This is a genomic window from Microcoleus sp. K1-B1 (assembly GCF_036704705.1).
In the GTDB taxonomy this organism is placed as follows: domain Bacteria; phylum Cyanobacteriota; class Cyanobacteriia; order Cyanobacteriales; family Microcoleaceae; genus Microcoleus.
On sequence record NZ_JAUBSH010000001.1, the window covers coordinates 115,344 to 173,014 of the forward strand.

38 protein-coding genes (1 of these 38 only partly in view) are annotated in these 57,671 nt (G+C 45.5%); 15 read left to right on the forward strand and 23 right to left on the reverse strand.

From position 1 onward, the window contains the following. Nucleotides 1–321, reverse strand: the 5' portion of a protein-coding gene (gene csaB, locus QUA83_RS00465) for a polysaccharide pyruvyl transferase CsaB (RefSeq protein ID WP_333290844.1). The gene continues 717 nt to the left of window position 1, outside the view; the window shows 321 of its 1,038 coding nt (coding positions 1–321); it begins with the start codon at nucleotides 319–321; its stop codon lies off the left edge, out of view. Nucleotides 322–734: 413 nt separating this feature from the next. Between csaB and QUA83_RS00470 the strand changes: the two genes are divergently transcribed. The 5 genes from QUA83_RS00470 (at nucleotide 735) to QUA83_RS00490 (ending at nucleotide 6,707) form a co-directional block, all read left to right on the forward strand. After that, on the forward strand, nucleotides 735–1,049 hold the full coding sequence (locus tag QUA83_RS00470) for a DUF2499 domain-containing protein (RefSeq protein WP_333057176.1): 315 nt from the start codon (nucleotides 735–737) through the stop codon (nucleotides 1,047–1,049). 16 nt (nucleotides 1,050–1,065) lie between these two features. After that, nucleotides 1,066–1,485 carry a lysozyme inhibitor LprI family protein gene (locus QUA83_RS00475; protein ID WP_333290845.1) on the forward strand — a complete coding sequence of 140 codons (420 nt, stop codon included), beginning with the start codon at nucleotides 1,066–1,068 and terminating at the stop codon, nucleotides 1,483–1,485. Nucleotides 1,486–1,674: 189 nt separating this feature from the next. Continuing rightward, nucleotides 1,675–4,335, forward strand: coding sequence for a DNA polymerase III subunit alpha (locus QUA83_RS00480; RefSeq protein ID WP_333290846.1), 2,661 nt, complete (start codon nucleotides 1,675–1,677; stop codon nucleotides 4,333–4,335). A gap of 1 nt (nucleotide 4,336) precedes the next feature. Then, entirely contained in the window at nucleotides 4,337–5,116 is a 780-nt protein-coding gene (locus QUA83_RS00485; RefSeq protein ID WP_333290847.1) for an LAGLIDADG family homing endonuclease, read from the forward strand. Further along, the gene (locus QUA83_RS00490) at nucleotides 5,109–6,707 is read left to right on the forward strand and encodes a helix-hairpin-helix domain-containing protein (RefSeq protein ID WP_333290848.1); all 1,599 of its coding nucleotides are present in this window, start codon (nucleotides 5,109–5,111) and stop codon (nucleotides 6,705–6,707) included. The genes QUA83_RS00485 and QUA83_RS00490 overlap by 8 nt, the downstream gene beginning before the upstream one ends. Here QUA83_RS00490 and QUA83_RS00495 read toward each other — a convergent pair. The 3 genes from QUA83_RS00495 to QUA83_RS00505 all read right to left on the reverse strand — a co-directional run bounded on the left by QUA83_RS00495 (nucleotide 6,684) and on the right by QUA83_RS00505 (nucleotide 10,394). Further along, complete coding sequence (locus tag QUA83_RS00495) at nucleotides 6,684–8,771, reverse strand: protein kinase domain-containing protein (protein ID WP_333290849.1); 2,088 nt, start codon at nucleotides 8,769–8,771, stop codon at nucleotides 6,684–6,686. The genes QUA83_RS00490 and QUA83_RS00495 overlap by 24 nt on opposite strands. Before the next feature lie 325 nt (nucleotides 8,772–9,096). Beyond that, the gene (locus tag QUA83_RS00500; protein ID WP_333290850.1) at nucleotides 9,097–9,435 is read right to left on the reverse strand and encodes a DUF3593 domain-containing protein; all 339 of its coding nucleotides are present in this window, start codon (nucleotides 9,433–9,435) and stop codon (nucleotides 9,097–9,099) included. 308 nt (nucleotides 9,436–9,743) lie between these two features. Next, the gene (locus QUA83_RS00505) at nucleotides 9,744–10,394 is read right to left on the reverse strand and encodes an ATP-binding protein (RefSeq protein WP_333290851.1); all 651 of its coding nucleotides are present in this window, start codon (nucleotides 10,392–10,394) and stop codon (nucleotides 9,744–9,746) included. A gap of 601 nt (nucleotides 10,395–10,995) precedes the next feature. Between QUA83_RS00505 and QUA83_RS00510 the strand changes: the two genes are divergently transcribed. After that, on the forward strand, nucleotides 10,996–11,739 hold the full coding sequence (locus QUA83_RS00510) for a pentapeptide repeat-containing protein (protein ID WP_333157550.1): 744 nt from the start codon (nucleotides 10,996–10,998) through the stop codon (nucleotides 11,737–11,739). Between the two features lie 104 nt (nucleotides 11,740–11,843). On the opposite strand, the gene QUA83_RS00515 is transcribed toward QUA83_RS00510, so the two are convergent. Both QUA83_RS00515 and gatA read right to left on the reverse strand, forming a co-directional pair. Continuing rightward, on the reverse strand, nucleotides 11,844–12,887 hold the full coding sequence (locus QUA83_RS00515) for an alpha/beta fold hydrolase (RefSeq protein WP_333290852.1): 1,044 nt from the start codon (nucleotides 12,885–12,887) through the stop codon (nucleotides 11,844–11,846). A gap of 142 nt (nucleotides 12,888–13,029) precedes the next feature. Continuing rightward, entirely contained in the window at nucleotides 13,030–14,490 is a 1,461-nt protein-coding gene (gene gatA / locus QUA83_RS00520) for an Asp-tRNA(Asn)/Glu-tRNA(Gln) amidotransferase subunit GatA (protein WP_333290874.1), read from the reverse strand. Nucleotides 14,491–14,886: 396 nt separating this feature from the next. Here gatA and QUA83_RS00525 point away from each other — a divergent pair, with 396 nt between their 5' ends. Continuing rightward, a complete protein-coding gene (locus QUA83_RS00525; RefSeq protein ID WP_333290853.1) occupies nucleotides 14,887–18,378 on the forward strand; it encodes a helicase-related protein in 3,492 nt (1,163 codons plus the stop codon). 18 nt (nucleotides 18,379–18,396) lie between these two features. Here the strand turns inward: QUA83_RS00525 and QUA83_RS00530 are convergent, their stop codons facing one another. Genes QUA83_RS00530 through QUA83_RS00540 form a run of 3 tightly spaced genes read right to left on the reverse strand, consistent with a single transcriptional unit; the run spans nucleotide 18,397 to nucleotide 21,621 of the window. After that, nucleotides 18,397–20,166 carry a protein kinase domain-containing protein gene (locus QUA83_RS00530; RefSeq protein ID WP_333290854.1) on the reverse strand — a complete coding sequence of 590 codons (1,770 nt, stop codon included), beginning with the start codon at nucleotides 20,164–20,166 and terminating at the stop codon, nucleotides 18,397–18,399. Next, a complete protein-coding gene (locus tag QUA83_RS00535) occupies nucleotides 20,163–20,948 on the reverse strand; it encodes a PP2C family serine/threonine-protein phosphatase (RefSeq protein ID WP_333150812.1) in 786 nt (261 codons plus the stop codon). Before QUA83_RS00535 ends, QUA83_RS00530 begins: the two co-directional genes overlap by 4 nt. Nucleotides 20,949–20,964: 16 nt before the next feature. Further along, nucleotides 20,965–21,621, reverse strand: coding sequence for a VWA domain-containing protein (locus QUA83_RS00540; RefSeq protein ID WP_332955871.1), 657 nt, complete (start codon nucleotides 21,619–21,621; stop codon nucleotides 20,965–20,967). Nucleotides 21,622–22,084: 463 nt separating this feature from the next. Between QUA83_RS00540 and QUA83_RS00545 the strand changes: the two genes are divergently transcribed. The 3 genes from QUA83_RS00545 (at nucleotide 22,085) to QUA83_RS00555 (ending at nucleotide 24,949) form a co-directional block, all read left to right on the forward strand. Then, nucleotides 22,085–22,540 (forward strand): helix-turn-helix domain-containing protein, encoded by a 456-nt coding sequence (locus QUA83_RS00545; RefSeq protein ID WP_333057162.1) that lies wholly within the window; start codon nucleotides 22,085–22,087, stop codon nucleotides 22,538–22,540. Nucleotides 22,541–22,754: 214 nt separating this feature from the next. Then, entirely contained in the window at nucleotides 22,755–24,056 is a 1,302-nt protein-coding gene (locus QUA83_RS00550; protein ID WP_333290855.1) for a serine hydrolase, read from the forward strand. Between the two features lie 56 nt (nucleotides 24,057–24,112). After that, nucleotides 24,113–24,949, forward strand: a complete 837-nt coding sequence (locus QUA83_RS00555) for an alpha/beta hydrolase (RefSeq protein WP_333290856.1) — start codon at nucleotides 24,113–24,115, stop codon at nucleotides 24,947–24,949. A 129-nt stretch (nucleotides 24,950–25,078) separates the two neighbouring features. Here QUA83_RS00555 and QUA83_RS00560 read toward each other — a convergent pair whose 3' ends face one another. The 3 genes from QUA83_RS00560 to QUA83_RS00570 form a co-directional block, all read right to left on the reverse strand. Beyond that, entirely contained in the window at nucleotides 25,079–25,357 is a 279-nt protein-coding gene (locus tag QUA83_RS00560; protein ID WP_333290857.1) for a DUF1816 domain-containing protein, read from the reverse strand. 293 nt (nucleotides 25,358–25,650) lie between these two features. After that, on the reverse strand, nucleotides 25,651–27,126 hold the full coding sequence (gene rlmB / locus QUA83_RS00565; protein WP_333290858.1) for a 23S rRNA (guanosine(2251)-2'-O)-methyltransferase RlmB: 1,476 nt from the start codon (nucleotides 27,124–27,126) through the stop codon (nucleotides 25,651–25,653). Between the two features lie 264 nt (nucleotides 27,127–27,390). Further along, the gene (locus QUA83_RS00570; RefSeq protein WP_190662113.1) at nucleotides 27,391–27,837 is read right to left on the reverse strand and encodes a Mini-ribonuclease 3; all 447 of its coding nucleotides are present in this window, start codon (nucleotides 27,835–27,837) and stop codon (nucleotides 27,391–27,393) included. A 136-nt stretch (nucleotides 27,838–27,973) separates the two neighbouring features. Between QUA83_RS00570 and QUA83_RS00575 the strand changes: the two genes are divergently transcribed. Continuing rightward, nucleotides 27,974–28,234: a hypothetical protein gene (locus tag QUA83_RS00575; RefSeq protein WP_333290859.1), complete on the forward strand. Its 261-nt coding sequence runs from the start codon at nucleotides 27,974–27,976 to the stop codon at nucleotides 28,232–28,234. Here the strand turns inward: QUA83_RS00575 and QUA83_RS00580 are convergent. Both QUA83_RS00580 and carA read right to left on the reverse strand, forming a co-directional pair. Beyond that, nucleotides 28,221–28,577 carry an STAS domain-containing protein gene (locus QUA83_RS00580; RefSeq protein WP_015176627.1) on the reverse strand — a complete coding sequence of 119 codons (357 nt, stop codon included), beginning with the start codon at nucleotides 28,575–28,577 and terminating at the stop codon, nucleotides 28,221–28,223. The two genes, QUA83_RS00575 and QUA83_RS00580, sit on opposite strands and share 14 nt — an antisense overlap. A 152-nt stretch (nucleotides 28,578–28,729) precedes the next feature. Further along, nucleotides 28,730–29,887: a glutamine-hydrolyzing carbamoyl-phosphate synthase small subunit gene (gene carA / locus QUA83_RS00585; protein WP_333290860.1), complete on the reverse strand. Its 1,158-nt coding sequence runs from the start codon at nucleotides 29,885–29,887 to the stop codon at nucleotides 28,730–28,732. A gap of 66 nt (nucleotides 29,888–29,953) precedes the next feature. Between carA and QUA83_RS00590 the strand changes: the two genes are divergently transcribed. Together QUA83_RS00590 and QUA83_RS00595 are read left to right on the forward strand one after the other, a co-directional pair. Next, nucleotides 29,954–30,280, forward strand: a complete 327-nt coding sequence (locus tag QUA83_RS00590; protein WP_333290861.1) for a hypothetical protein — start codon at nucleotides 29,954–29,956, stop codon at nucleotides 30,278–30,280. A gap of 7 nt (nucleotides 30,281–30,287) precedes the next feature. Continuing rightward, nucleotides 30,288–30,932 carry a retropepsin-like aspartic protease gene (locus QUA83_RS00595; RefSeq protein WP_333290862.1) on the forward strand — a complete coding sequence of 215 codons (645 nt, stop codon included), beginning with the start codon at nucleotides 30,288–30,290 and terminating at the stop codon, nucleotides 30,930–30,932. 388 nt (nucleotides 30,933–31,320) lie between these two features. Here QUA83_RS00595 and trpD read toward each other — a convergent pair whose 3' ends face one another. Further along, nucleotides 31,321–32,436: an anthranilate phosphoribosyltransferase gene (gene trpD, locus QUA83_RS00600; RefSeq protein WP_333290863.1), complete on the reverse strand. Its 1,116-nt coding sequence runs from the start codon at nucleotides 32,434–32,436 to the stop codon at nucleotides 31,321–31,323. A gap of 882 nt (nucleotides 32,437–33,318) precedes the next feature. Here trpD and QUA83_RS00605 point away from each other — a divergent pair. After that, on the forward strand, nucleotides 33,319–36,420 hold the full coding sequence (locus tag QUA83_RS00605) for a PAS domain S-box protein (protein ID WP_333290864.1): 3,102 nt from the start codon (nucleotides 33,319–33,321) through the stop codon (nucleotides 36,418–36,420). A 171-nt stretch (nucleotides 36,421–36,591) separates the two neighbouring features. Here QUA83_RS00605 and QUA83_RS00610 read toward each other — a convergent pair whose 3' ends face one another. From QUA83_RS00610 to QUA83_RS00640, 7 genes are all read right to left on the reverse strand, one after another. Further along, the gene (locus QUA83_RS00610) at nucleotides 36,592–38,361 is read right to left on the reverse strand and encodes an adenylate/guanylate cyclase domain-containing protein (RefSeq protein ID WP_333290865.1); all 1,770 of its coding nucleotides are present in this window, start codon (nucleotides 38,359–38,361) and stop codon (nucleotides 36,592–36,594) included. Then, nucleotides 38,358–38,753: a response regulator gene (locus tag QUA83_RS00615; protein ID WP_333290866.1), complete on the reverse strand. Its 396-nt coding sequence runs from the start codon at nucleotides 38,751–38,753 to the stop codon at nucleotides 38,358–38,360. The genes QUA83_RS00610 and QUA83_RS00615 overlap by 4 nt, the downstream gene beginning before the upstream one ends. 345 nt (nucleotides 38,754–39,098) lie before the next feature. After that, nucleotides 39,099–44,576, reverse strand: a complete 5,478-nt coding sequence (locus QUA83_RS00620; RefSeq protein ID WP_333290867.1) for an AAA family ATPase — start codon at nucleotides 44,574–44,576, stop codon at nucleotides 39,099–39,101. A 256-nt stretch (nucleotides 44,577–44,832) separates the two neighbouring features. After that, nucleotides 44,833–45,516 (reverse strand): ribonuclease HII, encoded by a 684-nt coding sequence (locus QUA83_RS00625; RefSeq protein WP_333290875.1) that lies wholly within the window; start codon nucleotides 45,514–45,516, stop codon nucleotides 44,833–44,835. Between the two features lies 1 nt (nucleotide 45,517). Further along, the gene (locus QUA83_RS00630; RefSeq protein WP_333290868.1) at nucleotides 45,518–47,857 is read right to left on the reverse strand and encodes an Rne/Rng family ribonuclease; all 2,340 of its coding nucleotides are present in this window, start codon (nucleotides 47,855–47,857) and stop codon (nucleotides 45,518–45,520) included. A 1,484-nt stretch (nucleotides 47,858–49,341) separates the two neighbouring features. After that, nucleotides 49,342–52,143: a TIGR03960 family B12-binding radical SAM protein gene (locus tag QUA83_RS00635; RefSeq protein ID WP_333290869.1), complete on the reverse strand. Its 2,802-nt coding sequence runs from the start codon at nucleotides 52,141–52,143 to the stop codon at nucleotides 49,342–49,344. 143 nt (nucleotides 52,144–52,286) lie between these two features. Beyond that, on the reverse strand, nucleotides 52,287–52,637 hold the full coding sequence (locus tag QUA83_RS00640) for an STAS domain-containing protein (RefSeq protein ID WP_333290870.1): 351 nt from the start codon (nucleotides 52,635–52,637) through the stop codon (nucleotides 52,287–52,289). A 383-nt stretch (nucleotides 52,638–53,020) separates the two neighbouring features. On the opposite strand from QUA83_RS00640, the gene QUA83_RS00645 reads away from it, so the two are divergent. After that, on the forward strand, nucleotides 53,021–53,218 hold the full coding sequence (locus QUA83_RS00645; RefSeq protein WP_015176637.1) for a hypothetical protein: 198 nt from the start codon (nucleotides 53,021–53,023) through the stop codon (nucleotides 53,216–53,218). A gap of 838 nt (nucleotides 53,219–54,056) precedes the next feature. On the opposite strand, the gene QUA83_RS00650 is transcribed toward QUA83_RS00645, so the two are convergent. Beyond that, nucleotides 54,057–56,891, reverse strand: coding sequence for a PAS domain S-box protein (locus QUA83_RS00650; protein WP_333290871.1), 2,835 nt, complete (start codon nucleotides 56,889–56,891; stop codon nucleotides 54,057–54,059). Nucleotides 56,892–57,671 lie beyond the last annotated feature (780 nt).

Below are 57,671 nucleotides of genomic sequence, written 5' to 3' on the forward strand. Positions count from 1 at the left end.
CCAAGCAACAGTTTTTAAGCCCATCCGCTGCGCTAATCCCATCAAACCCCCATAATATAAAGGGCTCACAATGCTAGTAGCGTCTTGGATTAAACTACCGCCGCCCCAGATTAGGGCGTCGGAGGTGCGGAGTGCTTCGAGAACTTGGAACGCATTCATGCGATCGCGCGCAGCTACCCCGTACCGCTGATTTGTCTCGACAGGATTGCCAGACAGGACGATCGGCGTCACGCCATCTGGTAACATTTGCAGTAGCGATGCCAACAGCGCCTCGTCGCCGCCGTTGCCTTTACCGTAATAGCCGCACAAAATTGCTCGCATTTCTACTCTTTTATTTGTTTGTGATGGGGAATCTAACGATTTTAGATTTTAGATTTTAGATTTTAGATTTTTTTGATATTTGAGATTTGAAATTTGATCCTACTACCAAAAAAATGCTACTGTCAGCAAGCTTCAAGGCTTTACGTCATCAGTCAGCTCAAATCGCAAATCTCATAAAATCTCGAATCGCTAATCTAAAATTGTATGACCAGCCCAAAAACAGGTACAAGCCCCGACTTAAGTCGTGGATGCTCCTAAAATTTTAGACCAAAGCTCAAGCTCCAAGATTCATCTGTGGAGTAAATCTAAAATCTAAAATCTAAAATCTAAAATCGACTGACTCATCATACTTTATATGACTGTTGCGTAAGTCCCGATCGATAAATCTTTCATCTTCGTTCAGAATACAAAAAATGCACGCTTTGTCAATTCCCACCTGGATTATTCACGTCTCTAGCGTCGTCGAGTGGATTGCCGCCATCTGGTTAATTTGGACTTACGGCGAAGTCACTCAAAACCGAGCTTGGTGGGCCCTTTCCGCCGCAATGCTGCCCGCTCTCGTCAGCGCTATGTGTGCCTGTACATGGCACTATTTTGACAACTCTCCCGCCCTAGAATGGATCGTTACCCTGCAAGCGGCGATGACTCTCTTCGGCAATTTTACTTTATGGGCGGCGGCTTGGTGGATTTGGCGATCGGCGCAGCCAGCAGAGAAAATTAAAGATTAAAAAAGGGAGAAACTAAGTGAAAAATAGCACTATTTGGGTAAAATTTGTCGCAAGTTTGCTGTTGTTGACAGCCGGATTTTTGCTTCCCAGCAAAGCCAGCAACATTCCCGTACAAGTCGCCCAACAGCCTAACTGCAAAAGTCCTCAAACCACGCTAGACATGAATATGTGTTCTAGTCAAGAGTTTGAGGCTGCCGACAAAAAGCTCAATCAAGTTTATAAGCAACTGCAAGCAAAAATCAGCAGTAGACAAAAGCAGAGATTGACGGTAGCCCAGCGTACTTGGATCAAATTTCGAGATGAAAATTGTGAGTATGCAAAAGGGCAGTTTGAAGGCGGTAGTTTGGCTGCTTCTACCTACGGTTATTGCAGGGCCAGAGTGACGCAAGAACGGATTAAAGATTTGGAAGGTTATTTGAAACAAGCAAATTTGTAAAAGTTCGATCGCCAGCGAGAATAATTTAGCCATTAAATCCTCAATACCGCGACAACCTCATCTTTTGCACTTCGAGAAGCCCAAGCACAAACCAGCTCAAGAGTGATATAAAGCTTTGTTTTTTATTTTACCCTTTGACACGTCAATGGTGTAAAATCTAAATTCTCAAATCTTATATTTTAAATCCCTATGTCTTTCGTTGGTTTGCACATTCACAGCGATTATAGCTTGCTAGATGGGGCTTCTCAGCTACAACAGCTCGCAGAACGGGCGGTGGAATTGGGGATGCCCGCGATCGCCCTTACAGACCACGGGGTGATGTACGGGGCGATCGAGCTAATCAAAGTTTGCCGAAATAAAAATATCAAGCCGATTATTGGCAATGAAATGTATGTCGTCAACGGCGACATTGAAGTAAAAGTTCGAGGTAGAAGAAAATACCATCAAGTTGTTTTAGCTAAAAATACCCAAGGTTATAAAAACCTCGTCAAACTAACCACAATTTCCCACTTAAAGGGAATGCCAGAAAGAGGTATTTTTGCCCGACCTTGCATCAACAAAGAACTGCTAAAACAATACTCCGAAGGTTTAATTGTCACCAGTGCTTGTTTGGGCGGGGAAGTTCCCCAAATGATTCTGCAAAACAAGCTAGATACTGCCCGTGAAGTAGCAGCGTGGTATAAAGAAGTATTTGGAGAAGATTACTATATAGAAATTCAAGACCACGGTTCCCCGGAAGACCGGATTGTTAATGTTGAAATCGTCAAAATTGCCCGCGAACTCAAAATTAAAATAATTGCCACTAATGATTCTCACTATATTTCCTGCAACGACGTAGAAGCCCACGATGCTTTGCTGTGCATTAACACCAACAAACTGATTGAAGAAGACAAGCGGATGCGCTACAGCGGCACTGAATATCTTAAGTCCGCAGAGGAGATGGCGCAACTGTTTCGAGATCATTTGGATGATGAAACAATCAAAGAGGCGATCGAAACCACCCTAGATGTCGCAAATAAAGTATCGAGATACGAACTCACAGGAGAAGCTCGAATTCCCACAATTCCAATTCCCCCAGAACATACAGCCGATACTTATGTAGAAGAAATATCCTGGCTGGGACTGTTAGAACGCCTCAAAGCCCGCACCAGAAATGAAATTCCTCCAGTCTACAAACAAAGACTAGAATACGAACTGAAAATGCTTCAGCAGATGGGCTTTTCGGAATACTTTTTAGTAGTTTGGGACTACATAAAATATGCTAGAGACAACGATATTCCAGTAGGGCCAGGACGCGGTTCTGCCGCAGGTTCTCTAGTTGCCTACGTCCTCAAAATCACCAATATCGACCCCGTACACCACGGATTACTATTCGAGCGCTTTCTCAATCCCGAACGGAAATCTATGCCAGATATTGATAGCGATTTCTGCATAGAAAGGCGGGACGACATGATTAAATACGTTACTGAAAAATATGGTAGCGAGCGCGTAGCGCAAATTATTACTTTCAACAGAATGACATCCAAAGCTGTATTGAAAGATGTTGCCAGGGTGTTAGGTATTCCCTACAAGAAAGCAGACGAAATGGCAAAATTAATTCCAGTGTCCAGGGGTAAACCGGAAAAACTTAAAGTGATGATTTCCAATGAAACACCTGCACAGGAATTTAAAGACAACTATGAAAATACAATTTGCATAAATGCAGAAACTGGTACAGAAGTCCCCGTTCGTCAGTGGATTGACATGGCAATTCGCATTGAAGGAACCAACAAAACCTATGGTGTTCACGCAGCAGGTGTGGTAATTTCTTCAGAGCCGTTGGATGAACTTGTACCGCTGCAAAAGAATAATGAGGGGGCTGTGATTACCCAATATTTCATGGAAGATTTGGAATTTTTGGGGCTGCTGAAAATGGACTTTTTGGGATTGAAAAATTTAACAACGCTCCAGAAAACTGTTGATTATATTAAGCAAACCCAAAATCTAATTGTTGATCCAGAAATGCTACCTTCTGATATTGAGCGCAGAGCTCAAGAGACTTTTGGCCGAATCAAAAAGTTACCCGATGATGTAGATAAAACCTATAGACTTTTAGAAAGAGGAGATTTAGAAGGTATTTTTCAGTTAGAATCATCTGGAATGCTGGATGTAGTGAAAAAACTCAAACCTTCCTGTCTGGATGATATTTCTTCTATTTTGGCACTTTACCGACCTGGGCCGCTGGATGCAGGTTTGATTCCTCAGTTTATTGACTGCAAACACGGTAAAACAGTTGAATACGATCATCCGCTATTAGAGCCGATTTTAAAAGAGACTTACGGAACGCTTTGCTTTCAAGAGCAAATTATGCGGATGGCTCAAGATTTGGCGGGCTATTCTTTGGGGCAAGCTGACTTGCTGCGGCGCGCAATGGGCAAGAAGAAAGCTGATGAAATGCAGAAGCAAAAAGAAACGTTTATCGATGGGGCAACTAAGAATGGAGTAAGTCAAAGAATTGCTGAAAAGTTGTTCGCACAGATGCTACAATTCGCGGAATACTGCTTGAGCTATGACACGAAGATATTGACAGTGGAATATGGGCCGATGGCTATTGGCAAAATTGTTGAGGAAAAAATTGAATGTACTGTTTATAGTGTTGATAGCAACGGTTATATTTATACACAGTCAATTGCACAGTGGCATCGCCGGGGGCAGCAGGAGGTCTTTGAGTATTGCCTGGAAGATGGCTCGATAATTCGCGCCACAAAAGATCACAAGTTTATGACTGTTGGGGGTCAAATGCTGCCCATTGACGAAATCTTTGAACAAGGATTAGACTTAAAACAAATCAACTCTAGCTCAGATATATAAAATGTATCTCGACTATAGGCAGCTAAAATCGGAACACAAGGAACAAATCATTTCTGCTTTTAATCAGGGCATGGAGTGTCGAGACATTCCTAACTACCTTGGTGTGAGCGAAAGAGCAGTTTCAAGGGTTTTAAAAGAAGCCGACATTAATACTAAGCGGCGAAACCGCTATACTTTAAATGAGAGCTATTTTGATGTAATTGACTCTCAAGCTAAAGCTTATTTATTAGGATTGATAGCTGCTGATGGCTGCGTTACTCAAACTAATTATGTAGCTTTTGAATCTATTGACAAAGAACTTACAGAAATGCTCAGCATAGAGCTACAATACTCTGGTGAAATTAGAGTTATTCAGCCTCAAAATTATGCTCCTCACTACCGAATAAATTTTTCTTCTGAAAAGCTGGCAAGCTCTTTACAGGGCTACGGCATCATAACAGGAAGAACTTTTTCGGAAGTTACCTATTTCCCTAACTTAAAATATTTAGGGTCTTATGTGTTAGGCTATTTTGACGGTGACGGTTGTGCTTATGCAAACAAAGGTAGAAGTGGCGGTTTAGTCTGCATTGTTGGTTCCTTTGAATTTGCCCGCGAACTAGCAATGCACCTAGGGATGGGTTCTGTACAAGAGCATCAATTAAAAAAAGTTTATTATTGGAGAATCTTTAGTCGAAAAAATATACAAGCATTCTATGATTGTGTGTATCAATATCCCCGCTTGGGATTGCAACGAAAGAAAACTAAAATAGAGGCTATTCTCAGGAGTTACAAACATGGTTAAAATTATTAGTCGAAAATCCCTAGGAACTCAAGAAGTCTATGACATAGGCGTTGAACGAGAACATAACTTTATCCTAGAAAATAGTTTGGTGGCATCTAACTGCTTTAATAAATCCCATTCAATGGCCTATGCCTATATCACGTATCAAACGGCATATTTAAAGGCGAATTATCCTGTAGAATACATGGCTGCACTGCTGACTGCTAACAGGGGCGATCAGGATAAAGTACAGAAATATGTGGCCAATTGTCTCAAGCTGGGTATTGAGGTTGAGCCGCCGGATATTAATAGCTCTGAACTTACTTTTACACCGCTGCCTAAACAGATGACTGGCTCTGCAAAAGATAAAATTTTGTTTGGGATTTCTGCTGTTAAAAATGTGGGAGAAGCGGCAATTGAAAATATTTTGGCGGCGCGGCAGGAAGGGGGTAAGTTTAAATCGTTGGCTGATTTGTGCGATCGCGTAAATCTCCATTCTGTCAACCGCCGCGCTCTAGAAGCATTAATTCAATGCGGTGCTTTTGATAAAATTGAAAAAAACCGCAATCAATTAGTACACGACCTCGAAGGGGTGATTAAATGGGCGCAAGAGCGCAAAAGAGACCGAGAAAGCGGCCAAGGCAATCTTTTTGACTTGTTAGGTGGGAATAGTTTTGGCAAGTCAGTCAATACCTATGAGTCTGCGCCTAAATCTAAATTAATAAAAGATTATGACAACCAAGAAAAATTGCGTTTAGAAAAAGAACTGCTGGGCTTTTATGTGTCAGAACATCCCCTAAAGTTTCTCATGCAAGTAAACCCAGACCCCGATGTTGTGACTCTCGAACAGTTAGCAGATAAAAAGGGGAAAGTATCAGTTATTGTCATGCTGAGCGCTATCAAAATGGTAGTGACAAAAAAAGGCGATGCGATGGCAATTTTGCAATTAGAAGATTTGACACATCAAATAAAAGCGGTTGTGTTCCCCAAGGCTTACGAACAAGTGAAACCTTACATTGTAGAGAATGCCATCTTACTGATTAGTGGAAAAATCGAGAAAGATGGCGAGGAAATTCAGATAATTGTAGACACTGCAAAGCCGGTGGAAACAGTACAGGTTGAAGAGGAAATTGAGAAGGCGGAACCGGCAATAAATAACCATTGGCCGGCGGAACCAGTCAACGTTGTACCATCGACAAAACCTGTGGAAGTTTTAGAAATGGTGATTGTCAAGCTGACACCGCAGCAAGTACAAGACGGGAAAAAACTCAATTCCCTCAAAGCTATTTTGCAAGAACTTTCCAATCGGGGAGAAGGTGCTAGCGTTTCTGTGGGGGGAATTGTTGTCGGTGAATATTCCTGTCAACCGCTTCGCATTAGCCCTCAATTGTGGGTGCAAGATGGCGAGGGAACTGTTAGCCGGCTCAAGTCGGCTGGATTTGATGCTTGGGTTTTTCCTCTCAACAATCGCCCAGATGCTGCGGTATTTCGAGAAATGCGATCGCAACTTAATGTACATTCTTGGGCCAGTCGTTTACTTGACACTGACACCGATCGCCTTCACAAGTATGTCACTTATCTCGCCCAACTAAACAGACGCCCGCCAAACTAACACTTCGCCACCAGCCCCACCGGTGACTAAAGTTTGACCGTCAGGACTAAAAGCCACCGGATTGCACCCAGCAAGAGAGCACAAACATTCTCCTGTTTCCAGGTTCCAAATTTTAACCGTACCATCTCGACTGCCGCTAGCCATAGTTTCGCGATCGGGACTAATCGCCACCGAAATCACCGCATCAGAATGCCCTCTCAAAGTATTAATCAATTCCCCTGTATCGGCATTCCACAATTTAACAGTAGCGTCGGCACTTCCACTGACAATCATCTTGCCGTCTTGACTAAATGCGATCGCATAAACCCAATCTGAATGACCGACAAAAGTCCGTACACTCTCCCCAATACCTACAAGCCACATCTTTATAGTTTTGTCAGCACTGCCGCTGGCAAGCATCATACTTTGAGGCCGAAAACTAACAGATAAAACCTTGTCAGAATGTCCCGAAAGTTTTTGAACCAATTCTCCGTTGCGCTGGTTCCACAATTTAATACTCTTGTCGCCGCTGGCACTCGCGATCGCTCCAGAGTCGCAACTAAAAGCCACCGAGTACACGGGGCCGTAGCGGTGACTGTACGGCGAACCAAAATCGCTGTAAAATTCGCGAATCATCGCCTTTTTATCCAGCTTCCACTCAATGACTTTTCTGTCAAAACTGCCGCTAACCATCATTCTCCCGTCTGGGCTGATTGCCACAGCATCAACCGTTGCGGAATGGCCGAAAAAAGTATGGATGAAGTCACCTGTTTGCAGGTTCCACAGCTTAATTGTTTTATCGTCGCTGGCGCTAGCGAGAATATTACCTTGAGGATTAATAACCACAGCATTAACCGGGGCTGAATGACCGTGGAGAATGCGATCGCGCCGCCAGCTATTAGACGACAATAATGTCGGATTGCCAGCGGCTGGCGCAACATGAATCTTCTGGGGCGCCGCGGCCGAGACGGCGGTTGCTGTATGGGGCTGCGAGTTAGTTACTGGCGAATTAATAGCTATTTTTGTTGGCGAATTATAACTAATTTGAGAGCGGGGATATTGCCCAACATTTACCAAGTCTTGCAACACTTCAGCAGCGGATTGATATCGCTCTCTTACCGAATCTTTGAGCAATTTGTTCAAAATAGTGGCTAATTTTTGGCTGACTTTTATGCCTTTTTGCGCCAAGTGCGATCGCCAAATCCATTTGCATTCCAAAGCATCGAACAAATCCTTCAATACCGCCCCAGTTAGCAGGTGAATGCAGGTGACACCCAAACTGTAAAGGTCGCTCGCCGGATACGCCTTGCCACTGCGAATTTGTTCTATGGGCGCATAGCCAGCAGTTCCAGTTATCGTCCCAGTTTGCGCCTCAGAAAAGCCGGTAATGTGCTTAGCAACTCCAAAATCAACGAGCACAAACTGACCCCCCCTGGCCTTCCCCTGTACAGCAGGAGATTCAGCGACAATTATCCCTTTCATACCACCAGAAGATTGAGGTAAAGATGCCCCTCCTTTTCCTTTACCAGGAGTCGAGGTGCCATATCCCGCCGCCCACAAGGTTTGGGGAGTTCTTCGCAGAATATTTTCCGGCTTAATATCCCGATGAATCACCTGCTGCTCGTGAACAAATTGCAAAACAGGCAACAAATTGATCAACAATTCCCAAATCTGTTCCTCGCTAAAAGCTCCCCGCTGCTGCAACTCCTGAAACAAATTATTTCCATCAATTAACTCTTCCACAAGATACAGACGTTTGGCTTGTTCAAAAGAAGCCAGCAAACTTGGAATCTGCGGGTGTTCTCCGAGTTCGTGCAGTCGGTGAGCTTCTTGTTTGAACAGTGCAGTTGCCTTTTCTAATTCGGCCTTTTCTTGAACTTGGGGGAAAAATTGTTTGATGGCGCAGGGAGTTTTCAACCTATCTTCATCGACAGCTAAAAAAGTTCTGCCAAATGTTCCTTCACCGATAGGTTGAATGGCGCGGTAACGCTCTTTCAGTAGCAATTTAGAGCCGCACGCCAGACAAAAATTGGTTGAGTCAGCATTCTGCGGCTTTTGGCAATGGGGATTGAGGCAATAGCTCATCTTTTTTCCGGCCTGGAGATTCCCACCACAGCTAAACTTAGCAACATGGTAGTCTGTTTCCACTCACGCCCAGAGCACCATTCTCGATAATACCTGAGAAACTCGCTTTCTTAACCCAAAATCTCGGCTCTCAGGTTGAGCCCATGGCAAGAAACCAAGGTGAGGACACTAGAAGTGCTAGATGTGAGTTTCCATATATTGTAATGCTTTCCTAAAATTTTGCAGGTTTGCGGCTCACAAACTGGTATGTCAACATTTAACTGTTAACTACGGCTATTCTGGAGCATTTCTGCCGAGAGTAAATACCAAACTGAGATGATCCCGGCTATTCTCCCCCGTCTAAAAGACACTCTTGCTCCTCGCCGCCATTCTGTGAGGATTCTTTGGCTTTAATCACGGCTTCTCTAAACCCTAAAACTAATAAAATATTGGCAAGTGTTAAGAATAGTTCCGCAGAACCGTGCAGCCAATCGACATTTGCTAGTGACTCGTTGTAGGCAACTTTTGCGTAAATTGCGGCGGGAATCGTCACAGCTACAAAAACGAGAGTCCCGTAAAATCCCATCAGAGCTAAACGAGGTGTTTTTCCCGATCGAGTCAAAAACCAGAGAAATCCCAAGTAGGGAAATAGAGACAGAACAAATAAAGTTTCTTTGGAAATCATTAGTAATTGGTGAGCGACCAGATACTATGATAAATTAAAAGCTCAAAAATTAGTGTGAATAATTTTTAACTTTTAATGTTGAGTTTTTAATATTTAATTACAATATTTAATTAGACAGATGCACCCCTTTCTATCGAACTGCTATAGAATCACCCAAGACCATAGCTCTTAACCCAAGCCGCAGCAGGTGGGCAGTATTCAAAACCCCTCACCCACGCGGAGACAAAACCCGTAACTTTTCCCCTAACACCGTTTTTAGAATAACACATTTTTCACCGTGCCAGTGTGTTAATTCCATCACCCCAAAGCTACCCAGCAATTAGAAATAGAGACGGTTCCAAAGTTTTCTGTCTGCTAGGCATCAAGTAAGCATCGTTCAAAACCTCTAAATCTAAGCAGTTATTTCTATCTGCTGCCCTAATTTCCTTGAGCTTAGCATCAAAATCAAAACACGGGCCACAATCCCAAACTTTGAGTTCCAACCGTCCGTTAAACACCATAATTTCCAGTTTAATAGGAGTTTCTACTGGCAAATTATTGTGAGCGTGGCGAACTGCATTACTGAAACCTTCAGCTAACGCCAACTGAAACTTACACCAAACCTCATTGGGGAGCGATAAATCTTTCAACTGCTCAAACCACAACAAAACTTGAGTTAAAGCATTGACATCTGTGTTGACTTGCAGGCTAATATGTTGAACACAAGTTTCATGCAGTTCTTCTTCCTGCTCTGTTTCAGTCTGCCAATCCCAGGTGTTTAATAAATTCATTAACCCATCTAAAACGCTAGCTTTTTTTATATTTTGGGAGCGATTGCAACCTTCTACTTCGTAACTTTTGCTCAGCCACAAACAATTTTGATTGTCGAGAGTCCGGGTGTAACTGAGATCGTCTGCAATCTGCCACATGAGTTTGATCCCCCTCCCGCCTTCTGCAAGTTGATCTATGCTGTTCGACATCTATTTTCCTCGTCTGAAAGTATTAGCTATACCCAATTTTCCCACCCGCCGAGACATTTGGTATTTTTTTTATACTTGCTTGCTCGGTATTATTTCGGGGATCACACAAAAATGCTATCTTTTTTAGAGAAGGCAGCGCATCAGCAATATGTCTTAAGAGTCTAAGCCAATTGGCTTATTTACCGATCGCCTGTACGGAGAACGATCGCCCTCGGCAGCAAAATCCAACTGCATCGATTACGAATACTTATCCGTTGTCGGAGTCGGCCACTTGCCGCAGCCATCGCCAGAATCCCTCGCATTTAGAGCCTCCGGCAGTTCGCCGTTCGCTGCCAGGGAGCCTTGATGTGCGGGCTTTCATCCCCAGCGCGTAAGTAATATGCGTGAGCGCGATGGCTACGCCCCGGCTTACGCCTACGAACCTTACACCGTTGAGTCGCGTCCATCCACTAGACTAGGACTTACGCAAACAACCCCGTTTCGCTCAGAATATTGGGTTGGGCAGCGAAGAATTAACAAGGAAACCGGGTTTTTGGCCCCCCCCACGTAAGTCCACCAGACAAATCGGTGATGCAAGGCAGTTACAGAACTTACCCATACTATGACCAAAATCCAACTGAAAATTCTGACTGCAGCGATAATGCTACTCCCATTTTGCGCCGCACTTCCCTTACAAGCTCAAAATCTGTCTCTAGTCAAGCGGCTGCTAGAAACCAGAGGATGTCCCGGATGCGACTTATTTGGCGCTTCCTTGAGCCGTGCAGATTTGTTTGGCGCTTCCTTGAGCCGCGCCACTCTCAACAGGGCCGACTTAGTTGATGCCGACTTGACTGCGGCTGACTTAATGGAAGCTAATTTAAACAACGCCAACATGAGAAACGCCTTTTTGGCTGACGCCGACCTCAGCAAAGCTGACATGAGCAGGGCAGACATCAGGGGAGCCAACTTAGAAAATGCCAACCTCAGCGAGAGTTTTCTGCGAGACGCATCGCTCCAGTTGGCTAATTTAAAATGCAGTAATTTGAGCGCCGCTAAACTAAGTAGAACCGACCTGAGAAATGCCGATTTAAGCGGTGCAAATCTCAGGGGTGCCGACCTCCAAGAAGCCGATTTAAGCGGTGCAAATCTTAGCGGTGCCGACCTACGATCTGCCGACTTGAGGGATGCGAGATTGAACAAAACTAATCTTACAGATGCCAATCTCTGCGGCGCCAGGATGCCGGATCGAAAAACATCTCGGCGAGGCTGCGAAGTTAAGAAAGAACAAGCTATAAGCGCGAACAATTACTGTAATTACTGCTATGCCTTAAATGACTGGTGGCTGAATGTATTAAGGTTATACTAAGCGGTATCATCGGGATAACTGCTCCGCTTTAGATATCTACTGTTAGAAGGGCGAGCAGGCGGTACAGATATCAAACTTAACCTGTTACCGCCAATAGCTTTTATCTACTGTGAAGAACCTAAAAATTGGCTCAGTATTTGCAGATATTCTGCGCCCCCGATATGTGCCACATTAGTGTGACCTCCGTCAGGAACTATGTACAACTGTTTGGGTTCAGGTGCTGCATCAAACAGTTTTTTGGTCATTTCCACTGGAACTACATTGTCAGCAGCCCCGTGAATAAACAGCACAGGCATTTGCAGGCGATCGACTTTTGAAAGAGAATCAAACCGCTGTGTCAGCAAAACATCGATCGGAAACATCCAAAACAGCCCTTTTTGGAAATTCACCATCGCCCGCGTGGAAGTAAAAGAGCCTTCTACGATTACCCCTGCTGCCTCCGGGTGACGCACGGCTAGATCGATCGCGATCGCCCCTCCCAAAGAATGACCGTAGATATAAATTTGATTCGGGTTAATCCCCCGCTGTTTCACCAAATAATCCCAAGCAAGTTGAGCATCCTCATAAACCTGAGATTCACTCGGAAAATCGCCCTGGCTTTTTCCATAACCACGATAATCCATCACAAATACCGACAAACCTAACCCATGAAATCGATAAGCGTGTTCGACATTTGATCCCACATTTGAAGCATTGCCGTGCAGGTACAAAACTACCCCCCCTAACCCCCCCTTGTTAAGGGGGGGAACCGGAGCGACTGCCGGTCTCTCACTTTGCGGGGACGTTCCGACTCCTCTAGCTCCCCCCCTTGGCAAGGGGGGGCTGGGGGGGGTATCCGAGTCTCCGGTGTTAACAGTGTTAACAGAGGGAACAGCCTCCCCCTTTCTTGCTCCCCCCCTTAGCAAGGGGGGGCTGGGGGGATTTTCCGAGGCAGGAATCCACCACCCGTGCACGCTGTCCACCGCGCCTGTTTTAGTTGAAATTGGCAACCAAACATCTTGATAGTTCAACTGAAAAGCATCTGGCGTAGTTTCGATCGCCCGCGCAGGAAAAAAGATAAACTTACCTTGCGCTACAAATAGGAATACACAAGCAGCAGAATAAGCAACGGCCAAAACTATCCCAAAAGCTATTAGCGATTTAGACAAAAGGAATACTAGCAACTTGTTCATAGATAGAGCACGCGGGAAATTAGAGATCGCTCAAAAGCTAATGGCAAATGATTAATTCAGACAATTAGCCAAGATCGATTACTAACTTCCGCCGCAGCATTCCGCCGATTTTCAAAAATTAATGCAATTCCGGGTGGTGCAAGTGCCAATTCGTAGACTGTTCGTAAGCGTGAGCCACCTGAAACAACCGAGATTCTTGCAAAACATTACCAATCAGTTGTATACCCACGGGCAGTCCTTTATCGTCAAATCCGCAGGGCAAACTCAAAGCTGGCAAACCAGCAAGATTCACGGGAATAGTCATCAAATCTGACAAATACATACTCAGGGGGTCATTGAATTTTTCGCCTGCCTTAAATGCGGTAGTAGGAGCTGTGGGACAGACTAAAACATCAACTTGAGAAAAAGCTTTTTCAAAGTCTTCTTTAATCAAAGTCCGAACTTTTTGAGCTTTTAGATAATAGGCATCGTAATATCCAGCCGACAATACGTAAGTGCCGATCGCAATCCGGCGTTTAACTTCCGCACCGAACCCTTGAGAGCGGGTTTTGGCATACATATCCAAAAGATTATCGGGGTCTGGAGAGCGGAAACCGTATTTGACTCCATCATATCGCGCCAAATTTGCCGAAGCTTCGGAGGGAGCAATAATGTAGTAAGTGGGCAAACCGTAGCGGAAGCGGGGACAAGAAATGACTTGAATTTCTGCGCCCAATTGTTGAAATTGCTCGATCGCCTTAGTAACAGCGTCTTTAACCCCGGAGTCTAGCCCTACACCAAAAGTTTCTTTAATTACACCAATTCTAATCTGACCTTTCGGTCGCAAACTGGGTCTTAAAGCTTGAGCGTAGTCAGGAATTGGGACATTAAGACTCGTGGAATCTCTCGGATCGTAACCGGCGATCGCCCCCAACAAAATCGCCGAATCCTCAACCGTCCGGCCAAAGGGCCCAATTTGATCGAGAGAAGAAGCATAGGCCACCAAACCGTAGCGAGAAACCAACCCATAAGTCGGTTTCAGCCCCACCAACCCGCAAAAAGCAGCAGGTTGGCGGATTGAGCCCCCAGTATCCGAACCCAAACTCACGACGCATTCTCCCGCGGCTACCGCTGCGGCAGAACCGCCAGAAGACCCTCCGGGCACGCGCTCCAAGTCCCAAGGATTCGCGGTAACTTGATAGGCAGAAGTTTCTGTCGAGCTCCCCATTGCAAACTCGTCCATATTCGCCTTACCTACAATCACCGCACCGGCTGCTTGGAGTTTGGTGACGACGGTGGCATCGTAGGGAGGAACAAAATTCTCCAAAATCCGAGAGGCGCAGGTTGTGGGAACGCCCTCGGTGCACATATTATCTTTAACGGCGATCGGGATGCCTGCCAACAGGCCAATTTGCTCTCCGGCTGCGATTTGGGCATCCACTTTATGGGCCTGCGCCAATGCGCTGTCTGCTGTCACGCACAGAAAGCTTTTCAACTTCGGCTCTAGCTGGGTAATTCGGTCTAATGCTTCTTGAGTAATTTCCACAGCAGAGCGTTCTTTATTGACCAGTTGTCGGTGCAACTCGCGGATGGATGCCATGCTCGTACCTTTATCATTTCTACTTTGAGACAATACAGTTAATATAGCTGGCAATTGTACCTGCTTACAGCCCGAAGGCAAAATCGGCTATTTTTGTGGCGAAAGTTCGATCGAGCGATCGGCTTTTTCGATCGAACGTATTAAATGCTAAAATCAGACATTAAAAACCCCTATTTATTACTCCCAAATCACCTATGCAATTAGAAGACTATTTTAATTTCATATACCTTTTGAAGTGGATTGAGGAGTGCCGCTGCAACAATGATCTTTTGTGGCTGTGCATTGCCCAGTGCAAATCCGGTAGCCACTCGACTTTTTGTGACGCTGGAGTATCCTTAAGCACATAAATTTATTTACAAGCTTTTCACAATTCATAAGGGACTGAGCGCACTCATCATGGCTAAACTTGAGGAATTAAGCGAAGGGTTTAAGCTTAAAGGAATTCTACCGAACACCACAGTCACGGTAGAACGTGTCTCCAGGTGTGGAGCCGATGCTGTCACACTAATATATCGAGCTGATGACAGCGGTAATCTAGGAGATCGCGTCCTGTATCGTTCAGACGAGGCACAATTAGAACTTATCACTCAAAAATATCCTTGGCGGTTCGATGCTGATGGGGCTTTATTTCGCCTAGTTTCGGAAGCCCTCCGAATTGACTTTGCCCATCTATTCGATCGATTTTTGGCTATTCATACCTCAAAAGTCGAGCCGTATCCCCACCAAATCACGGCAGTTTATGAAGAAATGCTACCACGTCAACCTTTGCGCTTCTTGCTGGCTGACGATCCAGGTGCAGGCAAAACCATCATGGCCGGGTTGTTGATTAAAGAGTTAATGATGCGCGGTGATTTGCAGCGGTGTCTAATTGTTGTTCCTGGCAACTTAGTAACCCAGTGGAAACTAGAACTCCAGAAGAAATTTGAGCTAAATTTTGAAATTATTAGTAACGACCACATCAAGACCACACTCACAGAAAACGTTTTTGAAAATATGCGCTTGGTCATTGCTAGGGTAGATAAATTAAAACGAGATAAATCGAGTCAAGAGAAAAAACTTCAAGAAAATATCAAGTCAATTGAATGGGATTTAATTATCTGCGATGAAGCTCACAAAATGTCTGCCTCTTTCTCCGGGGGTGAAGTGAAAGAAACTAAACGTTACAAGCTTGGAAAGATCCTATCAGATAGTAAAACTACCCGCCATTTTTTATTGATGACTGCTACGCCTCATAACGGCAAAGAAGAAGATTTTCAACTGTTTATGGGGCTGCTAGACCCCGATCGCTTCGAGGGCAAGTTTCGTAATGGCGTTCATTATGCAGACACCTCTGACATGATGCGACGGATGCTAAAAGAAGACTTAGTAGATTTGGAAGGCAAGCCTCTGTTGCCACAACGTTTATCTTACTCTTTAGCTTATCATCTATCATATTTGGAAGAGCTGCTTTATAAACAAGTGACTGAATATGTAGAAAAAGAATTCAATAGGGCTGATAAACTAGAGAAGGGACGCAAGACGAGCATCGGTTTTGCCCTAACAATTTTACAGCGACGACTGGCATCATCCCCAGAAGCAATTTACCAGTCTTTGCAAGGGCGACGGGAGCGATTGGAAAATAAATTGCGTCAAAAAGAAGATTTTCTGAAGACACTCACTTGTCCCGATTCAGAGGATTTAGAAGATTTTCTATCTCAAGAAATAGAAAATCTGGAAGATGAATTTGTAGATCAAGCTACAGCCGCTTCAACTATTGCGGAACTTTTAGCTGAAATTAATAAGCTAGAAAAATTGGTACAATTGGCACAAGAAGTGCGAAAAAGCGGTACTGATACAAAATGGGAAGAGCTTTCTAAGCTATTTAAAAATAATCCAGAAATGTTTAATTCTCAGGGACAAAGGCGCAAAATTATTGTGTTTACTGAACATCGCGCTACTTTGAACTATTTGGTACTCCGTGTCAGAAAAATTATAGGTGAACAAGCAGTTGTTGCCATTCATGGCGGTGTTAAACAAGAAGATCGTCAAAAAATACAGGAGGCATTTAACCAAAATCCTACGGTGCAAGTTTTAGTGGCTAATGATGCTGCGGGTGAAGGGATTAACCTCCATGAATCTTGCCATTTAATGATTAATTATGATTTGCCCTGGAATCCCAATCGACTAGAACAGCGATTTGGGCGCATTCACCGGATTGGTCAAACAGAAATATGCCATCTCTGGAACTTGGTAGCAGTAAATACACGAGAGGGAAAAGTGTTCCAAACGGTGCTGGAAAAATTAGAAGTGGCGCGAAAAGCATTAGGAGGTAAAGTTTTTGATGTCTTAGGAGAGGCGATCGATGGTAAACAACTAGAGAAACTTTTAATTGAGGCTATCCGCTATGGTGATAGACCCGACAACCAAGCGAAACTAGAGCAAGATATTGAGGACAAACTTAATCTAGAGAACCTTAAAAATATCTTAGAAAAACGGTCACTTTATCATAACTTAATGGACAATTCTAAGCTGCGTGAAATTTATGAAAATATTGAACGCGCAGAAGTGCATAAGCTACAACCCCACTTTATAATAGACTTTTTTGTAGCAGGCTTTCGGCTGCTTGGAGGTAAAATACAGGGAGGTGAATTGGGACGTTATGAAATAGTAGCTCCTATTCCAAGTAGTCTCCGCAACCGATTACCTAAGTCTTACCGTCACATTTGTTTTGAAAAAGCTCAAGCTCGTCTTCGGGGTAAACTAGATGCTGAGTTTATCTATCCCGGTCATCCACTCTTAAATCACACAATAGATTTAATTTTGGAACCATATCGTGCTTTATTAAAACAAGGATGTATCCTTGTGGATGAGAATGACTTGACTGAACAAGTTCGCATTTTAGTGTACCTAGAACATTCTATTGAAGATGCTCGTAAGGACAAGTCTGACCATTTCAGAGTTGTATCTAGGCAGATGCAGTATGTAGAGATTGACTCAGAAGGTAACGCTAAAAATGCAGGTCACGCACCCTATTTAGATTACCGACCTTTGCAGCAATCCGAACAATCTTTGCTACCCCAGATATTAAACATATTGATGAATCAATCTTCAATCCTACAGAAAGGGATTGATGAACAAGCGCAACATTATGCCATTCAACACCTAGTTCCCCGGCATAAAGAGCAAGTGCAACAGCAGCGGACGGAGCGGATTAATAAGACAATAGAAGCTGTAAAAGAGCGACTGACTACAGAAATTAACTACTATGAGAATCGAGCCGAAAAATTTCGACTAAAAATTGGATTGCAGGCGACTGCACAACCCAATTACGATAATGCTCGTCGGAGAGCAGAAGAACTAAAAGCACGCCGGGAAAAGCGACTGGCAGAGTTAGAGCAAGAGCGTAATATATCAGCTAAACCGCCAGTGGTTTTGGGCGGTGCATTGATTGTACCTGTGGCTTTGATCCAGCATTTGAAAGGGGAAACTCAACAAACTCCAGGTAATTTCGCTATAGAAAAACAGCAAGTAGAGAATCTGGCTATGCAAGCAGTGATGGCAGCGGAACGAAAGCAGGGATTTGAGCCAAGGGATGTAAGTGCTGACAAGTGCGGTTATGATATTGAATCGCGCATCCCCGGCACGAATCGGCTGCGTTTTATTGAAGTCAAAGGTCGAATTCGGGGTGCGAGTACGGTGACAGTCACGAAAAATGAAATTATCACAGCTTTGAATAAACCTGATAGTTATATCTTGGCTTTGGTGGAAGTTTCTGAGTCAACACAATTATCTCTGAATGATTTTACTTTGCGTTATGTTCAGCGTCCATTTCAGCAAAAGCCAGATTTTGCAGTGACAAGCGTGAATTATAGCTGGTCGGAACTTTGGTCTAGGGCAACCTTAGTTTAAGTAATCCCTAGCAGGCAATTAAACACCGAGTCTTTTAGCTTCTAGGAAATCCTTAGTCGCTTTTAATTGATCCCCAACCCTTTGGTGGGCAATACCACGGTAGTAGTAGGCAATACCATAGTCTCGTTTGAGCAAGAGAGCTTGGTCATAACATTGAATTGCTGCCCAATAATTTCTTTGTCGGGCATGAACTCTACCTTGTCTGCATAAAGATATTTCTTGATTCTCTGTCTCAAAAAGAAGGTTATTAGTAGTTTGGGCTGTTTTAGCTGTTGCAGGAGGTTGATTAGGTGCTGCTTTAATAGGTTTTGTTTGAAAAGTTGCTTCATTAGAAGCTTGCCCAAGTAACCTTTTAGCTTCACCTTCAGCGAGTAGCTCTAGTTGAGCAGGATCTTCTAATATAACTTGAGTAAAGCAACGTTTTTTAGCTTGATAAATATCCAAAAGACCAGTAATTTTTATAAATTGACGGTTCCAAGTTTTTAATTCTTCGGGTTTTATTCCTTGAATTTGGGCTAATTTATCCAAGCCTTGTCCCGAAATTACTATCCTAAAACTACCATCTTTGCAGCTTGAAGATGTAGGATTATCAAAATTAATATAGAAAGACTGATGTTGATTATTTTGAATATTATCAATCGTGCTAAAGGCTCGACCTACAACGGTAATCTTTTCCCCCTTTTGCTTAAGCAACTCTGGTACATTATCGGCTGCAAAAACTTTTGATTGTGAGGGGGGTACAGTAGCAGTAGGCTGTATTTTGACCCTGGGAACACCCGGAAAAATATCGACTCCTTGTTGGGCCGCCCGATCGCACCAATAGCATTTACCATAACTTTTGCTGTAGTAATGGTTGGTAATCTGGTCACACTCGGCTAAATCAGCGATCGCAACTTCCAGTGCTTTGTACCATTCCCCAGCAGTGGGTCGCAAATGTGGTTTTGTATGCCCATCATTAAAGCATCTAAGAAAGCATCGCTGAATCTCAGGATGCACAATATTTAAGGGAATTGTCAATGGCCCAGGCTGGATCAAACTGTTTGGGGCATAAGGCCAAAATCCTTGGCGAATTAGTTCACTCGGTGCCGGCGAATCTCCTTCTTTTACCCATTTTCCTTTAAAGGGCTCAGCGCCAAACAGCAACAGGTAAACAATTACTGCCAATCGAAAACGGTCGTGGACTTCTGTTTGATCTGTAATATGAAAATCTTTATCTAACAGTTCTACAGGGGTGAAGCCTTCTGTACCCACCAAGCAGCGATACACCTCGTCTGTATTAGGATGGCGAACCTGAAAAGAATCTGTATCAATAATCGAAGGTAAAGTACGATTATTAACCAGAATATTTTGTGGCTTAATGTCACCTAAAACATAACCTTTGTCATGAATTAATTGAATAAATGAGGCGATATTTAGCGCTGTCGTGTAGAGGAAATACCAATTAACCTCAAGCTTCAGCATCTTACGACGCTGTGGATTATACACATCTAGTAATTCTTTTGCATCTTTGATCTCTGGCATTAAAAAGCCTAACACCGAACCATTCCGATCGGTCAGTAGTTCCTGGGGCCAAGCAAAAGAAATATGATTGAGATGTGAGTTAAGCTCTGTGGGTGGGTTCGCTACCATGACTTCCAGCTTCTTAACGCGCTCGTGGTGTGAAGAGTGATAAATCTTGGCGAGATAGCCATTGCGATCTGTTTTCCAAACGGTTCCTTCACCACTGCTGGCTATTTGTTCGACTAGAGCGATCGATTGACCTGTACTGGCACAAATAAGAACTGTCATTTCACTTTACTATCGTCATAGAGGCACAAAAGCAAGGTTTTATCGTCGTCAGTTTTAGCATTTAGCCTTTCAGAGTCAAGGAAATTTTTAATATATTCGTCTTCCTGCTCTGGATGACTGGTTTCTACCATATATTCTTCTAGTGGCTGGAAAAAAGGCGGAAAAGGTGTCCAGTCACTCATCCGAATCGCTACTCGCTCCAGTCCATCTGTTGATGCACAAATAAACTTTTGCTGACCTGGTAAAACACGCACACGCATCTCATTTAAGGCATTTGCCGAGGTGACAAATGTTGTCTCATTAATAAATTCTCCTTTGTCTGGGGTAAAAAGTAGTTGATCTTCTCCTTCCCGAAGACGCGCCACTATGAATCCATCTCCAATCTGCATGGCAGCAACCCAATTCGGAGTAGCCAAAAATACTAATAAAGTACAAGCTAAGTCATTAACTGAGTAATCGCTACTGGCTGCTCGTTCTTGCAAAGCTTTTACTACTTCTTTTAAAGTATTTGCAAATATTGTTCTAGCTTGTTCATCAGGGAGAGGTTGAGGGGCGCAATGTAAATAAAGGGTGTACTCTCCAAGCTGCAAGAGTTCATTAAGTGCTGTCTCGACCGTCAACTTGGCACCTACATCAGAATGTTTAGCGCTACCAGCCCCATCCGCAATAGCCCCCAAGATTACGTTGTGGCAGATGATAAATTGTCCGTAATCTTGGCAGGGTAACTGCTGTTTTTTATGGCTGGTTCCTGTTGCCGAACGTGCGATCGCTTTCCAATCCACAAAATATCCTCAGTATCTAGGTAGTAATTTGACCCCATCCGACAGGTGGCAACGCCACAGCCACTCCTATCTTCTCACTCGAAACCCGTTTCATCGAGGTACTCAACCACACAAACAGAGAGCGAAAATCTAGACCATTCAACATTATAGGTGGACGTTCTGGCGGGGCAATTTGTGCGAGAATTTTCGTATTTGCGTCCTTCACGCCAACCGCAAAGAAACAGAGTCGGCGCTTTGCCTCATCCTCCCGCACGCGCTGCGCTGCCAATTGCCAGCAATCAGACGGCGCTCCATCTGTAATTAAGAAGATCCAAGGGCGATAATACTGAATACCGTTGGCTTTGTAAGTCTCCTTGCGGGCTTCGAGTCGATCCAAAGCGCAATCAATAGCCTCACCTATTGGAGTGAAGCCACTAGCTTCCAGTCGTGGCGGTGTGAAGTGGTCAATGGTTGCGAAATCTTGTATCAGACGCACTGGGCCGAAGGTGATTATCGCTACCTCGACACTCAGGGAGGCTTTCGTATCTTTCAGTACGTCCTCCTTAAAAGCCGCAATCCCTCGATTCAACTCCTGAATCGGCTCTCCCGCCATAGAGCCAGATGTATCGAGCAACAGGAGGACTGGACAGCGATTTTCCGGGTTCTCAACAAATTCAGGCAATCCTACAGGCATCCACTACCCCCACTAGAACAAAATTAGTGATAGTTTTATTCTACAGGAAGAAGACCTTGGGTAATAAGCTGCTATGTATCTAATTTGACAGTCAATTTGTATGAGATTCTTGTGGGATGGGCAGGATGCCCATCTCTGTATTCGATTTATATGCGATTCAGCTTATCTACCCCTCTAAGCTAGGAGTACGTTCATCGACTAGAGTTTCCAAGAAAGTTCTAGTTTATACCACCTAAACATATTACCAGCCCACAAAAATAGAACAGCCGCCGTGCCTATCCCCACCCCGACCGAGGTGGGGATAGGCACGGTTAATATTTGTCAATCCGCGTCCAGCCGCCGACCTCTGCGCTAAACAAAGCTAGGTATTTGCCACCACGATCCCCAGGAAAATAATTTCATCCGGAATTATCCCCAAAACCCAAGATATATGGTAAGAAGTTCCCGATGCCCCGTTGGAGGAATGCCACCTAAAGCTCACTTAGAATCCCACCTGACGGCAGAGGAACTCAAAATTCGCTACCGGCAGGCACAAAACACCACAGAGTCGCGCCGCTGGCACTTGCTGCTGTTAGTGTCCCGAAATTGGACTATCAAACAAGCAGCCCAAGTCGTAGGCCTCAACTACGACTACGCCAAAGAAATTGTCCAGCGCTATAACCGAGAAGGGCCTAACTCTGTGAGAAATCGCAGCGGAGACCGCCAGCCCCCTCCTGCAAAATCCTTGCTGAATCCTGAACAGCAAGAAGAACTGCGACAAGCGCTGCTAGGCCCTGCCCCCGACGGCGGAGACTGGACAGGCCCCAAAGTCGCTCGCTGGATTGCCGAAAAGATTGGTAGCGATCATGTCTGGCCCCAACGCGGCTGGGATTACCTCAAGCGGTTGGGTGCTGACTGGCGACGGCGGCGCAGAAAGTAGATAGTCCGCAATATTTAGAGGGGGTTGATTGCCTTCGTGCGATCGCTCCCTTTATTTTAGTTATCTTGCCACATTGGCGCGATCAAAACCCTTTTAGATTTTAGATTTTAGATTGAAGAAAAAATCTAAAATCTAAAATCTAAAATCTAAAATCGTTTGACTGATGTAACAATAGCTGCTTATATTGAATGTGGTGGTGTTGAGGATGTTAAATATGCGAGATATCAGGTGTTTTTTGTCGATCGCCAACAAGATGGCGGCAGTAGTAGCCGGCATTGGACTGGTTCAGATGTTAACCATCGCAAGTTCATTCTCTCAATCATCTAACCCGCGTTCCCTAGACGAACTCTACAAAATTCGCGATGGGCTGATCGCCGAATTAGAACAACCCTCCTCTCCCTCCCCAGAACCAACCCTCCTCTCCCGCTTAGTTCCCCTCACCGCCAATCCTCAAGAACAACTGCTACAGCAGTTGCAAGCGGTGGAAGCTCAAATATTAGTAGAACAGAGAGCTAACGACAACTTACAGCAAGCAGTCCGTTTAGCCAACCGAGCCCTAGAAACTAAACAGCAGCCCAATAAGTCGATCGAATCTTCGCAGCAAACTCAATTTTTCTGGCATCAAGCCCTCAACAACTTGCAGGAAGTTCCTCAAAATTCATTTTTAGCTTCCCTCACTGCCTCAAAAACTCAAGAATACCGGGAAAATTTAACAGCAGCAACCTTTCAAGTGCAGCAAGCAAAATCGGATTTTTTGGGTGTGCTTGCCAGGGAAAGCGGTTTGTCGGCTCAAGCTTCGATCGGCATTTGCAACCTTTCTAGAGAATGCGTAAACATCCGGGGCGATGTACCTCCTGTCAGTCCAGCCAGCTTAATTAAATTGCCGATTGCTGTCGCCCTGATGCAAAAAGTCGAAAGAGAAAAAATTAGTCTGAACCAGGAAGTATTAGTCAGTCGTGGTAATTTCACCGAAGACGCATCGGCAAAGATTACGTCCAATCGCAATTACCCGCTACAGCTACTGTTAGAAGAAATGATCTATCGCAGCAGCAATATCGCCACCAATCAACTGATAGATTATTTGGGTTCCGATTACATCAATCAATATTTAGATAATAGCGGCTACGAAGTCACCCGCGTCAACTTCAAATTAATGGGGGAAAGAATTATGCCCTCCAACCCCGGTTCAGGTCGCAACCGCCTGACTGCTAACGAACTCACCGAAATGATGGTGCAAATTTACAACGGCGAAACACCCGGTGCTAAACTATTAATAGAAACTCTCAACCGCCAGTACGATCACGCTCTGGGATTTGCCGCCTTACAAGGAACTAAAGCTCAGTGGTTGGGCGAAAAAACCGGTCAAAATTCCAAGGTGCTCGGTACAACTTTAGCGATGAGCATTGACGACGAGGCCTATGTGATTACTGTGATTGACAGCCGCAGCGGCGAGCTACAAATGCGCCAGTCTATTTCTAAAATTGCCGATTACATTGTCCGAAACCCCAGCTTTTAACGGCTGGAATATACCATTTATAGCGCGGGACAGCGCACCGCCCAAACAGTTAAAAAATGCCGCATCAACAACTCAGTGTTTCCGTCAAAGGCAAAGGGTTTCCGATTCTCTGCTTGCACGGCCATCCAGGTTCCGGCGATTGTATGTCCGTCTTCACAGAACACCTATCAAAACGCTTCCAGACGATCGCCCCAGACTTGCGCGGATACGGCAACAGCCGCACCTCAACTTTCTTTGAAATGACCGATCATCTGGTCGATTTAGAAGCACTATTAGACAGATTAGGAGTCGATCGGTGTTTGGTGATCGGATGGTCTTTGGGAGGGATTTTAGCCCTGGAATTAGCCATGAAATATCCCCAGCGAGTCACAGGTTTGATTCTCCTTGCATCCGCAGCCAAACCGCGAGGAAGTCATCCTCCCATCTCTTGGCAAGATAACCTTTACACCGGTTTAGCCGGAATTATCAATTGGGTGATACCGGGTTGGCAGTGGAATATTGATACTTTTGCAAGGCGATCGCTCTTTCGCTACTTGATACAGCAGCATAACGCCACCCCTTACCGCTACTTAGCACAGGCAGGTACCCCCGCCTACCTCAAGACTTCCAACACGGCCACCAAGGCGTTAAATACCGCTCTGAGGGCTGGATACAACCGACTGCTCCATCTCGGCGACATTCAATGTCCCAGCTTGGTGCTCGCCGGAGAGGCAGATCGGCACATCACCTCAGCATCCAGTTTAGAAACCGCCCGCCACCTCCACGATTGTCAGTGGCAGTGCTATCCCAATACAGCCCACTTGTTCCCTTGGGAAATTCCCGATCGGGTACTCGCAGACATCGATCGCTGGATTGAGAGTCACCCCGAAGCAGTTGGCAATTGCGAGTGTTGAGTTTTGAGTTTGTCACAAGCAATTTATCACGCAACACTCAAGAGTTTTGAAGTTATAACTCACAACTCAAAACCGCACAGCGTTGCGAGGGAAGCGTAGCCCTCTCAAAACTCAAAATTCCCCCTGCTTCTACTGACCGCTCAAAGCCGGCCACAGCCCTCCATCACCAAGCTTTCCCAAATCTTCTGCAACAGTTAAAGTAATTGGTTTGCAGCGGTGAATCGAAACACTAACACCTTCTGCCCCTTCATTTTCTATGTCTTCTACATATCCTGCTTTTGCAGCTTCCGCCTCTCCATCGGTTAAGAACGGGCCAAAATAGTAAATGCACCGCGGCGCTGAAGTTTTAACTTCAACCCACCAAGCCAATCCGAAAAAGTTGAGCAAGCTAATCAAGAATTCTTTCATCTGCTTTTCTAATGTATTTGACGGTGTTTTTAGGGTGCTGCGAACACGCCTAGGCTTTTGTTATTTACACGTGGCTGACTGCTACCAAGAACCGATCCAAACCTATTTAAATATATCTAAATAGATTTGTGTCGAATTCCTGTTTGAACCTAGGGGCTAGGCCCCTTATACTTTCGCAGGAACAAGTAATGACAGTCGATCGGCTATCTTTACTTGTTCAAGGTGTGGTGCCACCCCTTTCTGGGTGGCATTCACAATAAACTACTCTGTTGTGCTCTTTTTTTCAACCACCTTTACGATCCGTGTACATGAAACTTTTTGGGCCCGCGCTGACGGTAAATTTCGTATAAAGCCATCCCCGTTGCTACCGAGACATTCAGGCTAGGAGTATGGCCCCTTAAAGGAATTGAAACTAATCCGTCACATCCGCGCTGTATCAAAAGGCTCAAACCGTCAGCTTCACCACCCACCACTAAAACAGTGGGTCCGGAGAACTTGACTGTCTCTATAGATTGACCGACGCCTGCTGCAGTGCCATAAATCCAGAATCCAGCCTCTTTGAGTTCTTCCAGCGCCCGGTTAAGATTGACAACCCTCGCCACGGGCAGGCTTTCCAATGCCCCTGCTGCCACTTTTCTTACTGCCGAGGTAATCCCAACAGCCCGCCGCTGCGGAATCACCATGCCCTGAGATCCCAATGCTTCTGCGGTGCGAATAATCGCCCCTAGATTGTGCGGGTCGTTGAGTCCTTCTGCTACCACAATTACTGGATCTTCGCAAGCCGACTTAGCCTTGGCGATCAGTTCGCTCAAATCCAGGTATTCGTAGGCTGATACTTGAGCGGCTACGCCTTGGTGGTTTGCTTTGCGCGTGATGTAGTCGAGGCGCAAATCGTCAACTTCGTCAATGATGCTGCCGTTGGCTTTGGCTTCGGTTAGCAAGCTATGAAAGCGGGGATCGTAGCGCAGGTGGGGAACAACCCAGATCCGGTTGAGGACTTGGTTTGTTTCTAAAGCTGCTTGCACCGCATGGCGGCCGTAAATCATGTCGTCTGTGTCTGCGTCTGGTTGCACGACAGTATTTGAGGCACTGTCAACAGGGCGAGTGTCTCTGTCTTTGTCTCTGTCTCTGAAATGGTTGCCCCGGAATTCCTGCGGGCTATTGTCTTTGTCTCTGTCTTTGTAATAATTGCCCCTGGATTCCTGGGGGCTGCTGTCTCTGTCTCGGAAATTGTTGCGGGCCGGCTGCGGGCTGCTGTCTCTGTCTCTGTCTCGGAAATTGTTGCGGGCCGGCTGCGGGCTGCTGTCTCTGTCTCTGTCTCGGAAATTGTTGCGGGCCGGCTGCGGGCTGCTGTCTCTGTCTCTGTCTCGGAAATCGTTGCGGGCCGGCTGCGGACTGCTGTCTCTGTCTCTGTCTCGGAAATTGTTGCGGGCCGGCTGCGGGCTGCTATCTCTGTCTCTGTCTTGGTAATAATTCCCGCGGGATTCCTGCGGGCTGCTGTCTCTGTCTTTAAAATGATTATTTCTGCGAATGTCCGGTTGGCCGTCGGAATCGGCTCTCCGTTTGAAAATTGCTCTCACGGGCATTTCTCGCGATTGCGGGGCGAAGGTCGATCGCTTTTGAGGCGCGTCTACTCCACGAGTGTCGGGACGGGGCTTGCGTTCAAAGCGGGGAGATGATGGTTGTGAGTCCTGACGGCGACCTTCGCTTTTGAATGGCTTGCTGTCGGAATTCGATCGCGAAAAGTTGGGTTTGGTAAATTTTCTCATTGGTTTCTTGTGCTCAAAACGTTTTGGCTGAAGGCTAATCGGTTGTAGATTGTAGATGTGAGATTCTTGATTGAGGGAGCAATCTTGGGGCTTTGAGATTTTAGATATTCTAGGGAGGGAGCAAGGATTTTGCTGTGTTCAAATTGCTAGTTAATAACTGATAAATCCTGTTTTGCCCGATCGAGATTTTTGCGGTTTTATGTTAGCCGTGCCAGGATGGTTAATTAATCCCTCCCCATTCCCAACTCTTAACTGCTAAATCCTTTAAGTCTCAAGATCTAAAAGTGCCAGAAGTTCGGTCAATCTTTCGGGATCGGTGAGATACAAATATCCGACCAAGGTTTCTAAGCTGCTGGCTTGTTGGTATATCTCTGGATCTGCTCGCTTAGAACGGCCCGCTGCAGCATTGCGGCCGCGCTTGACAATTGCTAATTCTGTACTGTTCAAGTAAGGAGAGAGTGAGCGCAAATGACGCGCTTGAGTTTCGGCTCGTACTTGCCCCACCACTAATTCGTGATAAGCTTGCAATCTTTTGGGTGGGACTAAGTACGAACTCCGAACGTAGAGTTCGTACACTGCATCTCCCAAATATGCCCAGGCTGCGGGCGAAATTCTTTCTATTTCTGCTGGTGTAGCCCTCGCAGGATGCACTCGATTTAAACTGATATCCGTCAGACTCAGTTTGAGTCCGTCATCTGCGATCGGCGACATACTTTTTTAAATAAAACTTCCGCACAGCTTGGTTTTTCTAGTCACTTACTTATTTCGTCTTTCGTTACTTTAGCAATTATAGCTTTCACAGGAGTGTTCGCTGTCCGATCGCGAAACGAGATATATAGGCAAAGCTTTGCGTGACGATCGCACTCCTAAAAAAGGCTTTTTACCAAATCGGGATGCTCTAATTTTTATACCATTTTTCCGCGTGTTTGCCACACATATTTTACTGCCCCTCCACCGAAACTCTAAGCATCGGGGAAATAGCGGCTGGCGCGTGTCGCAGCTTCTGGAAAAATCGGTATTGTTTTACCAGCAAACAAATAAAAATTTGCTATCCAGCGTTGAGAACCGGATAGCTAATTTAACTCACTTTGGCGTCAAGCATCCTTGACGTTTTTTACCGCCTCATCAACCGAAGGCTGCAAAGACAAAAATTTCTCTAAGCGAACCAGTTTAACAGTCTGAGTTACGCGGGGATTTGAGACAATTTGCAATGTCCCCTCCAAGGTTTGGGCTTTTTTGACAAGTTGCACAAGTGCGCCCAAGCCTGAACTATCCACAAAGTCTATCTGAGACAAGTCCAAAATTACGTGTTTTGGGCCCTCGTCAATACATTTGCTTATTACCTTCCGAAAAGTGGCCTCAGAAAAAGCGTCCAGCAGGCCAGTCAGGCGAAATAACTGACAGTTATTCCTGACTTCGCGAGTGCCTCTGAGGCTAACGGTCAGGGTCAATGACTCAGGAATGACACCCTCCTAGCTAGATATGGCTTAAAGTCGAGGCTTCATTATAGGAGTTTTTTGGTCTTTTGTCTACAGTTTTTTTTGTCAGTGGTTTTTAGTTTTTTTGAGGCAGCAGTCATTAACGGTTGACTGCTGACTGCGGACTATTTACTGCTGGCTACTTTCTGATTGTCTCGCATTGACTGCACGAATCGATCGAATAAATAATCGGCGTCGTGCGGGCCCGGACTGGCTTCTGGGTGGTACTGCACTGAGAACAGTGGCAGAGTTTTATGCTTCAATCCGGCTACGGTACGATCGTTCAAATTGAGATGAGTAATTTCTACTTCGGGGGCTAGGGAATCGGGGTCGATCGCAAAACCGTGATTTTGGCTAGTAATTTCTACTTGCTCAGTTAAACCCGCTGGATGATTCAATCCCCGATGGCCGAACTTAAGTTTAAAAGTTTCTGCACCCAAGGAAAGTCCCAAAATTTGGTGTCCCATGCAGATGCCGAATACGGGTTTGTCCGACTTTAACAAAGCTTTCGCAGTAGCGATCCCTTCCGTGACCGCCGCCGGATCTCCGGGGCCGTTGGACAGAAAAATGCCGTCCGGGTTGTATTTGAGGATTTCCTCCGGCGACGTGTCAGCGGGGACAACGATGACCCGACACCCGTAACTCGCCAGACGCCGCAGGATGTTGCGCTTGATCCCAAAGTCTAGCGCTACCACCGTCCACATTTTGCCATTAGCAGGTTTGACTGTAGGACTGAACTCCCAAACCGAGTCCGTGGCTTCAGACCACTCATAAACCTCGCGAGTGGTGACTTCCTGGACCAGATTCAGCCCGTCCATGCTGGGGGCGTCTTGCACGAGTTCCAAAAGCTCTGCCTGGTCGAGAATCGTCGTCGAAATCCCACCGTTGATCGCTCCCACCGTGCGAATTTTGCGAGTGAGGGCGCGGGTGTCGATCCCGTAAATTCCGGGGATATCGTACTGTTTCAGGTAGTCTTGCAGAGATTGCGAGCAGCGCCAGTTGCTGGGGCGGCTGCATACGTTCCGGGCGATCGCACCCCGAACTTGCGGGCGCGAGGATTCTTCGTCTTCAAGATTTACCCCGGTATTGCCCAATTCTGGATAAGTAAAAGTTACAATTTGACCGCAATAGCTGGGATCGGTCAATACTTCTTGGTAGCCCGTCATTCCAGTATTAAATACTACCTCGCCAACGACGGTGGCGTCAGCGCCAAACGACCAGCCGCGGTAAGCAGTACCGTCAGCCAGGACGAGGAGAGCGGGTTGTGCAGTTGAAAGTGACATGGCATCCTTAATTACTTTCGTTTGGTTTAATTCTTACCACTGCCAGGGATTTGATGCTAGTCGGCAATGTACAGATATTATTTTAATTTGTGCAAGGGTTCGGAAAAGCAAGGCACTTATGCCACAGGTAATCAAAAAGCAGCAATACAGCAGTTCTCAATCTTGGTGAGGTATGCCCGATGCCCGATGCCCGATGCCCGATGCCCGATGCCCGATTCCCGATTCCCGCTTATAAAGCGTGCACCTCATGTTACTGAGAAAGGCTATAAGTGCAAATTCTCCATCTCCCCCCGCGCCAGCAATTTATCTGCCAGCAGCTTAGGATGCGGGCGGAAATTCTATATCTATACCAAAAGGCAGTTGTCGCTGTTACGATCGAGCTACAGCGTTTAATCAAACTATGGCCAGCAAATCTCCCTTGCCTTTACTCTCAAACTCAAAAAAGCCTCTACCGATCCCTCACAACCTGCGCCAACCTTTACTGGTATTAGCAGGGGTTATTTCTCTGATCAGTTCAATTTTAGTAGGGAGTGTTGCCAACTCCTCGTCAGCCGTGGCTCAAGAAAGTGAGGGATGCTTCATGCGGAGCTCGTCAGGGCGAACCGTCAACCTCAGCCAATCAGTCTGCGGTTTTCTCCCCAAAGAATTGACTCCCACCACTTCGGCGGCAGCAAAGTCGGGAGTGTTTCAGGCAAAAATCAAACGCCGCGCGGCTAATATCCCGGTCATAGAAGTCACGTTTAACGGCAAACAAAAGTTCGAGATGATGGTAGATTCTGGAGCTAGTGGCACAGTAATTACACCAGCAATGGCTAAAGCCTTGGGCGTTGTTCTCCAGGGAACAGTGCAAGCACAAACTCCCAACGGAGTGGCTACTTTTCCCCTCGGTCGCCTGACTTCTATGGAAGCAGGTGGTCTGGCGGTTAACAATGTAGTTGTCGCAGTCTCGCCATCCCTAGATATCGGACTGTTGGGTCACGACTTTTTTGGTAATAAAGATGTGACTATTAAGCAAGATGTCATTGAATTTCGATCGCGGTCTTAAAAAGAAGTTAGTGGTTAGTTGTTATTTGTTAGTTGTTATTTGTTATTGATTACTCGTTATTTGTAGCAACTGCTTTCCTAACAACTACCAACTGCTTTCGGGTCAACTAACAACTAATATCATGTCCGATCGATCGCGCATCATACATAGTCTGGGCGGGTTTTTGAGCTGGTCGATTTTTGGCGACTATTGCTGGTGAACCCGCCCCCTACAGGAATCACGGTCAATCGACCGAATATGATATAGCAACTGTCAACTGTCAACTGTCAACTGCCAACTAACAACTGCCAACTAACAACTGCCAACTGTCAACTGCCAACTAACAACTGCCAACTAACAACTGTCAACTGCCAACTGCCAACTGCCAACTCCCAACTCCCAACTGACTTCATTTCAAAAACTCAATCAACTGCTGCAACTTCAACCAAGACTCACCGCTCAATAAAATGTCCTTAGCCAGAGAAACTCCTGCTGCGTGAGAACCCATAGGAATTGCACCTCCCACCTGAAAAGCCAAAGACGCATTCAAAGCTACAACATCCATTTGTGCGGGCGTACCTTTGCCTTGCAAAACGTTCCGCAAAATCTCGGCGTTTTCCTCAACATTTCCGCCTTTTAACGAGCCGATCGCACTTGGTGTCAATCCTACCTTTTCCGGGTCTAAAGTAGTGAGTTCGACTTTGCCATCAGACAAAACCGCCAAATCAGTCACATCACCCAACCCCGCCTCGTCCAATTTTTCTCTGCCGTGAACGACTACAGCTAACTCAGTCCCCAACTCGCCCAAAGCTTGAGCAATAGTTGATACCAGACTAGGATCGAACACCCCGATTACCTGCCCTGTAGGGCGCATAGGATTGACAAGGGGCCCTAATAGGTTAAAAATAGTCCGCACCTTCAAAGTGCGCCGGATCGGCGCTACAGCCTTAAGTGCGGGATGCCACCCAGGCGCAAATAAAAAGGTGATGCCCACAGAGTCTACCGCAGATCTTACCTTCGCGGGATCGGCGTTGAGGTTGACTCCCAGTGCTTCCAACACGTCAGCAGAACCGACTTTGCTCGATGCGGAGCGATTTCCGTGTTTCGCGACTCGAACTTTGCCGGCGGCGGCCACAAAAGCTACAGCAGTGGAAATGTTAAACGTGGAAGCGCCGTCGCCACCTGTGCCGCAAGTATCAATTAATTTGAGATTGGAGATTGAGGATTTGGGATTGACAACGCTCTCCGACTCGCCTGCAAGCGACTGAGAATGCAATACCTGAGCCATTCCTGCCAATTCTGGGGCAGAGATGCCTTTAGCTTGGATGGCCGCTAAAATGGCTCCTGAGAGGACGGGGGGAATAGCTTCTGCTAGCCATCCCTGCATCAAGTCGGCTGCTTGGGCGCGTGAGAGAGATTGTCTGTCTAATAGTTGTTGCAGGAGGGCTGGCCACACAGGAGAATCCGCCGTCTGGGTTGAAGCAGGGGATAACTCTGACGTTGCTAGTAGAGGAGAATCTGTCATTTATTAGTTCTAGTCAAATTTAGCTTGATCGAGCTTTGCGTCTAAACCGAGAATAGATCGGGATTTTACCAGACTTGCCGACCACATTTTGCGCGATCGGGCCGAGATTTTTGCCCAAATGCCAGCACCGCTACAGAATTTTTCCGCCTGCAGTAGCAGAATATGAATTTTTTGATACAACAATTACCCTATTGTTGTGCCAACTTTACATAGAAACCCCAAATCGTACAACTGCCAGCAGTCTGCTGTATTATCTATCAGCAATAATACTTAACAGTAACTCAGGGCACCCAAAGACCGATAAAAGTTTCCGACAGGAGTTGTGGAGAGCAAAAAATTTTAGATTTTAGGAGAACCCCAGATTCATCTGTGGAGTCAACTTTAATCTAAAATCTCAAATCGACTGACAGCAAGGACAGCGAGCATTTAGCTCTTGCAGGCGGGTTAGTTGCTTCGGGTAAGAGTCGATCGTACTCTCACCCACATCCTAAAAATAGGCTCTTGCGGTTATAGAAGTCGCTGCCTTTTATTGTAACAACATCCTTGCTACTAACTTATTTCAGGGTATTCAACTGCTAATATATTCAGGGAGATTTCAAGGAGCGGGTTTTGATCGAACACGTGCACCGCAGGCCGATCGATGGGGAGCATCTCAATGAAAGCAGCCAAGCTAGAAATTGGAGTTTGGAGGTGGGAGTTTTGAGGCAGGAGGCAGGAGGAAAGAGTCAGAAGGAAGGAGCCATAATAAGTGTTTTTACAAATAGGAGATGCTCCCGATCGATGTGCCAATGCGAGCGTGACAGCCAGTCAAGCCTCAAATAAATACCGGATTAGCTAAACTTTCCGCAACAATCACTAACAACTAACAGTCCAGTAGGACAGATGAATAAACACACTCGTCTCCGGCTGCGACACACTATTTTTAGCCTAAATAACGGCTCAAATTTAACAGGCGGTAGACCAAAAATATTCAACTCACACACAAGAGCAGGGTATTCACAAGTGGGAAATCAAAAATTAGGAAATAAAGCGATAGAATGCCTGAATGTCGCGGAGGCACTGCACCAAATGGAAGCAAAATATTATAGTATGTTTGAAAATGCTGTGTCGGGTATTTTTCAAACAACCCAATCCGGTCGCTACATCAGCGCTAACCCAGCTTTGGCTCGCATCTATGGATATAATTCGGCTGAAGAATTAATGGGCTGTCTGACTGATATCAGCGATCAGCTTTACGTCAATCCCGATCGCCGCGATCAGTTTGTTTCTGCTTTGCAAGAACAGGGTATCGTATCGGATTTTGAGTCGCAAATTTTTCGGCGGGACGGAACAATAATTTGGATAGCTGAAAATGCGCGGGCTGTCTGCGATGAAGCAGGGAAATTGCTCTACTACGAAGGTTTTGTAGAAGATATTACCCAGCGCAAGCAAGCAGAATCTGCACTTCGAGAAAGCGAAGAACGCCTGCGCTTAATAATTGAAGGCGTCAAGGATTATGCTATATTTATGTTAGATCCTGATGGCTATGTAGCTAGCTGGAATTCTGGTGCAGAACGCATTTTGGGATACAGATCTCATGAAATAGTCGGCAATAATTCGGAGTGTTTTTTCACTAAAGAAGATCTGGAAATCGGCAAGCACAAAGAAAAATTAATCCTGGCGGTGGCAGAAGGTCGATACGAAAATGAAGGCTGGCGGCTTCGCAAAGACGGCTCGCGATTTTGGGCGAATATTATTGTTACTCCTTTGCGCGATGAAAGGGGAAAGTTGCAGGGCTTTTCTCAAGTAATGCAGGATATTACTGAGCAAAAGCGGGCGGCTGAGGAAAAAATGCAGTTGATTGCTTCTTTGCAGGCATCGGAAAAAAAGTTTCGCACTTTGTACGAATCGACGACTGATGCGGTAATGCTGCTAGACGAAGAGGGTTTTTTGGATTGCAATCCCGCTACTTTAAAGTTATTTGGATGCAGCACTGAGTCGGAGTTTTGCGGCAAGCATCCTGCAGAATTTAGCCCGCAGTTGCAACCGGACGGACAAGATTCTATGAGTCTTTATCAAGAGCGCATTAATACCGCTATGCGATCGGGAAATTGCCGTTTTGACTGGCGGCACTGCCGTTTGGATGGTTCTGAGTTTCCGGCGGAAGTGCTGCTAACTTCTATGGATATCGGCGGCAAAATAGGGCTGCAAGGCGTGGTGCGCGATATCACTTATCGGGTGCAGGCTGAGGAAGCACTGAAGCAGGCTAATGAGGTATTGGAATGCCGAGTTAAAGAGCGGACAAGTCAGTTAGAAGAGGCTATTAAAAAGTTGAGTTTATCGGAAGAAAAGTTTTCTAAGGCTTTTCGATCGAGCCCAGATCCGATGATTATTACTACTTTTGCTGAGGGTCGTTTTATTGAAGTTAATGATAGTTTTCTGTTGATGACGGGTTACGATTTAGAAGAAACTACCTGGAATACAGTACCGGGGTTAAATATTTGGGTAAGGCCTGAAGACCGACTTAATTTTAGGCGAAGTTTGCACGAACAAGGTGTTGTTCGCAATCAGGAATGCGAGTTTCGGATGAAGTCGGGATCTCTGGTGGTGTGTTTGCTGTCAGCCGAATTGATTAATTTGGACGGCGAACTCTGTATGCTGGCGGTGATGACGGATATTACCGATCGCAAACACGCCGAAGAAGCCCTACGGGAAAGCCAGCGGGCCTTGGCGACGCTGATGAGCAATTTGCCGGGAATGGCCTACCGTTTTCGCAACGATGCCGATCGCAGTATGGAGTTTGTCAGCGAAGGTTGCTATCAGTTAGCCGGCTATTCTCCTGAAGAATTTATCGGCACTCGGGAAGTTTCTATCTCGGAATTGACTCACCCGGACGATCGCGATAATTTGTGGAATGCCGTCCAAGTTGCCTTACAAGAAAATCGACCCTATCAGCTAACTTACCGAATTACTTCTAAAAATGGCGAATTAAAATGGGTTTGGGAGCAAGGTTTGGGAGTGTTTTCCGACTCTGGAGAATTGATAGCTTTGGAAGGGTTAATTACTGATATTTCCGAGCAGAAACGCAGTGAAGAAGCTTTACTGCGATCGCAAATAGAGTTAACTCAACAAAAACTTCAACTCGAAAATACTTTGCACGAATTGCAGCAAACTCAAGCTCAATTGATTCACACTGAGAAAATGTCTACTCTCGGTCAAATGGTAGCCGGTGTCGCTCACGAAATTAACAATCCTGTTAGCAGCGTCTGCGGCAATCTCGTCCACGTCGGCCACTACACGGAAGATTTGCTGAATTTGCTCGATATGTACCAGAAGCACTGCCCCCAGCCGCCGGCAGCAATTCAAAATAAAATTAAGGATATCGAATTAGAGTTTCTGCTAGAAGATTTGCCGAAAGCGATGTCTTCGATGCAGGTTGGCGCCGATCGCATTCGGGAAATTGTGCGATCGCTCAGAAATTTCTCCCGCAAAGACGATTCTCAAATGAGCAAAGTTAACCTGCACGAAGGGATTGAAGGAACGTTGCTGATTCTGCAAACTCGCCTGAAAGCCAGAGGCAACTATCCCGAAATTGCGGTAATTAAGGACTATGGAAATTTGCCTTTGGTTGAGTGTTATGCGGGGAAAGTCAATCAGGTATTTATGAATTTGATCGGAAATGCGATCGACGCGATCGAGGAATACAACGAAGGGCGTTCAGTTGCCGAAGTCAAAGCTAACCGCAGCAAGATTAAAATTAGGACAGAAGTCCAAAACTCCAATGCTGTAATTAGGATTTCTGACAACGGCCCCGGTATGCCCGAAGAAGTTTCCCAGCAGTTATTCGAGGCTTTTTTTACCACCAAACCCGCCGACAAAGGCACCGGTTTAGGCCTGTCAATTTCCTACAAAGTTGTCCAAGAACACGGTGGCAAACTTAGCTGCGTATCTGCACTCGGCCACGGAGCCGAGTTTATCATAGAATTGCCGATCGAACAACCGTAGTCAGCAGTCATTAGTTATTGGTTATTTGTGACTGTTGACTGTTGACTGATGACTGTTGACTGTTGACTGATGACTGTTGACTAATGACTGATGACTGATGACGCTTGAGCGCTAACTAATGACTAATGACTAATAACTAATAACAACTGACAAGTGCCAACTGCCAACTAACTACTGACACATTTCCCAATAAATTCGAGCCACCTTATCCCCCGGATTTTGCCCCAAACAATCCGCAAAAAGTCCCGCAGCTTCCCTAAAATTCTTCATATTGTACAAAGACAAAGCCTCAGTAAATAGTTGCCGAGTCGCTAACTTCCCCGCTTTAACTTCCGGCCAATCCGCATCAAAAACTTCATAAACAGTCACCCATTCAGACTTACCCTTAACCTGAACTTTATCAATTACCCGAATTGCATAATCAGCAGGATTTTTCAAGCGATCGAAAGTCTGCTGAGTAATTAACAGCGACACCCCATAATTTTTCGTCAAACTTTCAATCCTAGAAGCCAAATTAACCGCATCGCTAATCACAGTACCGTCCATCCGGCTTTTTCCGCCGACTATACCCAGAATCAAAGAACCAGTATTGATTCCCACCCCAATCTCAACTGGCACACAACCCAGAGAAGCGCGATCTCGATTGTATTCAGCAAGAGTATGCAGCATGGCAATTCCCGCTTTCAAAGCATCATCCGCGCCCTCGCTAAACAAACCCATAATTGCATCGCCAATATACTTATCAATAAACCCCTTATTTTCCACAATCAGCGGTTCCATTCGACTCAGATAAGAATTTATAAATTTGAAATTTTCTGTCGGTGTCATTTGTTCCGAGAGAGTAGTGAAATTGCGGATGTCAGAAAACACAACGGACATTTCCAACTCCACCGCTTCTCCCAATTTAATATCAACAATACTGTCACATCCCAAAAAAGCTAGAAACTCCTTGGGTACAAAGCGACTTGTCGCCTCCGCAATTTCTAATTCTGCATCCAGTGAAAGTTCCAAATTGCAATTGACCTCAAAGAGATCCTCGATGAACTTTTGGCGTTCTGCCTCAGCTTCTTTGCGTTCCGTGATATCTTGAAGAGTGTTGATAGCATAAACAATATTTCCTTGTTGATCGTAGATGGGAGTAGCGAAGATTTCTAGGGGAATAATCTTGTCGCCTTGATGAACTTCTGCATCGTCAGCCGTAGCACTTTCCCCCTTCAAGGCGCGCACGCTGGGCAAATTCTCCGTAGGATACTTTTGATTTGTACCTGCTTGATAGAGTTGATAAACCTCTGATAATTGCTGGGAACTGGTATCCGGCACAACTCCTTTACCAAATATCTCTTTTGCTTTCCGATTGATGTAGTAAGGTTGACCGTCCGCATCCAGCACACCCACACCAATCGGCATTGCTTCCAAAAACTGTGTCAACCGATTTTCGTTTTCGTGTAGTTTAGCAATGAGTACGGTTTGCTGGCTGTTTAACTCGGCCAACTCCTGATTTATTTCCTGGAGTTGGGCATTTTGTTGTGCGAGTTGTTTATCTTGAATATAACTATTTAGCGCTTCTCTAACCGTCAATTTCAAGTCTTCAGCTTGCCAAGGTTTGGTAATATAACGATATAAGTTTGCAGAGTTGATAGCATTGGCGATCGCCCCAATATCTGCTTGTCCTGTCAGCATGATTTTTATAGTTTTAGGCGAAATTATGTGAGCCTGTTTCAACAGCTCATCTCCCTTCATATCAGGCATAATGTGGTCGGAAATAATTAAAGTAATTTCATCCCCATCATCGAGCAATTCTTCAATTAACTCTAATGCCTCTTCTCCGCCTTCAGCAATTTCGATCGTATAATCATTGCCGACAGCCTCTTGGAGTTCTGCTTTGAGGCTCCTGAGTACAGTTTTCTCATCATCAACACAGATAATTACCTGTTTGCTCATAGTTTAGATAAACCAGATTCAATAGTTTCTAGCAACTCGGATTCTAACCAAGGTTTAGATAAGCAAGAATGGAGATTAGCCTGTTTTTTTGCTCGGTCAATTGCTACTTGATCCGCTTGACCTGTTAGCAGAATTTTAATTACACGGGGGTAATTCTTGTGAAGACCAATCAGCAACTCATCTCCCTTAATACCGGGCATTAACCAATCACAAATAATCAGAACTAGGCTAATTTTTTCTTCATAAAGTTCGCTGATTACCTCTAACGCCTCCTCAGCATCTTCGGCTCCTTCGTAGGTGTACGCATTCCCAAATTCGGCTGCTAGCTGCGTCCTCAGACTGTCTAATATTATTCTCTCATCGTCAACGCACAGAATAACTGGTTTAGACATCTATTTTTTCTCCTTTTTAATTGTTATTAGTAGCAAAAGTAGTCAAAGTAGTAAAGTGTATTAGTATGCCCCATCTTATCTTAAGATGTCACAAGCCAACTGCTCGCCAAATCTTCTCCCCCTCCCCAGTTGCCAAAACCAAGAAACTTATATGCGTAGCACCTTAGCTGAGCATAACGCATCGTACTGCTGTTTTACATCCGTTTCCTGTTGAATCGGAGTTAGGGGTCTCAAAACGCTTTAACTTTTGAAATACTCCCAATGGGGTAGATTGCAGCTTAGGCGGAACCAAGCAAAATCCGACCTACTTACTACCTTATATCGTTTGCGAGATCCTTGACTTGCTTATACAGTGCCCATTGGCAGGAAAACATTAAATGTAGTTTTGCCAGGAATTGATTCCACTTCAATTTTTCCCTGATGCTTGTCAACAATCTTCTTCACAATATCGAGCCCCAATCCGCTGCCTTCTCCTGCGGGCTTAGTAGTAAAAAACGGGTCAAATATTTTCCCTTTTATCTCTTCTGGTATCCCTTTTCCGCTGTCGCTAATGCTAATCTTAGCCTGGTCATCTTGAGCCGTTAACTCAATTTTTAACGTGCCTCGATAATCCATTGCTTGCAAAGCATTGTGAATTAAATTAGTCCAAACTTGATTTAGTTCGTCGGGATAGCACAGTATCGGCGGGATGTCGGCATAGTTTTTGATGACATCCACTCCCTGTTTGAGTAGATTTTGATATAGGGTTAAGATTGTTTCAATACCTTCTTTAATACTGGCTGCTGTTTTTTCGCCCGACTGTTCGTAGCGGGCATAAGTTTTTAAGGCAAAAACTACTTTTGAGGCTCTGTCTGTGGCGGTGTTGATAGTAGCGATGCCTTTTTTTAATTCGGAAAGTTTGTAGGCGATTTCCAAGAGATGTAAACTATCGGCTCTTTGTAACAAAGGGACAAAGGTATCAATTTCATTATAAACGCCCATGATAACTAGGCGATCGGCTACGGTATCGGCACCACAAATCTCTAATTCTTCCAGTTGGCTTCTCAAAGCTCTCTTTAATTTGCGTTCTTCTTTGGTTGATAAGCTTGCTTCTTGTTGCAGGGAACGCTGAAGTAAACTCAAGAAATTATGTGCTTCTTCTGGGGAAAGAGATTGAAAAAGTGCGGGCAACTGTTCTAGAGTTTGATTTAAGAACTTAGAAACATTTCCTGCCGAGGAGCGAATCGCGCCCAAGGGAGTGTTAACTTCGTGGGCAACTCCGGCTACAAGTTGTCCTAAAGCTGCCATTTTTTCTGATTGAATCAATCCTTCTTGGGTGGCTTCGAGATTGCTTAAAGCTTGTGATAATTCTTGAGTGCGTTCTTCTACTTTTGCTTCTAAGTTGGCATAGAGTTGGGCATTTTCGATGGAGATGGCAGCTTGCGAGGACAAAACTTTTAACACGGCTACTCTGTCGGGAGTAAATGCACCTGGGACTAAGTTATTTTCTAGGTAAATTATTGAAATTAGGTTATTTTGTTTGAGCAGAGGAACGCAGAGCAATGATTTAGTTTGATGTGCCTTTATATAAGCATCATTAGTAAATTTTCCGCCCCTAATAGCATCATTTAACACAACATCTTTATGAGTGCGATTTACATAATTAATCACTGACAATGACAGTAAATGACTGCTTTCAAAGGGGATTGACTGCAATAAATTGGTGGTGTCGCAATCAACTGCACCGGATGCTTCAATTAGTAGTTTGCCCTGAGATTCCAACAACAAGTATCCCACCTGTGCGCCAGCATTCTCAATCATAATTGTCATCAATTTTCGGAGTAATTGCTCTAGCACAATTTCACCCGCAATGGCTTGGGAAGCTTTGATAACTGTCGCTAAATCTAAAGCTGTACTCGCTCCTGTGGTAGTGTGAGCATTGGGGACGAGAGGGCCTGTGTTTTTACCAAAAATCGTCCCAGATTTAGCCTGTAATTGCGGATATCTTGCTTCTAAATCCTCAACTTTTGCCTTAGCTTGCCAGCGAGTATAGCCGTAGTGTGCTCCTTTGAGATATGTTTGGGCAATCTCCTCCATACCGCTTACCAGATAAAACTCCGCTGCTAACTCATAGGCTAAAGCTTCATCTTGAATATATCCGTTATCTCTTGCTCCTTGAATCGCTCGCTCATAAAGTTTTGCTGCTTGCCAATTATCTCCTAATACTCGCGCTTTTTCTGCTTCAACTAAATCATATTTGTGCTGGAAATTGAACGGGGCAAGCTCTGCCCATTGCTTCATTTGCTTTTGGTTTGATTCGACTCCCTCCAAGTTTTCCATGAGATCGGGAGAATACTGAGCGAGCAGGGCAAGAGAATAGTAGAAGTTATGGAGAGCAACATACATAAATCCCATGAGAGAATCTATGTATTCTGCGGCTGCGATCGCATTCTTCACGGCATCGGCATAGTCTTTGAATAAATAAGCGAGATTTAGTTTGGCGAGGTAAACAAGACTAAGCAGCGTGCGGTTCTTTGTGGCTAGCAAACGGGGAATTATTTCCTCCTCGTTAAAGCTTTCGCCCAGCAAACGAGATGGGGTGGCAGTTGTTTCCAAAAGATTTAAGGTAACTTGCCGCCAGATATTAGTCTGGTAGAGAGCATATTCCTGTTTTAGCTTCCATAATTGTTCGCAGGATTGCTGCATTTTTGAGGCAACACATTCTAGTCCTTCTCCAGTCAAAAATAGGGTGACACAATAAGCTTTAATACAATAACCTGCGTACTCAATATCTCCTGTTTCAAGTCCGCTTTTATTTCCGTCTAGTAGCAGAGACAGACTGGTTTTTGCGGGTTCTTTCCAGTGCTTTACTAAAGAGCAGAATAAGTTATAAATTTTTGCTTTTAGCTCTCTAGCATGATATATATTTACTAGCTTCATTGCCAATATTCCGGCGTGATATCCCGTTTCTATGTTGCCTTTTCCCGAACAGATAACAGCATACGCAGCATAAGCATAAGCAGCCAAAGCTGAATAACCTTTTTGAATTGTCAGGTTAACCATTGTCAAAATAATTAACACTAAAACTCCGGGTTTCGCAAATAAAGCTGACGGACAAATAGACATCAAAATTCGCATGGCTGCTAGTTGAGCAGCGTCAGTCATTTGCGGGAAGCTTTCTAAGTCCATCAGTTGTGGCAGATCTACGTTACTATCTTCCCCTGTCGAGAGAGAAATTTCTAGTAATTTTAATGCTTCTAAACCAGTTTCTATTGCTTTAAGTGGCTGATTTTGAGCGGTATAAATTTGCACTTTAAGTTCGTAAGCTTTTACCCTGTCTAGCTGATTTATTGCTCGTTCCAAGATAACTTCAGCTAATTTTTCTGCCCGGTCAAAGTTGGTGTTTAAGTATTTAGCCTCTACCATTTCTTGATAGAGATTTAGGGTTAATTCATACTGCGTTTGCCAACTCTCTTCGGTTAAGAGGCTTAATCCTGTATTCAAATATTCAATCGCAGCACTGTAAGCCGTCGCTGCTTTGGCTTTCTGGCCCGCTATCAAATTGAGTTTGGCAATTTCGTTTCGCTCTTGTTGATGGGTTAGTAGGGGCTGTACGGCGCTGCTTAACCCTACCCCGATATTAAGATGATCTACAATTTCAAATATTTTTTTTGATAGTGTTTCGGGCGAACTGTTCTTTAGCAACAGACGACCAATTTGTAAATGAATGGCTTGTTTTTCAGATTCGTCAATCAAAGAATAAGTTGCTTGTTGGATGCGATCATGTCCAAACTTATAGTGGTGAATTAAAAGTTGACTATCTAATTCTGAGATAGTAAAAATTAACTCAGCATGAATGGCTTTTTTCAGAGCATAGAAAATTTCAGCGGGGGAGCGATCGCAAATAATTGATAGAGTGTTTAAGTCAAACTCTGCCCCGATACAAGCTGCAAAACGCAATACCTGTTTAGTAGTGGACGGCAATTTATTGAGTTTGCCAACCATTAATTCTACCACATTGTCAGTAATTGCCATCGCCTCAATCTGAACAATATCCCACTGCCAACTGCGCTCATTGAAATCGAAACTTAGGAGATTTTCAGTATATACGTCTTTCAATAATTCCGTAATAAAAAAAGGATTGCCACTGGTTTTTTTGAGAATTAATCCTGCTAAATCTCTGACAGCATAACACTCACATTGCAACGTATCTGCAATCAATTCATTGATATGTGGTTGGGCTAAAGGTAGTAGGGTAATCTGGTTAACTGTGGCTCCCTGAGAGCGGATATCTTCCAAAGTCACCATCAAGGGATGGGTAGAATTGACTTCGTTGTCTCGATAAGCTCCAATCAAAAATAGATATTGGGTATCTGTATCCACCATCATCAGTTGGATTAATTGGAGGGTGGCAGAATCTGCCCACTGCAAATCGTCCAGAAAAATGACTAAAGGATGCTTTTCTGAACAAAATACCCGAATGAAATTGCCGAAGATAAGATTAAAGCGATTTTGTGATTCAGTTGCACCTAATTTCGGCAAAACTTGCTGTTGACCCACAATTAATTCAACTTCTGGAATTACATCAATAATAATTTGACCGTTAGCCCCAAAAGCATTTAATAATTTTTCTCGCCATTGATTAAGCTGTTCTTCACTTTCGCTTAATAGTTGCCGCACTAATCTCGAGAAAGCACTGACAATAGCAGAGTAAGGAATATTCCGCTGAAATTGGTCAAATTTTCCCGCGATAAAATAGCCTCTCGCCTTAGTTATAGGTTTATAAATTTCCGATACCACGGCTGATTTTCCGATACCAGAAGAACCAGCAACCAGCATTAATTCTTTACGGGATTGCTGGTTATTTTCGTTTTTGGTAATCCGAGAGAATGCTGCTAGTAAATCTGCAACTTCTGCCTCGCGTCCGTAAAGTTTTTGGGGAATTTGGAACTTGTCGCAAATATCTTGACTACCGAGGGCGAATGATTCAATTTTGCCCTTTCTCTGTAACTGGTTCAAGCATTCTTCTAAATCTGCTTTGATTCCGCAGGCACTTTGATATCGTTCTTCTGCTGTTTTGGCCATCAATTTGAGTGCGATATCAGAAATAATTTGGGGAATTTCTGGATTAACCTGATGCGGCGGTACTGGTTGTTTGGCGATGTGGCAATGTACCAACTCCAAAGGATCGTCAGCGGCAAATGGAAGTTGTCCGGTGAGGAGTTCGTAGAATGTAACGCCCAAAGAGTAAAAGTCGGTTCGATAATCGAGAGAACGGTTCATCCTTCCAGTTTGTTCTGGAGAAATATAGGCTAATGTACCTTCTAAAACATTGGGGTTTTTTAGGGTAGGATTTTCCCGGGTGAAGACAGTAGAAATGCCAAAATCGATAATTTTGACTTGCCCGGTTTCTGGGTTTAGCAGGATATTGGCTGGGTTAATGTCTTTGTGGATAATTTGGGCAGCATGAATTCGAGCCAAAATCTCTGCTGTTTGAATAGCGATGCGGAGGAAGTGCTGTAAAGATGAAATATTTTGCGTTTCTATAGGGTTATCATGCAAAATTTTTAAAGAAGTGCCACCAAAATCTTCAAAGATAATGACTAGAGTTCTTTGATACTCTTGTAGGCTATAAACTTTGACAAATCCTTCGATATTGTTGAGATTACAAGTAATTTCGTATTCCTGCTTGTAGCGGGTAAGTTCAGCAGGATCGGGATAATCTTGATCGAGCATTTTGAAGATAACAGGTTGATTATCCTGTTCGCGAATGCCTCGATAAACCGTCGAATTAGGGCTTTCGTAAATTCGATCGAGAATCTCGTATCCTTCAATTTTTAACATTTTGGGTGATTTTTAGAATGTTAATTTTTATGTAATGTATGGTAATCTGCACCTTCTTAACAGTCGCTTTTTTTGAGCGGAATTATGTCTATTTAACCTGAGATGTTGAACTATTATCAATAAGCCTTTTATGGGCGGGCTAGGAACAACGGCTCACAACAAAATTCACTTTTTGTGGAACAGGCCGGAAAGCCTGTTAGGCGAGAATGATGCCACCTATGAGTTTAACAAAACTTGTATTATTGACTACAACTAACTATTTTTGACAAGGACTAAAAGATTGTCGGTGAAAGACAGATACACCGCAGCGTTCCAAAGCCAATTTATGTTTAGCTGTACCGTATCCCTTATTATTTGTCAAGTCATATTCAGGATACTTAACAGCCAAACGTACTATTAATTCATCGCGCCAAACTTTCGCCACAATACTAGCAGCAGCAATCTGAATCGATCGCGCATCACCCTTAATCATCGTCTCTTGCTCGATCGCCAAATTGGGAATCCTTTGATTCCCGTCAACCAAACACAAATCCGGCGTCACATTCAACTTCAAAATCGCCCGTTTCATCGCTAACAAAGAAGCCTGCAAAATATTGAGGCGATCGATCTCCCGCACCGAAGCCACACCAATTTGACAGTCAACAGCCACAGCCCGGATTTTCACAGCTAACCGACTCCGGGCTGCGGCACTCAACTGCTTGCTGTCGCGCACCCCGCAACTTGCTAATTCATCGAGAACTTCGTCGGGCAAAATGCAGGCTGCAGCCACCACCGGCCCGAACAAAGCGCCTCGTCCAACTTCATCCACACCCGCAATTACTAGAGTGTTCGAGGGAGAGGGGGAAAGGGGAAGATGGAAAGATGGGAAGAGAGTAAAAATTTCTACTTCTTCCTTCTTCCCTCTTCCCTCTGACTTCTTCCTTCTTCCCTCTGACTTCATATCACTCATCCACAACGGCTGATGAGCGGCGGCGTCGGCGGCGGTTGATAGCAGGCTCCTCGGGTTCGCTTGATTCGATCGGCTCAGGGGATTCGATCGGCTCCTGGGATTTGATCGGCTCATAGGATTCGATCGGCTCAGGGGATTCGATCGGTTCATAGGATTCGATCGGCTCAGGGGATTTGATCGGCTCATAGGATTCGTCCATCACATCGCTGGGTTCCTCCATCCGATCAAAATCATCAGTTTCGTCGATCAAACTCTCGCCATAAATTTGGACATCATCATCATCATCATCATCATCCTCAGAAAAAACAGGCTCAACTACCGACCTTTCTGGATAATAATCCCGTTCCTCATCCTCAACATTCTGTGGAGGCGTCGTCGCTTCAAACTCAAATTCGAGCTGCTCGAAAGGCGGCTTGTTCGGGGCTGCTCCGGGGAGAGTCACCGAAACGATCGCATTCTTAGGATTTTTCACGCTGCGATCAGTAAGCACCAAAGGAGAAACCCCCATCAGAGCATAAACATCCTGCTCCTCCGCCGTCATTTCCACCGAAATCACCTCTGGAGGCTCCACCATCGGCTTCATCAACTCAGACTTAGCCGGACGCACACGCTCGAAATCCTCGCGCCTGCCAACAGTAGCCATATTCACCAGCCCAAAGCCCTCCGAAGCCGCCCGGATGCCGGGGGGTGCCAGATACTCAGAGCGCGTATCCGCGACGGGGGCGCTCGAAGTATTCGGCAGCCGCAACTTGCTACGTACCGGTTCCTCCTCCGCCGGGAGAGCAAAAGGCTCTTCGCCAATCCGGCGGCGGCGGCGGCGTCTAGTTCCGTTCCCCAAATCCTGATAGCTGGGATGGTTGAGCAAGTCCAAAGGCGATGCGTTGCTGCCGGTCTCAAAATCCAAACTTTCGCTTTGAGGTTCCCAAGCAGCCCTAGCAGGTTCGGGGGGGCGTTCTTCCCGCACCGGGGCAGAAGTTGCAGCCGCCACAGGCGTCAAGCTGCGACGTTCCAATCCTTCTGGCAAATTCAACAAAACGCGGTTCGATGTAGCAACAGTGCGATCGCCCGATTCCCGCACCGCTGCGGCGAAGTCTTCTTCTCCGGGCAAGTGCACCAGATGACCCAACCCGCTGCAAGTAGGACAACTGTGGCCGAACAACTCGTAAATATTTTGACCTTGGCGCTTGCGAGTCAGTTCTACCAGTCCCAATTCCGACAGTTGAGCGATTTGCGGCCGAGCTTTGTCAGCTTTGAGAGCTTTATTGAAATGTTCCAGCACCTGCAACTGATCGCGGCGGGATTCCATGTCAATAAAGTCAACAATAATCACCCCGGCAATATTGCGTAACCGCAGTTGTCTAGCAATTTCCGTGGCTGCTTCGCAATTTGTCCAGAGTACCGTTTCCCGAGCCGTCGCCGATCGAGTAAACGAGCCAGAGTTGACATCAATCACCGTCAGCGCCTCAGTCGGCTCGATAATCACATAACCACCCGAAGGCAAATCAACCCTTGGTCTGAGGGCTTCTCGAATCGCAGCGTTAACCCGGAAAAATTCTAAAATCGAGGCGCGCTCTCGGTGGTGGTCGATCAAAACTCCCGCAGGAAGTTTACCGCCGTTCCAGCTCATCAACTGCTGCTTCACCCGCTTAATTCCATTTTGCGAGTCCACCACAATCCGATTCACGTCACCGCTGAACATATCTCGCAGCACCCGCTGGATAAAATCGTCATCCCGGTTGAGCAGTGCCGGCGCCCGCGAAGTACCGCCTTCGAGTTGAACGGCTTCCCACTGTTTTTGGAGGACTTCCAAATCTTCCATGATCGCTTCTTCGGTCATCCCTTCAGCTTCAGTGCGTACCAGCAGCCCCATCCCGGCCGGTTTCACCAAAATAGCCAGGGCTCTGAGGCGGTTGCGCTCGGCTTCCGACTTGATCCGCCGCGAAAGATTGACTCCCCTGCCGTAGGGCATCAGTACCAAATAGCGGCCCGGCAGGGTAATGTTGCCTGTCAGCCGGGGGCCTTTGCTGCCCGTCGGTTCTTTCATTACCTGTACCACCACTTTCTGCTGGGGGGTCAGGAGTTCTGTAATTGCTCCTGCCGAGCGTTTAAGGCGCAGCGGGCCGAGGTCTGTGACGTGCATAAACCCGTTACGTTCTGGGTCGCCAATATTAACGAAGGCCGCATCTATCCCAGGGAGTACATTTTCAACAATTCCCAAGTAAATGTCACTGACTTGGTGGCTGCCTGTGGCTACCACAAGTTCTTGGATTTGATCTTCTGAAAAGACGGCAGCAATGCGATGCTGCTCTGCTATAACTATCTGCTTTGTCATTCAATTTCCTCAAAAAACTGGCAGCAAGTTAGAGACACTTACGCACTCATAGTGCCTCTGACTTAGACTGTAATTAGTAGTAGCTTGAAGAGTTATTAGCTGTGAGTTGGTGCAGGGTGGAAGGAAAGTTAACTGTTGACCGTTCACTGTTAACTGTTAACTGTTGACTGTTCACTGTTAACTGTTACAGATAAAGTAGTTAAACCCGCCCGTACAGAGTTATGAGTTATGCTCAGCAGATAAATCTGAGAGATAGAAAGAAGGAGGCTTTTATCGAGTTAGCAATATTGAGATTTGAGTTGAGAATTGCGAAATCAATACTCAAAATTCAACACTTACAACTCTTCCTTTGAACTCAGCGAATAAATTCATTGACACCGTACCAATTTCTTAACACACAACTTAACACTACGAACTGATAACTCCGCTTGCGTGGTGGTAGAGGGCTGGTTTTGAGCGAAAGTAGGTAGGAGTGAAAGCGCCTAGACTTTTGTTGAATTCTTGTGCGATCGCACTCAACATACCGCAGCTTGGCATTCGACTGCAACCTCCGCCCCTGCCAACCCTAAAACCTAGTCAGTCGATTTTAGATTTTAGATTTTAGATTTTAGATTTACTCCACAGATGAATCTGGGACATTTAACTAGAGTCTAAAATCTAAAATTTTTGGTTCTCCACGAATTAAGTCGGGGGCTTATCTCCGTTTGTTGACGGGTCAGTCGATTTTAGATTTTAAATTTTAGATTTTAGATTTACTCCACAGATAAATCTGGGACATTGAACTAGAGTCTAAAATCTAAAATTTTTGGTTCTCCACGAATTAAGTCGGGGGCTTATTTCCGTTTTTTGACGGGTCAGTCGATTTTAGATTTTAAATTTTAGATTTTAGGTTTTAGATTTACTCCACAAATGAATCTGGGAGATTGAACTAAAGTCTACAATCTAAAATTTTTGGTTCTTCACGACTTAAGTCGGGGGCTTATCTGCGCTTTTTGACGGGTCAGTCGATTTTAGATTTTAGGTTTTAGATTTTAGATTTACTCCACAGATGAATCTGGGAGCTGGAACTTTAATCTAAAATCTAAAATTTTTGGTTATCCACGACTTAAGTCGGGGGCTTATCTCCGTTTTTTGACCCGCCAAAAACATCTATTGTTGAATACCCGCTCTGCGGTTTGAACCGTGAGATTTTTGAATAAGCCGACCACCGACAACCAGTCGATCGATCGAAATTAATCGCTAAATTTGGTTCAGACCCCGCTCCAGCGGGTTTGGCGCTAGATTTAGCCCGTGAATGTACAACAAAAAGGCTTGAAGTCTTGAACAGAAGCAAATTGCACCCAGCCCGCGTTGCTGGTTGACGAGGGCGGCGAGCGACTAAAGCGCTCGAGCCGCCGCGGCTTCCATAACAAGCGATTATAGCGTGAAACGACACATCCCGATCGAGAGCCGAAGGTGAAATATTCCACCACGGCTTCCCTATTTTAACCATAACCCAGGATTAGCTGACTACGCTCAACCTGTAGAAGCTGAATTTCCTGCTGGCTGACTTGTTCGAGCATGAACACAATATGTTCTGGCTTTAGCAAGTTGCCATCGCTGCGACAACTGCCGGTAAAGCGCAAGACGGCTCTACCTTCGGATGTACCACTCCTAGCAGAGGTGCTGCTGTCTGGTTTCTGCTCTACAAGTTCTAGTTTGTGCAGCCGATCGCGCAAATTGACATCCTTCGTCTTTCCCGACTTAGTAGTATGCACCCGCCAAAAAGCCTCGGTTTCGACGATCGTCTTGACCCAAGCTTCCCAGTTGGCATCAGGAGCCACGGAGACAGGAGCAGAATTTTCATGGTCTAATTCGCCATTTTCTGTCAACGAACCCCCTAAAGCCACAGTAATTACGTACTCCGCTGCTTCTAACAACTGGTTAGCAGAAGGAGCCTTGAGATCGATCGACTCAACCTTGTAAATCGGAAGATTTTCCGGCAGCTTAGCGGCCAACTTTTCCCGAAAACTCTCAATATCTATCGACTCAGTGAGCTCAAAGTCGGCAATTTCCCCCGTGCTGGTAACACCCAGAGGCAGAGCATTTGCCAGAGAAATCCGAGGGTTCGGGTGAAACCCGCCGGTAAACGAAATCGGCAAATCGGCTCTGCGGACTACTCGATCAAACAATCGGATCAAATCCAAATGACCAACCAAAGCCATATCGCCCACCTTCCCGAACCAAACCCTAAAACGCTGTTTCCGCTCCGTATTCGGGACAAACTCCCCAGCAAACTCAGGAATTGGCAGCGCATCCACAACCACATTGTGTCCGAAATCGGTGCCGCAAACCCCGCAGCGCGAACATCCTTCAAAGGAACAGTCGGGAACCGTCGCTGCTTCTAAAGCCTTTTGCAAGTCTATTTTCAGCCAGTTTTTGTCGATTCCGGTATCTAAGTGATCCCAAGGCAGGGCCTGATCGAGAGAGAGGGGGAGAGTGGGGGAGGGGGAGAGGGGAAGAGTGGGGGAGGGGGAGAGGGGGAGATGGGGAGAATTGGGAAAATCTTCCGTGATTTCTCTTCCTTCTTCCTTCTTCCTTCTTCCTTCTTCCTTCTTTTCTTCCTTCTCAAAAAGATTCCACTCGCCACTTTCGACTTGGCGGTATTTCCAGGTAAGGCCCGATTCATCGATCGCCTGAGTCCAAGCTTTGTAAGCCTGATCCAAGCTTTCCCACCACGCATCCATACCCGCGCCAAGTTCCCAAGCGCGGCGGACTACAGCAGCCAAACGTCGATCGCCCCGTCCGACAAAATCCTCCATTGCCGAAATCCGCACATCAGTGTAATTCACCTTGACGCCCCGCATTCCCCGAAACTCTTCCTTCAGGAGTTTTTGCTTGCGGGAAAACTCAGCAGTAGAAACCGAGTGCCACTGAAAAGGAGTGTGAGGCTTAGGCGTAAAATTAGAAATTGTCAAGTTAAAAGTCAGTCCCCGCCTGCCATTGATCCTGCATTCCCTGTGCAGCCAGCGGACTGTTTCGGCGATGCCGAGAACATCAAAATCGGTTTCTCCGGGCAAACCGATCATAAAATACAGCTTGATTTTATCCCAGCCGCGATCGACCGCAGTTTTGACACCCCGAAGCAATTCTTCGTTTGTCAAACCTTTGTTAACGATGTCGCGCATCCGCTGAGTACCAGCTTCCGGGGCAAAAGTCAAACCGCCTTGTCGCGTACCGCCGAGAATGTCGGCAATATTATCGTCAAATCTGTCAACTCGCTGGCTGGGTAGAGACAGAGAAATATTTTTATCTTTCAGGCGATTTTTGATTTCCATCCCGACTGCTGGGAGTGCCAGATAGTCGGAACAACTCAGGGAAAGCAGGGAAAACTCGCTGTGCCCGGTGGCTTGCATTCCCTGTTCGATCGCCTCTACGACTTGCTGCGGTTCGACATCGCGCGCGGGGCGAGTCAGCATTCCCGGCTGACAGAAGCGACAGCCGCGGGTGCATCCCCGGCGGATTTCTACTGTCAGTCTGTCGTGTACTGTCTGGACGTAGGGAACCAGCCCGATCGAATAAGCTGGTATGGGAGTTGCCACGCGGCGCAGAATTCGTTCTGGAACTTGCGGGCGGTTGGGATGAACAGAACCGTCGGCCGCCATATCGTAGAATTGCGGGACGTATACACCTGGAATTTGCGCTAAATCCAGCAGCAATGCTTCTCGGCTCAAATTATTTGTTTTGCCTTCTGCCAAAATCAAGCCAATTTCTGGCAGCAATTCTTCTCCATCTCCCAAAGCGATGAAGTCAAAAAAGTCCGCGTAGGGTTCGGGGTTGGAAGTTGCCGTTTGCCCGCCAGCGAAAATCAGCGGCCTTTGACCGTTTTGGGGATTGGTCGCTCTTTCTTGCCAAGTTAGGGGAATGCCGGCTAAATCCAGCATTTCCAGAATGTTTGTTGCTCCTAGTTCGTAGCTGAGGCTGAAGCCCAGAATATCAAATTCTGTGAGCGATCGCCTTGATTCTACGGCAAACAGGGGAGTTTTGGTCGATCGCAGTTTTGCTGCCAAGTCGGGGGCGGGCAAATAAGCCCGATCGCACAACTGCCTCGGCACAGCGTTCAAAATGTTGTAAAGGATGATGTGCCCCAGATTGGAAGCACCAACTTCATAAACTTCTGGGTAAGTGAGAACCCAGCGCACAGACGCCGCGTCCCAAGGCTTGTGCGTAGCCCCCAATTCGTTTCCCAGATAACGAGCAGGCTGATTAATGTCTGCTGTAAGTAATTCTTCGACTTTTACTGCCACGGCTCGACTCGCTAAATATTTGCGACTCTTAAGCAGCCTACCTTAAAATCTGCCAACACGCCAACGACAGTCGTCTGTCTTTTCGGCTATTTAACCGAATTTGCTGTGTTTTGTTGCCTATTCTCGTCGATGAGGAGGCTATATCAGTGTTGTTTCACGCAGGAGTTTTCGGCTTCAAAGCTATCGACATTTTCAAATATCTCAAAAACTCGATCGAGTTGGCTGAGTTCCAGAATCATCTTAATCCCAGGGGATACCGAGCACAGACTAAACCTGCGCCCCTTGTTTTTCGCCTGCTTGAGGCCCGAAACCAATGCCATCAAACCTGCACTGTCTATAAATTTTACTTCGGCCAAATCTACGAGTACCGCTACAACCCCGGGGGCTGCAATTGCTGTCATTAGTTGCCGTCCGAATTCTCCGCAGGTGGCTGCATTCAGGTAGTCTAGGGGTCGAATCACCGTAATTGGTTTATGGGCAAGAAGTGTCTGCATATGTCAAACCTATGATTGCTACGTATTTTCAACTACTGCGCTGGACGGATGTAAGCCTAAACCTACTTGATTACTCTGAGCCTAACTTAATCTGAGGCAAACTTACCAGTTGTTGTCAGTAGTTTTACTGAATCTTTATTTATTGACTCTTTTTTATGAAGTTTTGCGTAAGATTTGGGGACGAAACGTAAGCTACTATACTATTTTTTATTTAGGCCGCCAGGTTTAGTCTTGGTAACTCTAAAAATTGCGATCAACTTTGCCCTAGCTGTTAGATGAAACTGAACAATGTAATTTAAATCACTTGTTAGTTCTGATCTAGATCACCTGTTTGATCGACACTTCAGAGGAAAATTAAACTGTACGGAGTTCTCCGACTTACTATGCAAGCAACTCATGCTATTCGTCAACTTGTAGAAAAAGCCCTCTACATTAAGCAGTTGACGCCTGACATTGAAAACGAAATCAACTACGAGCTCACCCGTTTGGGGTACATCTCGGATATTGATTATGAGGCTTTAGAGTTATTAATGGATGAAATGGATGCCGGCCGGGTGCAATTGGTATCTAGCCGTCGATAGTCGGAACCGGGCGCCCAGTCCACATCCAAGAACGAAAAAATCCTTGCACGGCGGGCAATAGAGGAGTGTTAGAAGCATTTACGCCGGCTGAATATTTTTCTCATGAAGCATCTGGTTGCTAAACTTGATATGTGAGGAAATAGTGTGAGGGGCGATCGTCCCTGCACTTGTGATCAAAAGCTAAAAACTTTGACTTTAATTAAATTTATAACTTTTGGGGTATGACAAATTAGGTTAATTGTAACTAAGAGTCATGCTTAATGAAGCAGCTAATTCCTGAACTTGATATTTTAGCAGAGACTGTTAAGGGCGATCGTCCCTGAACCTCATACAATTTTAGATTTTAGATTTTAGATTTTAGATTTTAGATTTTAGAAGTGCGACTACTGATGATTATCAGGGTTGGGAAATTGTCTACAGTTGCATTCCTTTGAGAAACTGCTATCAGTATCAAAAAATACACACTGTGAGCTAAATTAAATTTATAACTTTTGGGACTTGACAAATTAGCTTTAAGTCTAATTCATACTAAAAAAAGTTTTTCGGCAGGATTAGGACTAAGGGCAACTCTCACAAATAAAGCTTAAATTTTAAGTATGTATAGCAATCCTCGTATCATTTGTGTAATTCTTGTAGGGGCAAAACCCACGCCCGGTTGCCCCCATGAGGCCGGGGTAGGCACTCTTAGCACTACCCCTACATCTTTTTACGACTCCTGCAAAGATTGCTATAGTGCCAGTTGGCCTTAGTCCTAAGAAGTCTTATCCGATCGCTCGAATGCAACAAAATTGGTTTGTAATTAGGAAATCAGTCCTCAAAGTTTGCAAACGCACTCAATCTAAAATCTAACCTCTAAAATCTTTGAGCGCGCCGCCAAACTTGCCACCACCGCCACCAACTCAGCAGGCTCGATCGGCTTGGGCACGTAAATTTGAAAACCTTGCTGCAGTGCCCGTATCCGTTCCTCTACCCTACCAACCGCCGTGAACGCCAACGCCGGAATTTCCCTGTCCACCATCCGCGATCGCACTTGCCGCAGCAAAGCCTCTCCATCAGGGGCCTGCATCTCAATATCGATCGCCAACACATCCGGATTCAGCCTTTCAATCGCCTCCAGGGCGCCCCTTCCAGAGCTAGCAGTCTCCACCTGAGCTCCGCAATCTTCTAGCACTGTACAGGCAAAATCCAGGGAATCGGCGTCGAGATCGATCACCAACACCCGTACTCCAGAAAGATTGCTGCTGACAAAAGAGTCCTTTACACGGGCTCGCGCCTTGCTTTGAGGAATCGCCCACTCCCCGAGTCCAGCAACAGACAATCCGCTGTCGCAATGAAGCTGTTGAATTGGCAATTTCACTAAAAACCTCGATCCTTTTCCCTTCCCTGCCGATTCGGCTTGCACCGTCCCCCCGTGCATTTCCACAAAATGCCGCACTAGAGCCAAACCCAAACCCAATCCGTTGTACGATCGCCTTGTAGAGCTGTCAGCTTGGCTGAACCGCTCGAAAACGTGCGGCAAAAACTCTTCTGAAATCCCTTGTCCCGTGTCACTAACCTCAATTTCGACACTAGCGGGCGACAAATTTTTACAGCAAGCGGATTCCTCACGGGCAAAAGTCCTCTCCATCTTTCGCACCGCCACCCTCACCTGTCCGCCATCGGGAGTAAACTTAATCGCATTCGACAGTAAATTCCACGCTACCTGCTGCAAGCGACCGGAATCGGCAAAAATCCGCCCGGTAGTTGGATCGAAATCCGTCACAATTTCAATATTTTTGGCGGCAATCGCGGGCGCAAGAGTATCGATCGCAGCCTCAACAGTTGAAATCACATCCACCCACCGCAAATTCAGCGACAGTTTCCCGGTAATAATCTGCGACACATCCAGCAAATCCTCGATCAGAGTTGCCAGCGAACGTGTATTGCGGTCGATCGTTTCCAAAGCCCGAACAGTCGTTTTTTCGTCAAACTTGCGGTTTCGCAGCAGTTGCGCCCATCCCAGCATCGCATTCAGCGGCGTCCGCAATTCGTGGGACAAAGTTCCTAGAAACTCGTCTTTAATCCGGTTCGCCCGCGCCAATTCCTGGGCTCGAGCGTGCAGTTCTCTTTCCAACTGCTTGCCAACCGTCAAGTCGAGAATAAAAGCCACAGATTCTTGTCGCTTTTGGGCTAGCAAAACATATCCGATCAACACCGGAATCCGGCTGCCGTCTCTCCTCCAGAATTCCTTTTCGTAGGGAGTGCAAGCCCCCGTTGCTTGTGCCTCTGCCATCCCCTTCTTGTCGAGAGACTGGTACTCCGGCGGCGTAATGTCAATCGAGTTTAATTCCCCGCGCTGCAACTGTTCCCGCGTGTAACCAACTATCCGCAAAAATTCATCGTTGGCCTCAACGATACCGCCGTTAACATCCCCGAAGATAATTCCTATCAAGTTAGCTTCGGCTAACATTCTCAGCTTTTCTTCGCTAGCTTGGAGTGCAGCTTCTGTTTGCTTGCGCTCGGTAACGTCTTGGATGTAACCCGACAAACCAGAATCGGAAGGATAAAAACGCATCTTCAACCACTTGTTCCATAACGGTACGAATTCTTCATACTCGATAGTCACCTTTTCTGCTAATGCTTTGGTCGCCATTTTGTAAAACTGTAAATCGACCGCCCAGGGAAATATATCCCAAATTTTTTTACCAATCAGTTCAGCTTTTGGTCGGCCTAACAGCTCAATAGCTTGGTGGTTGACATAGGTATAGTTCCAATTTAAATCAACAGCGATAAAAGCATCGGTAATGCTTTCGAGAATGTTAGTAATTTTATCGTTTGCCGATTGCAGTGCTTTAGCAGTTTCTTCTGCTTGTAACCTCGCTGCTTGTTCGCGGGACAAAGCGGCAGCGCGTTCTTGTTCGGCCAATTTTCGATCGCTAATATCGATGTAAGAACCGATGTAACCTGCAAAAGTGCGATCGGGCCTGTACCGGGGTACGCCTGTACCCAAAACCCAGCGGTATTCCCCGTCATAGCGTCTCAGGCGGCATTCGACCCGGTACTCGCTGCCAGCGTCGAAGGCTTTTTGGTAAATATCCAGACATTCTGGTAAGTCATCTGGGTGCAAGTTTTCCATCCAACCCGTGCCCATTTCTTGCGCCAAAGTTCTACCGGTAAACTCCAGCCAAACTTTGTTAAAGTAATCGCCAAGTTGGTCAGTATCCGACATCCAAATCATTACCGGCGCGGTATCTGCCATGATCCGAAATCGAGCTTCGCTTTCCTGCTGCTGTGCTTCGGCTTGCTTGCGCTCGTTCCGTTCTTGAACTTCCCGCAGGGCCCGCTCAATCGACGGCACCAGGCGTATCAAACGGCGTTTGAGAACATAATCAGTAGCGCCGCTTTTCAAAGTTTCGATCGCCACTTCCTCACCCAAAGTAGCCGAAACAAAAATAAACGGCACTCCCGGACAAGTAGTGTGGGCGATTTCCAGTGCAGCTATCCCGTTAAAACAAGGCAGCATATAATCTGCCAAAATAATGTCAAAACGTTGTTTTTCCAGTGCCGTGGCAAAGTCTTCTCGAGTTTCCACACACACCAGAGAAAATTGGAGCCCGCCCTCCATTAGATATGCCTCAATCAGTTCGGCATCTAGGGGACTGTCTTCTACTAAGAGGATACTGAGCGTTTTCACAAAAATTCCTTTTACTTAAATATTAATTATCGGATACAAAATTTGATCGGGCTGCGGCTTTAAGTGAAGCCAAAAAAAATCTTGGGTTTTGAATGGCATAAAAAAATGTAAAAACCAATTGGTTTCATGAGTTGAGCATTCATATCTCAATCCTAACTTCTAATCAAGTCTATTGCTTCTTGCCGCGGGCTGAATCCCCGCTCTGACTTGATTGGCTAGTACGCTTGTTTTTCCTTAACTTTCGTCGGTTTTCCAGGAATCGGCACCGCTGGAGTCTTGCTTCTATGCAGCAGTTTAGCTATACCCTGTTGAACAAATAGTTTCGCGCTTCTGGCTAGAAACAACTAGCTATGTAGTAATTTATCTCGCTTGCTCCTAACTACTGCTACCTCGTTTGGCAGATTATTTTTTTTGTAGTGATGTCCGAGTTAATTCTATATTGCTTTGCCGCTCCTCTCAAACTCGAATTCGCTTCAATTCTGCCCTTATTTCCTGAATATCGAGCAATCGTGTCAAAAAAAGTCAAAGTTGCTGGTATGTCTGCTTTACTTTTTGCCGGATTTGCCTATTATGCAAGTGTTTTATGGTAGGCAACTGTTGGCTTGTTTATCACAGTCGCCCACAAAAATCACTGCCATTGTAGTAACAAGCGGTCAGACTGCATCTATCCAAAGATATATTTTTGAGAAACACGGCACTCAACCTGCAGAGATTGCCCAGAATTCGGTAAAACTCATATATTGCACCATGTTCAAGAACAGGCTTTCGGGCCTGTTCCAC

Excerpts from the sequence above, each read along its gene's own strand:
- QUA83_RS00605 (WP_333290864.1), top strand. The coding sequence starts at position 33,319 with ATGAATAAACACACTCGTCTCCGGCTGCGACACACTATTTTTAGCCTA.
- QUA83_RS00595 (WP_333290862.1), top strand. The coding sequence starts at position 30,288 with ATGGCCAGCAAATCTCCCTTGCCTTTACTCTCAAACTCAAAAAAGCCT.
- QUA83_RS00630 (WP_333290868.1), bottom strand. The coding sequence starts at position 47,857 with ATGACAAAGCAGATAGTTATAGCAGAGCAGCATCGCATTGCTGCCGTC.
- QUA83_RS00480 (WP_333290846.1), top strand. The coding sequence starts at position 1,675 with ATGTCTTTCGTTGGTTTGCACATTCACAGCGATTATAGCTTGCTAGAT.
- QUA83_RS00525 (WP_333290853.1), top strand. The coding sequence starts at position 14,887 with ATGGCTAAACTTGAGGAATTAAGCGAAGGGTTTAAGCTTAAAGGAATT.
- QUA83_RS00545 (WP_333057162.1), top strand. The coding sequence starts at position 22,085 with ATGCCACCTAAAGCTCACTTAGAATCCCACCTGACGGCAGAGGAACTC.
- carA (WP_333290860.1), bottom strand. The coding sequence starts at position 29,887 with ATGTCACTTTCAACTGCACAACCCGCTCTCCTCGTCCTGGCTGACGGT.
- QUA83_RS00510 (WP_333157550.1), top strand. The coding sequence starts at position 10,996 with ATGACCAAAATCCAACTGAAAATTCTGACTGCAGCGATAATGCTACTC.
- QUA83_RS00530 (WP_333290854.1), bottom strand. The coding sequence starts at position 20,166 with ATGACAGTTCTTATTTGTGCCAGTACAGGTCAATCGATCGCTCTAGTC.
- QUA83_RS00550 (WP_333290855.1), top strand. The coding sequence starts at position 22,755 with ATGCGAGATATCAGGTGTTTTTTGTCGATCGCCAACAAGATGGCGGCA.
- QUA83_RS00610 (WP_333290865.1), bottom strand. The coding sequence starts at position 38,361 with ATGAGCAAACAGGTAATTATCTGTGTTGATGATGAGAAAACTGTACTC.
- QUA83_RS00560 (WP_333290857.1), bottom strand. The coding sequence starts at position 25,357 with ATGAAAGAATTCTTGATTAGCTTGCTCAACTTTTTCGGATTGGCTTGG.
- QUA83_RS00590 (WP_333290861.1), top strand. The coding sequence starts at position 29,954 with ATGTACAGATATTATTTTAATTTGTGCAAGGGTTCGGAAAAGCAAGGC.
- trpD (WP_333290863.1), bottom strand. The coding sequence starts at position 32,436 with ATGACAGATTCTCCTCTACTAGCAACGTCAGAGTTATCCCCTGCTTCA.
- QUA83_RS00555 (WP_333290856.1), top strand. The coding sequence starts at position 24,113 with ATGCCGCATCAACAACTCAGTGTTTCCGTCAAAGGCAAAGGGTTTCCG.
- QUA83_RS00615 (WP_333290866.1), bottom strand. The coding sequence starts at position 38,753 with ATGTCTAAACCAGTTATTCTGTGCGTTGACGATGAGAGAATAATATTA.
- QUA83_RS00540 (WP_332955871.1), bottom strand. The coding sequence starts at position 21,621 with ATGCCTGTAGGATTGCCTGAATTTGTTGAGAACCCGGAAAATCGCTGT.
- QUA83_RS00625 (WP_333290875.1), bottom strand. The coding sequence starts at position 45,516 with ATGAAGTCAGAGGGAAGAAGGAAGAAGTCAGAGGGAAGAGGGAAGAAG.
- QUA83_RS00640 (WP_333290870.1), bottom strand. The coding sequence starts at position 52,637 with ATGCAGACACTTCTTGCCCATAAACCAATTACGGTGATTCGACCCCTA.
- QUA83_RS00490 (WP_333290848.1), top strand. The coding sequence starts at position 5,109 with ATGGTTAAAATTATTAGTCGAAAATCCCTAGGAACTCAAGAAGTCTAT.
- QUA83_RS00485 (WP_333290847.1), top strand. The coding sequence starts at position 4,337 with ATGTATCTCGACTATAGGCAGCTAAAATCGGAACACAAGGAACAAATC.
- QUA83_RS00620 (WP_333290867.1), bottom strand. The coding sequence starts at position 44,576 with ATGTTAAAAATTGAAGGATACGAGATTCTCGATCGAATTTACGAAAGC.
- QUA83_RS00470 (WP_333057176.1), top strand. The coding sequence starts at position 735 with ATGCACGCTTTGTCAATTCCCACCTGGATTATTCACGTCTCTAGCGTC.
- QUA83_RS00505 (WP_333290851.1), bottom strand. The coding sequence starts at position 10,394 with ATGTCGAACAGCATAGATCAACTTGCAGAAGGCGGGAGGGGGATCAAA.
- QUA83_RS00570 (WP_190662113.1), bottom strand. The coding sequence starts at position 27,837 with ATGTCGCCGATCGCAGATGACGGACTCAAACTGAGTCTGACGGATATC.
- QUA83_RS00645 (WP_015176637.1), top strand. The coding sequence starts at position 53,021 with ATGCAAGCAACTCATGCTATTCGTCAACTTGTAGAAAAAGCCCTCTAC.
- QUA83_RS00495 (WP_333290849.1), bottom strand. The coding sequence starts at position 8,771 with ATGAGCTATTGCCTCAATCCCCATTGCCAAAAGCCGCAGAATGCTGAC.
- rlmB (WP_333290858.1), bottom strand. The coding sequence starts at position 27,126 with ATGAGAAAATTTACCAAACCCAACTTTTCGCGATCGAATTCCGACAGC.
- QUA83_RS00500 (WP_333290850.1), bottom strand. The coding sequence starts at position 9,435 with ATGATTTCCAAAGAAACTTTATTTGTTCTGTCTCTATTTCCCTACTTG.
- gatA (WP_333290874.1), bottom strand. The coding sequence starts at position 14,490 with ATGGCATCCATCCGCGAGTTGCACCGACAACTGGTCAATAAAGAACGC.